Consider the following 57,671-nt stretch of genomic DNA (forward strand, 5'->3'; position numbering starts at 1 on the left):
CTCATCCACAGTATCAGCAGCCGTGTGATGGGTAAGTTATCGAATCAATACCTGTACAACGGTAAGGAGTTACAGCAGCAAGAGTTCAGCAATGGTAGTGGATTAGAGTGGTATGATTATGGGGCAAGAATGTACGATGCGCATATCGGTAGGTGGAATCAGATAGATCCATTGGCAGACCAGATGCGTCGTCATAATCCGTACAATTATGCATTCGATAATCCTATTCGCTTCATAGACCCGGATGGGATGATGCCATGGGATCCGGATGATCCGCCTGGTATACTGAGAAATTTATGGCGTGGCTTTCGGGATGGAGGTAAAAGTACACTTACCTTTGCCAGAAGCCTGGGCACCACTCAGGGTTGGAAGGAGGTGGGTAGTGGTTTAATGAATTTAGCAGAGCAGGGGGTAGGTACGCCGATGGGTCGGCTTAGAACCAGTATGATGGTAGACCATGCTGTTAGCTATGTTAAAAAGTTCCCAGACCAGAGCGCTGAAAAAATTGCTTATGATATAGGTTTCGGCTTAGAAAAGGCGGCAGAAGGAATTATTTTGACTAAAGGAATGGGTTTAGCCACCAGAGCACTGAAAGNNNGAGCACTGAAAGCAGGAGGAGTTGCAGCTGAAGCAGGAACCATGATGGCTGAGGGAGCAAGTGGAGCTAAGGGGATACTTAATGTAGAACAGCGTTCTTTACAGCATATGTTTAGCCGACACGCCAAAGATTTTGGGATTTCGGGAAATTGGAATAAAGCAATGGCTGGTGAATTTGAAGGAGTTTTGAGAACACATATGAACGGATTAAAACCAATTCAAGGAACATACAGGGGAACCCAACAAGCTTTACATTACTATAATTCAAGCACAGGATTAAATGTGATGACTGATATGGGTGGAAATCTTCTTGGTGGTTGGAAATTGAGTGCAGACCAAGTCAAATATTTATTATCAACAGGAGCAGTCAAATAAAGTAAATTTTATGCCAGAATATTTTGATATATCGTTAATAGCCCCTAAAACAAAATCTTCAAAATCGGAAATAGAATTTTGTTTGAATAAGCTTAGCTTATCTGAAGGGGAAAACACATCTGATATATTTTCAGGAAGACAAATCCTAGTGTCGATAATTGATGCTGAAGAATCTGATTTTGAAGAGTTATCTATTGGTTTGCCTGAACAGATTTTTTACAAAGAAACCTTTGAGGAAGACTTAAAAAAGCTTACAATTTTTATTAATCGTTTTTTTGATTGTAACAGCAACTTCAATTATGCTTTGTGCAGTTATGAATTAAATGGATATCTTATTGGAAGCATTAAGAAGTATGAACAGTTCAGCAATACTGCCTTCCTAAAGCGTTTCCCTATAATTTATGAAAGAAAATCATCACTTGGATTACCATTGTTAAAAACGAATACGGATGCTCAAGAAATTTTTAAACAATGAAGTTGTTTATCAAAATATTGCTATTTGTTTTTGTTACACTTGTTGTTAATGTGAACGTAATAAGTACCCCTCACTCGCGCCGGATTGTATCCGGTGTGAATAGAATAATATTTTTTTATGTGATAGTATAAATGATATAGCTGTTGTAATAGAACAGTTTTTGTTTTTCAATACTATTTTGTATCTTATTAAGAATTCAAGCGTAATAGATTAACTCCCAATCAAAATTTACAAGAGTAGCGATGGTTGATTATTTTTTCAGGGTGGTATGCAGGGCATCAGTAGTAATGCTTTAGGGTTTGGAGATGCGGATCATCAGTTCAAATATAACAGTAAAGAAGAGCAACGCAAAGAGTTCAGCAATGGAAGTGTATTGAGTGGTACGATTACGGAGCCCGAATGTACAATGCGCAGATCGGTAGGTGGAATCAGGTGGATCCGTTATCGGATAGTATGTTGAACTGGTCTCCCTATAATTATACTTATAATAGTCCATTCTATATACCGATCCGGATGGACGTGCCCCGTTGAATGAATAGGATGTTTATGTACGCAATGGGCAGATGATAAATGTTCGAATGACGGGTACCAAAGGAGGGGATGAAACAGACTTTCTACAAAAGCTTACTGTTTTTAATAGTTGCTATTATTTCTTCAGTTATCACTACCAGTCTTGTTTCAATCTCTTTAGAAAGTTTATCCAGATGATTAAAATCAGGGTTTGTTACAATTACAGTTTCAAGAATGGAGTACTTTGGTTTGGTGGTTCTGCCTTTATTCCACTTTGTTGCTTTGAAATACTGCCAGTATTTTTCCTGCACAGGAATGGTTTGCCCCAGCAGCCAGATTTCGAATTGCATTGTAGAGTGATTTAAAACTAAACCCAGTTTCAGTTTTCTATCTTTTAAGAAGTCATTGGAATAATAAAAATAGGTATAATCCATATATCCCTGAAAAAGACTGCCAAACGAATACCTCTCAGAAAGGTTTTTCGATAATGTTGTTCTCAATCTCGTTACATACTTCACCAACGAAATATATGCTTTCTGAAGGTCACCTTTGTTGAGTTGTTCTTTGTAAATATCAACGTAATGATTTAAATCTTTCATTTTAAAACTGATTAATTATTTCATTGCCGGCCGGCTAGCTTATATATTTTATTGAGTGTTGTAGAGAGAACAGTTTTTGGTTATATAGAGTAACTGGTAGTTGCAGGGGAGGAGTGTTTAAAAATAACAAAAAGTTATAGTACAGAAAAGAAATATTATTTTTGATAATATAGTACCTGAAAGATGTATTTATTTGTCACTTTCACTTTGAATAAACTTCAGGTTACGCATGATACCACGCCACTTACTTCTTTTTAAGGGAGATAATTTGAATACTTTTTTAAACGCTTCTTCAGTAAGTTGTTCCCACTCTAATGAATTAAAGTCCTGAATGATGCCTACAGGAGAAAAAGCTGCCTGCTGGTGTGGTTGAGAAAAACGATTCCACGGACAAACATCCTGGCAGGTATCACAGCCGAACATCCAGTCGTCAAATTTCCCTTGCATAGAGGCAGGTATGATTTCATCTTTTAACTCAATCGTGTAATATGAAATACACTTACTGCCGTCGATTACTTTGTTTAGGTGAATGGCCTGCGTAGGGCAGGCATCTATACATCTGGTACAACTTCCGCAGAAGTCTTTCGTGTATGGATTGTCGTAAGCTAAGGGTAAGTCTGTTATTAAAGTGGAAATAAAGAAGAAGGAACCTTGCTGTTTAGTAATCAGGTTGCCGTTTTTTCCGATCCAGCCGAGCCCGCTTTCTTCGGCCCACGCTCTTTCCAGAACGGGTGCAGAATCTACAAACCCCCGGCCTTCCACTTCACCAATGTTCTCACGGATTTTTTCCAGCAATATCCTCAGCTTCGGGCGTATCACTTCGTGATAATCTTCACCGTATGCATACTTTGAAATCTTCGGTCCGTCGGTTTGTTGCACCTGTTGCGGAAAATAGTTCATTAACAATGTAATAACCGACCGGGCACCCGGAACGATTTTACGCGGATCGATACGAAGGTCAAAATGATTCTCCATGTAATGCATAGAGCCGTGCATACCCTTATTTAACCAGCGTTCCAGGGCATGCGCATGGTCAGTCAGTTCTTTAGCCTCCGCAATACCGCAGTAGCTAAAGCCCAGTTCCTGAGCCCATTGCTTAATTGATTGACTATGCAAAATTGGATTCATCCCTGCAAAGTTAATCAATGAAGTGCAACAATCTGCTTTTGATGTTGCACAGAAAATCTTTTGGGCTAACCTGAATTTTGTTAATTTGGCGGCAATATGAAATACTTATTAGGTCTCGATGTAGGATCATCATCTGTTAAAGGTGCTTTAGTACAAATAGACACCGGTAAAATTGTGGCCTCTGCATTTTCACCTTCGGTGGAAATGACCATTGATGCACCTAAAGCCGGTTTTGCTGAACAGGATCCTGAAAAGTGGTGGCAGGAAGTAAAAAACGTAAATGCTCAGCTGAAATCGATTATACCTTTTAAACCTGAAGAAATTGCAGCCATTGGTATATCTTATCAGATGCATGGTTTGGTTTGCGTGGATAAAGATGGCGAAGTTTTAAGACCAGCTATTATCTGGTGCGATAGCCGGGCAGTAACTTATGGAGATGCTGCATTTGCTGACATGGGCAATGAATATTGTTTATCCAGCTTCCTGAATTCTCCGGGCAATTTCACTGCTTCTAAATTGAAGTGGGTCAAAGAAAATGAACCGGCTATCTATGATAAGATTTACAAAATTATGTTACCGGGCGATTACATCGCTTATAAGTTAAGCGGTGATATGACGACTACCGTTACCGGCTTGTCAGAAGGTATTTTCTGGAATTTTAAAGAAGAAAAAATAGCCGATAGTTTATTAAAGTATTATGAAATCGATAAAAATAAATTATCAGATGTTGTTCCTACTTATGGATTACAGGCAAGAGTAAACGAAAAATCTGAAATAGAATTAGGTATTGCAGCCGGAACTCCCATCAGCTTCAGAGCAGGTGATCAACCCAATAATGCCTGTTCATTGAACGTATTAAACCCTGGTGAAATCGCCGCTACTGCCGGTACTTCAGGAGTAGTATATGGTGTTACCGATCAGGTAGTGTATGATGAAGATTCAAGAGTGAATACTTTTGTACATGTTAACCATACTGAAGCTGATCCAAGGTATGGCGTTTTATTATGTATTAATGGTACCGGTATTTTAAACAGTTGGGTGCGTAAAAACTTTTTCGACGGAGCTTCTTATCAATACCTGAATGAAGCTGCTGCCAGTGTTGCTCCCGGATCAAAAGGATTGCTTTTATATCCGTTTGGTAATGGCGCCGAGCGGGTGTTGAAAAATCAGGATGCTGGAGCCAGTATCAGAAATATTAATTTTAATATACACTCCAAAGCTGATATCGCCCGGGCAGCGCAGGAAGGAATTGTTTTTTCATTAAACTACGGTGTTGAAATTATGAAGCAGATGGGCCTGCAGATCAATACCGTACGGGCAGGTTATGCTAATATGTTTTTAAGTGATTTATTTGCAGAAGTATTTGCTAACACTACAGGAACTGTTGTAGAGTTGTATAATACCGATGGTGCCGCCGGAGCAGCACGTGCTGCCGGAGTAGGTGCCGGAATTTATAAAAATGCCAAAGAAAGTTACACCGGCATGGAATTGATCAAATCTATTGAACCCGATCAAAAGCTCAGTACTGTTTATCAGAACATTTATCAACAGTGGAAACAAAAGATCTGACCTTTACTATAAATTACGAAAAAAAATGCAAAAAAGCAAATTGATCGATACAACAAAACCCTTCTCAGTAGTGAGAAGGGTTTTTAGTTTCAACAGAATAGGGTTGTTGTAATTCTGCTGTACCTGAAATTGAAATGACAGGTTTGTGTTTGTAAAGGGATTAGAGGTTACTGTTTAATAAACTGAGTCGAGTTGCTACTTTCTTCCCCTACGGCATTCAGCCAGTAAGAGCCCGGTTTTAAATCAGTAATACTAACCATGTGTACCGTTTGGTTTGTACTGACTTGAATATTTTTTATGACTCTTCCATTAAGATCATAAATGATAAGCCTGTTTATTTTACTGTTTCCTGTATTGACCTGTAACTGATGACTGGCCGGGTTAGGATAAACCTTTAATGTGATTAAATTAGCCGGTTTGATTTTTTGTATACCTATTAATACTTTGTGTGCATTCGGTTCTACACCCCATAATTCAAAGTAAGTATAAGTATTCGGATCAACCAGTGTCTGATGTTTAAAATGAGTGTGGTCTTTTATGTCAAACTCGTTTAGTTGATACAGATTACTATTATCTGTACCGGCCTTTAAGATAGCTGTTTGAAAAGGATGGTCTTTTAATTCAATATTGATCGATGCGTTTCTGTCTTGTTGTTTTACCGCAAAGTGATATTTTCCACTCCTTAATAGTACATCTATTAAGGTATCTTCTATGGCTCCTATATCTAATCTTCCATTCTGATTCACTCTTTTTTTACCATATACATCCAGTTCGCCCGTTAAGTTAGTAATACCCAATGTTGTTGTTAACCGTGTGCTGTCAGCCGCATTGCGGGCATCACTGTTTAATGGTAACATGAAGTCATTGGCATTATAATTTGTAAAGGGCGAAGCTGTACTCACCAGATTGTTTCCCAGATTAGAAACGGAGTTTAAGGCAGTATTAGTATAATTGTTAGCGGTTGCCGTAAAATTATTATTATAGTTTAATACAGAAGGCTGATACAAAATTGTATTAAATAACCTCACCTGATTATGACTGCTGTTGTTTGCATGATTGTATATGGCATATTTTGTACCGTTGCCCGAATATATATTCTTGGTAATCGTTGTATTTACAATAATTACATTGTTGGCTCCGGAGGCTCCGTTGTTACTGGCTAACATGTTGATACCGGTGGTAGCTCCAGTAATAGTATTATTATGAATTAATACATTAGCTACTCTGGATGTACTTGTTTCTATGCTGAAAGGCCCATAACTTCCCGAACTGTTTCTTGTAAGCTCAAGCCTGTTGATATTAAAGTTACTCTGGTAAATATCTAAAATACCATAGTTGCTGGAGGTACAGGAATCAATATATACATTTTCTGCACTTCCATTGGTATTATAGATAGACAGGCCACTGGCAAATGTAGAACTTACCTGCTTTCTTATAAATATATTCTGAGCATTTACTGTTGATGACCTGAACGCATTTCCTACAGTGTTGGATATATTATCATAGAACCTGATATTGTCTAACTGAACTGTTGAACTGATAATGTTCAGGCCGCCACAGTTGTTAGAATAGTTTCTGGTAAATTCAAGATTTCGAAGAGTAAGTCCTGTACAACTGGCTACCACAAAGTTATCATATTCACTTCCTATTGATGTTCCGCTGTAGCTGAGTGAGGTATTGTTGGTGGGAGCGTAACTGTTTCTGATAACAAATCCATCTAGTTCGGCACCGTTAATATTTCCTGTTATAATAAAAATCCGCTTCTTATTGTCTGATCTATTTGTGTTTAAGTTAACTGCTATGTTGTTATTGTCATTTCCATTGGTGTCACCACTTAAAATCGTTTTGTTATTAATCCAGTTTCGCTGACTAAAGGATGTTTCATTACCTGCAAAGCCCCCGAATATTTTTATGCTTTTGTTTAAGCCAAAGTATAAGAGTACTCCTGTTCTTCCGCTGGTAAGAGTAGTAGTTGGTACATAAGTACCGGCTCTGACCCATATTGTATCACCGGCAGTGGCAGCGGTAATAGCAGTTTGTAAATTGTTATAAGCATTGCTCCAGCTTGTGCCGTTTTGTGAACCCGCGCCTGTAGTTGTTACATAACGAATTCTTGCTTGTAGTTCATTAACACATAAGAGGTTAATGAATAGGATTATTGAAAACCAATAATAAGGTTTCATTGATAAGGTTTAGTTAATGATGTTGATGGTACTTAGGGGTGAGGATTAATACGAACATTAAACGGAGGTATGTTTGTATATATTTTATTTTTTGTGATTAATTCAAATTATTTGATTTAAAACAAACTTTTGCTCTGAAGCTTTACGTAGTTAAAAGCTTTTAAGCATAAAATAAAATAGGTGCGCGATTTATATCGTGCACCTATTAGTATGTATAGTAAGTGAATAAGTATTGTACCTACCACTTAGTGGTATTATAATTGTCCGTATATTTTATTCATCCATTGATTAAACAATTCAGGTAATGCTGTTTTCTGTTGTTTCTCTATTAATAATACAGCAGCCAGTTTCTTATTTTGATCAATGAATACCCATGAACCTGTTTCGCTACCTAATGCATATACACCTGGTTCTATTTCGAAGATTCCCAGGCAATACGCCCAGTTCTTAGCATAAGCAGGCTGATACTTTTTGGTAACTGATGGTGCTGATGGTGTTAGTAGTTTCTTTAAACTTTCTTCTCCAAGTATTGTTTTATCTTCTGCTTTACCATTGTTTAATAACATGGCTAATAATTGTATATAGTCAATTGATGCACCGCGTCCACCGGTTGATGGATTGGGAGCGTAGCCTAACTCATGGTCAAATTTTGTAAAGCGCATCTTTAATGGACGAGCTACTTTTTCTTGCATTAAACGATCATATGTTTTTTTTGTAGCAACTTCTGCTGCTCTTGCCGGAAAGTAGGGGCCAATCGTTCCGAAGTAATATTCTTTGCCTGTATTGTTCGACATTTCTAAGGTTGCCAATGCATTGATCGCTTCATCGAGGTTAATCGCTTTCTTCCTTTCAGCAATTTTGCCCGCATCACCATAGTTTTTTTCTACACCTGTTAAATGGGCTAAGCCATGAAATGGAGTAATGTAGCCTTTAAAGTATTTAGTAAGAAAAGGAATTTTATCGCCTAATGATTCATCCCAATCTAACACACCTTCTTCTACTAATTTTGAAATCATGATAGCGGTTGGTAGTTGGGTGAGCTGGCCCAGCGGTACCGGGGTCTTTTCATTAAACTCACCTATATTCTTTTGGTAAACAATCTTATTATTATGATAAATAATGGTAGAAGCAGCTCCGCCATACATTTTCGATTGCTTTTCGAGCCAGTTACCTACCTCTTCAAAGTCCTGAGCCTGCGTAAACTGAAAAAATAGCATAAAAACTGCAGCCAGACTGAATTTGCGACAGGTTTTAAGGTTTAGATGTGACATAAATTCTTCGTTTTGGAGTTGGATTGTGATTTGTAGCTAATATAGTGAATCTCAAAAGGCTTAGCGACAAGCCGACGTTAAAAAAAGGAAAATATTTAAAATAAATTATGAATCTGAACAACTATACCATTAAAGCACAGGAAGCTATTGCAGGAGCTCAACAGGTTGCCTTCAATCTTGAAAGTGTTAACATGGAAACTGAACACTTACTGAAGAGTTTGATGGAGCAGGAAGATTCTCCTGTTGAATACCTGATGAAGAAGAACAACGTATCGATTGGTGTTCTTCAGAATAAATTACAGGAAGCCTTAAATGCATTACCCAAAGTAAGTGGTGGTGGTACTCCTGCTCAGATGGCCGGTAGGGATCTGAGTAATACCATCTTACGATCCACTACTTTGTTGAAACAGTTCGACGACGAATTTGTGAGTGTTGAACATCTGTTATTATCATTGGTTCTCGGAAATGATGAAACTGCAAAATTGTTAAAAGATGCAGGGCTCAGCGAAAAAGGATTGATTCAGGCGATTAAGGATCTTAGAAAAGGAAATACCATTAAAAGTCAAACTGATGAAACCCAGTTCAATGCTTTAAACAAATATGCCAAGAACTTAAATGAATTGGCACGCGAAGGTAAACTGGATCCGGTCATCGGACGCGATGAAGAAATCCGCAGAACCCTCCATATCCTTTCACGCAGATCAAAGAATAACCCGATACTGGTAGGTGAACCGGGTGTTGGTAAAACTGCTATTGCAGAAGGTTTGGCTATGCGTATCGTAAATGGTGATGTTCCCGATAATTTAAAATCTAAAGTGATTTTTGCTTTAGACATGGGCCAATTAATTGCAGGGGCTAAATATAAAGGTGAATTTGAAGAAAGATTGAAAGGTGTTGTAAAGGAAGTGAGTACCAGTGACGGTGAGATTATTTTATTCATTGATGAAATTCACACCCTGGTTGGTGCTGGTGGAGGCGACGGCGCGATGGATGCTGCCAACATTCTTAAACCGGCCCTCGCAAGAGGTGAGTTAAGAGCGATCGGTGCCACTACCTTAAACGAATATCAAAAATTCTTTGAGAAAGATAAAGCATTGGAACGCCGCTTCCAAAAGGTAATGATTGAAGAGCCATCCGTTGAAGATGCTATTTCTATTTTACGTGGCTTAAAAGATCGTTATGAAACTCACCACCATGTGCGTATCAAAGACGAAGCTATAATTGCTGCGGTTGAATTATCTAACAGATATATCACCGATCGTTTTTTACCCGATAAAGCGATCGACCTGATTGATGAAAGTGCTGCAAAGCTGCGTTTAGAAATGAACAGCATGCCCGAAGAGTTAGATACACTGGAACGCCAGATTCGTCAGCTGGAAATTGAAAGAGAAGCTATTAAACGTGAGAACGACGAAACTAAACTGAAAGAGCTGGCTACTGAAATTGCTAACCTTGCTGTAAAACGTGATACGTTTAAATCGAAATGGAAAGAAGAAAAGGAAATTGTAGAAAAAGTACAGAATGCCAAGGTAGAAATTGAAAACTTAAAACTCGAAGCTGATCAGGCAGAAAGAAATGGTGACTATGGCAGAGTAGCTGAAATCAGATACGGTAAAATAAAAGAACAGGAAAATATTATTGCTCAATATTCTACTGCGCTCAGCGAACTCAATGAAAAGAGATTACTGAAAGAAGAGGTTGATGCAGAAGACATTGCTGAAAATGTAGCGAAAGCAACCGGAATTCCGGTTACCAAAATGCTTCAGTCAGAAAAAGATAAACTGTTACACCTGGAAGATTATTTACACAATCGCGTAGTAGGCCAGGACGAAGCAATTTCTGCGGTAGCCGATGCCGTTAGAAGAAGCAGAGCCGGTTTACAGGATCCCAAAAAACCGATCGGTTCATTTATTTTCTTAGGTACCACCGGTGTAGGTAAAACAGAATTGGCAAAAGCATTGGCTGAATTTTTATTCAACGATGAATCGATGATGACCCGTATCGATATGAGTGAGTACCAGGAAAAACATACGGTATCCAGACTCGTAGGCGCACCTCCCGGGTATGTCGGATATGATGAAGGTGGACAGTTAACTGAATCGGTTAGACGAAAACCTTATAGCGTGGTGTTATTGGATGAAATTGAAAAAGCACACCCTGATGTTTGGAATGTTCTTTTACAGGTATTAGATGACGGACGATTAACCGATAATAAAGGCAGAGTGGTGAATTTTAAGAATACCATCATCATCATGACGACCAATTTAGGTTCACATCTGATTCAGGAAGCTTACGATAACGTGAATGATATCGGAAGAGAACGTGCAGCTGAAGTTGCTAAAGCTGAAGTGATGAACCTGTTAAAAGAAACGATTCGCCCTGAGTTTTTGAACAGAGTGGATGAAGTGATATTGTTTGAACCATTGTTGAAAAAAGAAATCAGAGGAATTATCAATATTCAACTGAAAAATCTTCAACAACTGGTTGCTCAGAACGGCATTCAGTTAAATTTTAGTGAATACGCCATCGATTATCTGGTAGAAAATGGATTTGATCAGCAGTTCGGCGCCCGACCATTGAAAAGATTAATTCAAAAAGAGATTGTAAATCAATTATCTAAGCGAATTCTTGCAGGTGATATCGATAAAAGTAAGCCGGTACTGGTCGATGTATTCGACGGAGTAGTTGTATTTAGAAACGATCAGGTTTAACAAAACTGTTTAAACCTTTTTCTTACTGTCACGTTATATATCCTGAAGCCCGTCGCCGACGGGCTTCTTATCCAAAGCTAATTGCCATAAAAAAAAGGAGTTTTAATGGCAATAGGTAATTCTTCAATAGAAATTATACCTTCTTCCCAGGTTTGTTTAGGTAATTCTTCAGGTCGGATTAAAATTGAATTGTTTGGTGATTATGAAACTGCTGCCACGCTGGAAGCTCACTTGTTAGCAAAAAAAATGGTAGAAAAATATCCGGAAGAAATCGGATATTATTTCAGGCATTTTCCGCTAACTCAGGTACATCAGCAATCGCACAAAGCTGCAGAAGCCGCAGTGGGAGCTGCTCAGGAAAACAAGTTCTGGGAAATGCATGAAAGGTTGTTAAAGGAAAAACAATTGGGAGTCATAAGTTTAAGATTATACGCAAGAGAAGAAGGCGTTACTGATAAAAAGTTTTTAGATAAACTCGTTAACAGCACATTTGGTTGGACTGTTAGAGCAGATTTATTAGAGGGGTTGGATAGAGGCGTACGTTCGGTACCGAGTTTTATGATCAACGACCAGCCTGTGCTGATTGATGGAAATTGGGCTAAGTTACCCAAAGTAGTTAAAGAGCTGTTGTCGGAACTAAATAGTGTGAAGGATTAAGTTAGTGCCGAACGACTAGTGGGCTGTTCCTGCTAAAGGACAGCCCTTTTTTAAGAAAGTAATAAAAGGTAGTACCGGATTTTATTTGATTCATTATACTACCCGGTTTTTTAAATAATTCGAATCCGAAACCCATGTGTGTTTTTCTTATACCGGTTATAACATAACCGGTATTTTTTGTTATGAATGATTTTAAATACGGAAGCTGTATAGATTGTTTATTGACGTTATGTTATGGTTGATTGCAGGTATATTGTTCAATCCAAACCTCTTAAACTACAACTGCCACCAGTTGGTTTACCGGCGGCAGTTATTCATTGAGTATATATGAAAAGTAGTAACGGTTTTGAAAATATTTTTTGGTTTAATAGGTAATAAAACTGATGAGTGTTTCAGCAGCCTGAAGTGCATAACCATCTTCTGAAACGAAGCTTCTATTCGTAATAACGAATTGATATTCTTTATCAGGTTCAAGTTTTACTCCCAGCTTTAGTTTTTTCTTGTCGTCTGAATAACCAATTACCCGGGTAATCGGAAAAAAGTCTTTGCCTTTGTCTGAGTAGTTAATTGAATACCCTTCTCTCATCGGCTGGGTAAATTCAATTTCTATTTCAGTGACTGCAGCTGATAAACGATCAGCTTTGATAGGATGAATACCTGCTACACGAGGAGATCGTTTGTTTATTTCAGCTTTCAGATCAGCATATTTTAAAGACCCATTAAAGTATTTCGAATTGTTCAGCAGTTCAAATACTTTTTCATCATCGCTGTAGTTTAAACTGATCAGTGTTTTGATAGCTTCTTTCTTATTCTTAATCTGTTCATAATATTTTTTACTGATAGTATACCCAACATAGTAGCCAAGGTCGCCTACTTCGGCTTGTGTACCGTTATAAAACCAATCTCGCAAACTGGGCTTTACTAAATCTTTTCTGAAATCAGCTTTCACTTTTTCCGCATTCTTTTTTCCATATTCCATATAAGGACTTTTCAATGGGATGCCCGTAATCAGTTCTGCCAGAAAATCACAACTACCTTCAATTAAAGCCTGTTTCAGTATGTAATTGTTTTCGTGTCTGTCTGATACCTGTTGTGTATGGATATACTCATGTATTGCCAGTGAAATAATATTGCTGACTTCCTGCCTGGCAAATACTTTTTTTAGAAAATCTGATTTGAGTTCACTGGTATTCACTGTTGAGTCGCCGGCTGCTACTTCTAAGCCAATAACGAGGTCGTTACCGATGGGCTTACCTCCGGAATTTCCCAACCCAATTACAAAATATAATGCTGCGGGTTTTAATTCAGGGTAATTTTTTTTCAGTTGATCGATCGAGGCATTGACTTCTTTCGACAGTTTTAAGGCCGTTAATGTATTTTGACGCATAGTCTTCCAGAAATGCGGAGCGGTACGAATCGAATTAATATAACCTGAGTCAGTGTAGTTTAAAATTTCTGCAAATTGCTTCAATCCTGCTGAGGCCGGTTGCAGGTATTCTTTTTGAATTATCTGTAGCTGATCATGATAGTTGTCGGTTGCAATGATTTTATCATAAGCATTCCAGAAGCGAACAACATCTTCGGTGTGCAGTTTGTTTTGCGAAAAAGCCAATTGCCCCAAAAACAGTAACAGAGTGAGTTGGATTAGTTTCATGATTTAAGGAATATCTTTATATTGTAATTGCAATTACAATATAATAGACGCTTCAGAATTTGAAATGTTTCAAAATGACAGTAAAAAAGCAGTTTAACATTTCAAGAACCGGTGAAGACGCTGATATGAAATCATTATTTTATTAATTTTAGTTTTAAAGTTGTGTAGATTGGGAAAGTATTGGTTGATATGTTTTTGCTGTTGTTGGGTGTTGATGTTATCCGCACCTGTTTCAGCACAGGTGGATACCTCCCAGAAAGCATCTATTGAAAATTTTGTACTTAAACGGAAAGGTGTTTTCGGGAAACTTGCCCGTAATTTACTTGTGGATACCAATAAGGTGGCCTCAAACATTCCTACCTATGTCTATTATACCCCTTACAATAAAAAAAGGATTCGCAATATCACTTTTACACACGTAGAATTCGGTACTTCAATTAAAGATACTACTGCTCAATTCAAAAATTTCTTTATTTCATTGGCTAATAGTGTTCACGTGAATACCAAAGAGTGGGTTATCAGAAATCATTTGTTTTTTAAAACCGGTGACCGGTTGAATCCATATCTGCTGGCAGATAATGAAAAACACCTGCGCGACTTACCATTTATTCAGGATGTACGTTTTGTAGTGGAGCCTGTTCCTGGAGAAGTGGATGTTGTTGATATTGAAGTGCTTACAAAAGATGTATTTGCTTTTGGGGGCTCATTGAATATGCACGGGCTGGATAAATACACGCTTGAGGCGGAGAATGAAAATATAGCAGGCTGGGGAGATGGGCTGGTGTTAAGAAGCAATTTTGATTATGACAGGTCACATCCGTTGCGTTGGGGGGCTGGGTTCGTTAAAAGAAATATCGGCGGTTCATTTATTGACTTTTATTCAAATTACAGTGAGTTTGTTCGCGCAATAGAAGGCGGACGGCGCGAAGAAATCAATACATCCCTACGATTTGAGCGTCCGTTGGTAAATGCTAACTTAAAGTGGGTGTACGCACTGGAATGGCGCCGGCAAAAAAACCTGAATGACGAATACCGGTTAGATACGGTTTTTACCAAAACACTTAAATACGATAAAGAAAACTGGGACGTTTTTGCTGCCCGTAACTTTAAAATTGACGAAGATGAAAGTTTGCTCAATGATCGCTACCGTTTGTTGGCAGGGGTACGTTTTTTCAACCGTTACTTTTTTGCTATTCCTGATAGTTTTGAACTGAAATACAGCTATCAGTTTCATAACGAAAAAGCATTATTACTGGGAGTTTCTCTTTATAAACAGGAATTCGTAAAAACAAATTATGTATATGGGTTCGGTAGGAGTGAAGACGTTCCTACCGGTGTTGACTTTCAACTGAATGCCGGCCGGGTAAAGAAATATGACCGCGACAGATGGTATGCGGGTATCGGTTTTCGCTTCAGGGAATTCGTTCCTACCGAAGCTTATGTAGATTATACCATGAAACTGGGTGGTTACCTGAATGGAAGCCGGTGGGAGGATTTGGCTATCCTGACCAACCTGGATGCCTTTTCAAAACTCAGAAACATGGGCAACCGGTGGAAGTATCGCTTGTTTAGCTCATTCGGCTTTACCGCACAGCATAAACCGGTTTTAAATGAACCGTTATGGCTCGAAAGTGAATTTGGTTTGCCCGAACTCAATAATCGCAGAACCATTTATGGCAATTCAAGAACAACTATAAAAGTAGAATCTGTATTCTATTCGCCTTTAAATTTTGTCAACTTCAAACTGGCTCCTTTTAGTTTTGCCCGCATCAGTTTTTTAAATAAAGAAAATAAAAGTTTTTGGGATGTAGACCGTTATTCGAGTATCGGTGGTGGTTTGCGTTTAAGAAATGAAAGTTTAATTTTTGGTACACTTGAAGTGAAGTTCTTCTATTTCCCCGAAGGCAATTACCGCAATGAACACTGGCGGTTTGAATTTAAATCGAATATCAGGTTTAAATATAATCAACCGATTATCAAACGCCCTGAAATATTCCGTCTGAATGATTCGAATTAGGTTTATATGTTAAATTAAATATTACTTTTGCATATCATGTTAATCTATAAAGAATTTACATTCGACTCGGCTCATTATTTACCTTATGTACCGGAAGGGCATAAATGCAAAAATATGCATGGTCATACCTATCGTTTAAGAATCTGGATAGAAGGTACGCCGCATCCTGAATTCGGATGGGTGATGGATTTTGCTGTTTTAAAGGATATTGTAAAACCCGTGGTGAACCAACTTGATCACAAATGTATGAATGAGGTTCCGGGCCTTAGTAACCCTACCTGTGAATTGATTGCTGTCTGGATCTGGGATCAGTTAAAACCACAATTACCGGCAATGGCCCGTATTGAATTGCACGAAACCCCTACTTCAGGTGTAATCTATGAGGGAAAATAATTTTTCGAAAGATTATACGTTCTAAGAAGATCGACCTAAATCTCAAATAACCGTTTCATGAAATTTACTTTTATCAACCTTTTTGGTTGTTTAATCGGCTTAACTTCTTTTACTGCCTGCCAGGGCGCCGCAGCAGAAAGTGCGAAAGTGCAAATAAAAGATACCATTACTGAACCTCAGGTAGTTATCGAAAAACCAGTGTTAGACACTACTTTGTATAACGACAGAATGTTACACATGGTAAATGGCGATACCACCGGTAAATGGCCGGTTAACGGCCCGCTGCCAAAACCAGGTGCTATCCTTCCTTTTAAACGGATTCTTGCCTATTACGGCAACTTTTACTCTACTAAAATGGGTATTCTCGGAGAGTTTGCTGAGGAGGAAGTATTAAACCGTCTCAAAAAAGAAGTAGAAAACTGGCAAAAAGCCGATTCTACAGTAGAAGTAATTCCTGCTTTACATTATATCGCTGTTACAGCACAACAAGAGCCCGGAAAAGCCGGACTATACCGATTGAGAATGCCTTTTAATCAAATTGAAAGAACGATTAAAATGGCTGAAAAAATCAACGCATTGGTGTTTATCGATGTGCAGGTAGGATTGAGTACTTTACAAAAAGAATTACCGGAATTTGAAGAATTTCTCAAACTTCCCCATGTGCATTTAGGAGTTGATCCGGAGTTTTCGATGAAAGGCGGACAAAAACCCGGTACTGTTATCGGAACATTTGATGCTGCAGATATCAATTATGCAACGGAATATCTGGCACAGCTGGTAAATAAATATGACCTGCCGCCAAAAGTTCTGGTGATTCACCGTTTTACACAAAGAATGGTTACTAACTATAAAAATATCGAATTACGCCCTGAAGTACAGATCGTAATGGATATGGATGGATGGGGTGCAAAAGCCAGAAAAATTACCACTTATAAAACATTCATTCATAAAGAACCTGTACAGTTCACCGGATTCAAGTTATTCTATAAAAATGATTTCAGAGAACCGGGTAGCCGTATCATGACGCCCGAAGAAGTTTTATCGTTGAAACCTCAACCGGTATATATACAATACCAATAGGAGTTAATAATTAGGAATGAAGAATTAAAGTGAGGTGAAAATTGCAGAATAGCGTCAAAAAGCATACACCAAAGGAATTAAGGTTATTGTAAACCTTAATTCCTTTTTTATTATCGGAGTTTTCTTAATGTTTGAATTTCTGAATGGTTCAAAGGTTGTGGAGATACAGATCGAAGGCCCATAAAAGAATCATCTATACTTTTAACGCGCTGATAGCACCTAAAGCCATTTTTTTATTGTATTTTAAGCTAAATATAAAAGAGATGCAAACGCAAGATCAACAATACATTAAAAGAGCCATTGCGTTGGCCAGGAAAGGAATGGATTCGGGTGCCGGAGGGCCATTCGGTTGTGTGATAGTAAAAGACGGTCAGGTGATCGGTGAAGGGCATAATGAGGTTTTATTGAATAATGACCCTACTGCACATGCAGAAATTGTTGCAATCAGACGGGCCACCCAACACTTACAAAGTTTTCAGTTAAACGATTGTATTGTTTATACTTCCTGTGAACCTTGTCCGATGTGTTTAGGAGCCATTTATTGGGCAAGGCCCTTAAAAGTGGTTTATGCAGCCACCAAACACGATGCTGCTGCTGCCGGTTTTGATGACTCTTTTATTTATGAAGAAATAGAACTACCGGTAGCGCGTAGAAAACTTCCTATACAACAACTATCAACCGAAGATGCTGTAGAAGTTTTTAGTGAGTGGAAATCAAAGTCTGACAAAAAACCTTATTAGTCTTTTAATAACTGAATAATAATAATAGTGAGTATCACTATCATTAAAATCAGAAAAATAGAATAAAGGCCCCATCTTACATCTGCAAGATAGTTGTATTTTCTTCGCGGATATTTATTGACATCGCTTCTCTTGAGTATCTTTTGTTTAATGTCTTTTAAGGTATTGTCAATACTATCGGGGGTAGACAATTGTTCCAATCCTTCCATTGCATCCCACTCAAACTCATCATCTAAAATAGATGCTTCTAAAGCATGGGCTTCCTCCTCAGACAATTCATGCTTGAGGTATTTCACCCATTCTTCGTTAGAAGGATGATCACTATTTTTCATGATATGTTTTTTTCTTTTACCCATTTTCTAGCCAGCGTTTAAGATTTCGCTTACCGTTTTGTATATAACTTTTTACCTGTAACAAAGAGTAACCTGTTTCTGCTGCGATTGTTTGGTAACTTTTCTTTTGATAGTAGAATAATTCGATGCAAACTTTTTGTTCGGGAGATAGATTTTCAATTCCCTTTTCCAATAAACTGATTTGCTTTTCTTTCTGGTGGTGTTCTTCCGTATCGGTCGTTTCTGTTGCTATAGTGAACTGTTCGTCAATAGGAAAGTTATTGTTTTTTTTCCTTAATTGCATAAAACAGTAATTCTTTGTTACAATGAAGAGCCACGACTTGAAGTAAGTGATTGTTTGCTCTTGAATTACATCTATTACTTTTAAAAAAATCTGCTGAACAGCATCTTTTGCCTGTTCTTCATCTTTCAGGTATTTTAACGAAACCCCATATACCATCATGCTGTAACGATCTAAAAGTTCGCCTAAATATGAACTTTCCTGCAACTTTTTGTATCGTTGCAAGAGCTCAAAATCAGTCATATTTTTTATATCAACATGCATCAAATAAAAGGTCCTTTCTACTATGATTAAAAATTACAGAAAATCCATAAAAAATCTCCTCTTTTTTCTACCTTTCCATATATAATCTCTTTTCTATGGCTATTGCTTACACTTGTAGTACCGTTGTTCCAATGCGTTCAGTTCCTGCTCATTCCGGTGAAACCGTTTCACAAATGTTGTTACTGGAAGGGGGGGAGGTATTGGAAGAAACCGATGATTTTGTTAAAGTAAAAGCTTTTTTAGAAGGGTATGAAGGCTGGGTAGCACGTAATCAGCTGGTGATTGTAAAAGAACCCCTGGCAGGCCTTCACACCGATTTTGTACTGAATGATATCAATGTTGCGATGATTAATCAACAGCGTGTTGTATTACCTGTTGCAACTCCTGTTCCTCAGCAAAAGAAAATAGAATTAGGCAATTACAGTTTTGATTTTTCATCTTTACCTCAACCGGAGAATCGCCCACAATTTCAGTTGGATGAAATTAAAAAAGTTACTTACCGGATGCTGAATACGCCTTATTTATGGGGTGGACGCAGTTCTTTTGGGATAGATTGTAGCGGTTTTACACAATATTTTTATCGCTATTTCGGTTTGATTTTACCACGAGATGCTTATCAGCAGGTAGAAAAAGGTGAAACCATCGGTTTTTTACAGGAATCAAAACCCGGTGACCTCGCTTATTTTGATAATGAGAAAGGCAGAATTGTACATGTAGGAATTTTGTTAGATAGTGAAACTATTATTCATGCTTCCGGACTGGTTAGAATTGATCAGATCGACAGTGAAGGAATTGTGCATAAACAATGGGGAAAAAGAACACATAAACTACGGACGATTAAGAGAATTATTAATTAATAATTAAAAGCGTTTTACTTTTTGGAATAACTTATAAATAAAAAAATCCCTCTCCGGTAATATTGGAGAGGGATTTTTTTATTTATTTAAAAAGTTCTCTTTGTATGATTCGATGGATTCTTTAATAATTCCGTGAGCCATTTCTTTATTACCGAACTCTTCAACTTTTACTGATTTCTTTTCTAAAGTTTTATACTCTTCAAAGAAGTGACGTAATTCGTCAAAGAAGTGACGTGGTAATTCTTCAATATTGTTATAGTGATTTACGGTAGGGTCGTTTGCTGCTACTGCGATGATTTTATCATCTCCCTCGCCACCGTCTAACATTTGCATTACACCAATTACTTTGGCTTCTACTAAACACAATGCCTGAACTGCCTGTGAAGTGATTACTAAGATATCCAGCGGATCTTTATCTTCGCCGTAAGTCTGAGGAATAAAACCGTAGTTACAAGGGTAGTAAAATGAAGAATAAATGATTCTGTCAAGTTTCAGTAAACCACTTGCTTTATCTATTTCATATTTAGCTCTTGAGCCTTGAGGAATTTCAATCACTGCATTTACAATCCGAGGAGCATCTTCGCCGGTTGGAACACCATGCCACGGATGAGAAACTGTCATCATTTGATCTTTGGTTAAAATTAATTATATAGAATAATCTTTATACAAAGATTATTGGGGTGCAAAGATAGCACTAGCAAGCAATCGATGGTGAAAAAAATAAACTTAATTGGTTAATTTTTAGGAAAATCTACGCAATCATTTGCATAAATACCAACCAAGAAATGCAAATATAATACACAAAGCGGAGGATGTCAAGATATAAACAAGTGCTAAATAGACATTGCCGTTTCTGATCAGCTGCATATTTTCAAGTGCAAAGCTGGAAAAGGTAGTGAACCCACCGCAAAATCCAACCATCCCCAACCATTTTCCTTCTCTTGCCCAAAAATCAGATTGTTCGGCCTTAGCGGCGAGCAATCCGATAATAAAACTACCCAGAATATTGATCAGGAAAGTACTCCAGGGATAGTTTTTTACAGTAATCCACTGCTGGATACCGTATCTGCTAATGGCACCTAATGCGCCTCCCAGAGCAATCCAAAAATAACTCATTCTGTTAATGTACTGTTTTAAGGTCTACCAGCCATTCACCGTCTATTTTTAATACTGTAATGCTGGTAGTGTCTTTCGGTTTATAGCTGTTTGAGTATACAAAATGCATAGTGGAATCATCCACATTCGTCAGCTCAATCATATTGATGCTGGATTCTCTGTATTCTCTTTTTTCTTCTACTGATAATTTCTGATAAACGTTTGTTTTCCATTTGTCGAATAAGAAAACATTCGAACTATCCTTGTATAAATAAAATTTAGCCCTGTCAATATCACCATTCAGGCTGGCACGTACGAATTCTCTGCCTGCATCCACTGCATTTTCCGCTTTTTTCATACGCGAATCGCAACTTACCAACGCAATTGTTGCAATCAGTACTAAAAGAATAGTATTTTTCATACCTCTAAATTAACCTTTTATCCGTGAACTGTAGTTTATTTCTCTTCTTTATCCTGGTCTGCCACTTTTTTAACCTCTTTCCTGTCTAGTTTTTTAAAGGCTTCCTGCTGGGCCTGCTCTTTTTGATGCTCTTTGTCATACGCCTTGATGATAGCTTTTACTAACCGGTGACGAACTACATCTTCTTCATCGAGCTCAATATGTGCGATGCCCGGAATATTTCTAAGAATCCGTGCTGCTTTTTCCAAACCTGATTTCTGGTTTTTAGGAAGGTCGACCTGTGTCATGTCGCCGGTAATAATCGCTTTTGCGTTAGCTCCGATACGGGTTAAAAACATTTTTAACTGTAAATCGGTAGAGTTTTGTGCTTCGTCAAGAATGATAAATGCATGATCGAGTGTTCTACCCCTCATATAAGCCAGTGGTGCAATCTCAATTACACGGTTATTCATGTAATAAGCCAGCTTGTCAGACGGTATCATATCGTCTAATGCATCATATAATGGACGCAGATAGGGATCAATTTTTTCTTTCAGGTCGCCCGGTAAAAATCCTAAACTTTCTCCGGCTTCTACTGCCGGCCTTGTTAAAATGATTTTTTTTACGGCTTTATTTTTTAATGCACGTACTGCTAATGCAACGGCTGTATAAGTTTTTCCGGTACCGGCAGGACCAATAGCGAAAACGATATCATTTTTTTCTGCTACCTGTACTAATCTTTTTTGATTAAGTGTTTTGGCACGCACTGTTTTACCACCGGGGCCGATTACCAGAATATCATTGAAGTTCCTTTCTTTGAAGTTGTCTTCGCCCTGTTGTTCTTCGCCTAATAATTTGTCAAAATATTCGTCGCTGATATGTCCGCTTCTTTCCACGTATTGAATGAGCAATTCAACTTTTTTCTTTACTTCTTCAATTTGCTCCGGTGCTCCCTGTAGTTTTAATTGTTGACCTCTGGCTAATATTTTTACCAAAGGAAATCTCTTTTTTAAAATGTCAAGTTTAGAGTTGTTCACTCCAAAAAAATCGATGGGATTTACCGTTTCGAAAGTGATTATAGTTTCTGTCAAGTGCTATGTTTTTTACTACGTTAAATCTAATTTCTTCTACTGGTGTTACAAAGTTAAATATCTTATAGAGATTACAATACAAATCTATTGCCTTTGTCTGCTGCATCCAGTATTCTCATGCGGTAAGCCTGCATAGCAGTATTACCTAGTTTTTTAATCAGGCGATGGTTTACAAAAGCACCGATGGGTGCGCCGATAATTGGAATCAATTGTGCCAGTTTTGCCAGGTCAAGATAATCTCTGTATTGTTGTTGAAACTGTAACCAGTCAAATGTATGAATATCATCAGGAAGTGTGGTTTGAAATTCGTTCCAGTTTTCAAGAATCTCAAATGTTTGTTGCTGGGTTTCCTTGCTGGAGAAAGTTAATTGAAATACATACAGAATGAAAATCCGTTCTTTATGATCTTTTACATCAAATCCGTAAAGGCCTGCGATATCAAATAATAACTTTAATTTAATACTCAGTAACAGTGGAAAATCTGCTATGCCCAATAATAATCCGGCTCCACCTGTTACAGCTCCTTCAATGGCTCCCGTTGTTTTATATTGGTCAATACGTTTCAGTATTTCCATTTCCCTTTCAATAAAAGGTGTAGATTCTTTGGGCCTTGGTGAAATATACCTGGCTCCAAACAAAACACCGCGAACCATTTCCTTTACTATTTTAGTAATGGAATCGTGCCATACTTTTGGATAGATTTTATTGATTCGTTTTTGTAGAGCGGCTACCCGTTTATTCACAAACGATGGGTTACGCCGCATCTGTTTTTTCCACTTGTCAACTATTTTCCGGATATAATCAATATAGTCACTCATACTACTTTAATATACGAAAAAAAGCATTAGTACAACCACCAGTTATTAACAGATTTTGCAGGTTGGTTAAATTTTACAACTGCTCCGATTGTCGGAGTAATTAAGGTGAAATGTCCGGTGTTTTTAAAGTCTGATACATTTCTCAAAGGGGCATCCCAATCATGATAAGCCAGAGAGAATTTACTATTATGAACCGGCACCATATATTTTGTATGTATGTCATTGGCAGCCTGGATGCATTCATTGGGGTGCATGTGAATAGCAGGCCAGTAAGCATCGTACTGTCCGTTTTCGAGAAATGCCCATTCAATAGAAAATTTTTCTCCTATCTGCTTAAAATGTGGGCCGTAACCACTGTCGCCGCCGATATATATTTTTTGTTGCTGTGAATAGAGTACAAAAGATGTCCAGAGTGTATTGTTTCGTCTAAACCATCTGCCCGAAAAATGTTGTGCAGGCGTAGCGGTAAAATGTAAAGAGCCGAGCTGTATCGATTGCCACCAGTCCAGTTCATGAATGACTGAGGTATCAAATCCCCATTTCTCAAAATGTGCACTCACACCCAATGTTGTAATGATCTTTTTTATTTTTGGTTTTAGCTGACAGATCGTGCGATAGTCTAAGTGATCCCAGTGATCGTGGGTGATCACCAGATAGTCAATCACAGGCAGATCTTCCGGGGTATAGCGATAAGTCATTTTAAAAGACTTCAGTCCGAGTCCGAGAGGAGATATTGAACGGCTTAAAACGGGGTCAACAAGAATGGTTTTACCGTCAAGTATCATTAAATAGCTGGAATGTCCGAGCCAGATAAACTGATCAATAGTTAAGTCTATAGCAGGAAATGCCAGATTTTTAATGGGGGAGTCAGGAAATGCTCTTTTGGGTTTACCGTTTAAAAGTTTTTTGATGAGTTTTCCGGCATTTACTCCCTCGGCCATTGATTGTACGGGTAGTTCATTATGAAATCGTCCGTTTTTAAATTGCAGTGATTGTTGAAAGAGGCCTGATTTAAGTTGTTTTGAAAGGCGTATAGATCCGATCGCCCGTAAGCGTTGCAGGATGTATAACAGAAGGAAGAGCAACAGGAGAGAAGTTAATACGGCAACCAGATAAACCATGAGTGAAAATAATGAATGTCGGCAAAAAAGAAAAAAAAACAGACCGTTGAAGGTCTGTATTTATTTTAAGCTTTAGAGCTTTCGTCTTCAAGAATTTCGTGGAGTTTACTTTCAGTGTCTATTACCCACTTAGGAAGTTGTTGGGGCTGAATTCTCCAGTTCAGTGATTCGTCTTTCTGAACTCTGAAGAGAATCCGGTTACCTCTGTCATCTACAACATCTACTGTGAAGATACCTTCATTTTCACCACCTAACTTTCTAAAGTTAAACTCTCTTAGTCTACCCTCAACTTTTAGAAGTTTTGTAAACTGAACGTTTTTTACAAATTGTATCCTCATAATGACCAATAAATAAATTAAAGAATGACGTTGAAAACCATTTTGTGTGTTATGACAAAAACAGTTCCAATTTTTGAATTAAAGACATGTTCTGAAACATATTTTTAATCAGATAATCACATAGGAAGAGGGTTATAAGGGATATCGGTCACAAAGATACCGAATTTTCAGCACCGCTAGGAGGAAATACTTACGATTGTGTAAAAAAAAGCAGGCGAAAAATTGCCTGCTTTTTTAAGTATTTGAGTATTAAACTTCTGTACTTTTTTAGTATCTGTAATGGTCAGCTTTGAATGGACCATTTTTAGGGATACCTAAATATTCGGCTTGTTCTTCAGTCAGTTCGTCGAGCTCTACTCCGATTTTAGCGAGGTGTAAACGTGCTACTTTTTCATCGAGGTGTTTCGGTAAAACGTATACTTTGTTTTCGTATTGATCGGTGTTTGTCCACAATTCGATCTGAGCAAGTGTCTGATTGGTGAAAGAATTACTCATAACGAAGCTTGGGTGGCCTGTAGCGCAGCCGAGGTTCACGAGTCTTCCTTCAGCCAGGATGATCACATCTCTGCCTTCAATGTTGTAGATGTCAACCTGAGGTTTGATGGTATCTTTCGTATGTCCGTAGTTTTTGTTTAACCAGGCCATATCGATTTCGATATCGAAGTGTCCGATGTTACAAACGATTGCTTTGTCTTTCATTACTCTGAAATGTTTTTCAGTGATCAGGTCTCTGCAACCTGATGCTGTAACGATGATATCAGCTTCTTTTACGGCGTCGATCATTTTTTTCACTTCAAACCCGTCCATTGCAGCCTGTAAAGCGCAGATAGGATCGATTTCAGTTACAATTACGCGGCAACCGGCACCTGCTAAAGAGGCGGCAGAACCTTTACCTACGTCGCCATAGCTACCTACTACAGCTACTTTACCGGCAAGCATAACATCTGTAGCACGACGGATCGCATCTACCAGACTTTCTTTACAACCGTATTTGTTATCGAATTTAGATTTGGTTACCGAATCGTTTACGTTGATGGCAGGAATTGGTAAAGTACCTTTTGCCATTCTTTCGTAAAGGCGGTGAACGCCGGTAGTTGTTTCTTCAGAAAGTCCTTTAACGTGTTGTACTAATTCAGGGTATTTATCAAAAACGATGTTTGTTAAGTCACCACCATCGTCAAGAATCATATTTAAAGGACGGTCAGCGCCGCCGAAGAACAAGGTTTGTTCAATGCACCATTCAGCTTCTTCGTTTGTTTGGCCTTTCCATGCGAATACTCCGATTCCTGCAGCGGCGATTGCAGCGGCAGCGTGATCCTGAGTAGAGAATATATTACAAGAACTCCATCTTACTTCAGCACCTAATGCTACTAAAGTTTCAATTAAAACGGCAGTTTGAATTGTCATGTGTAAACAACCGGCAACACGAGCACCCTTTAAAGGTTGAGAAGCACCGTATTCAGCGCGTAACGCCATTAAACCGGGCATTTCTGCTTCGGCCAAACGAATTTCCTTGCGACCCCACTCAGCCAGGCTGATATCTTTCACTTTATAGGGTAATGTAAAATCAATTGTTTTAGTAGACATAGTCGTTATTTTTTTAAAGGAGCATCACTCCATTGAATTGCAAAATTACTGATTCAATCTGTTCGATCAATACTATTTGAAAGGTAATTATGAGGTAAAGTATTTTTTAAGAATGTTCCTGAGCAATATCTGCTACAGTTCTTTTCTCCAGAATTTTCAGGGTCGAGTCTCTTACCTGTATCATAACATCATTCAGGCCGCATTGTTGTTCATCGCAGTTATTACAGCGTTCGTAGAAATATAGGCTGACGCAGGGTAACATCGCAATCGGGCCGTCTATTAAGCGGAGAATCTTTGCCATCGATACATTTTTGGGTGATTCTCTGAAAAAATAACCCCCGCCTTTTCCCTTTTTACTGTCTAGTATATCTGCTTTTTTTAATTCTAACAGTATATTTTCCAGAAATTTAAGAGGGATTTTTTTCTTTTCAGCTATTTCAGCAATTAAAATAGGTCTGTTATCTGGCTGGCTGGCCATATACATAAGTGCTTTAAATGCGTATTGAGCTTTTTTAGAAAGCATGATTTAGGTATTGTATTACAAATGAACAGAGATGATTTGCGATGATTACAATATAAGGATTTGTTTGTTAAAATAGTAATTAAATTCCTAATACGTCAGACATGCTATAGATGCCTTTTTTGTTATGCAGGAATTCAGCTGCTAATACGGCACCGGTAGCAAATCCTTCTCTGTTATGGGCTGTATGTGTTATCTCAATGTCATCAATGGCCGAAGAATAAGTAATGGTATGTGTGCCCGGAGCAGGATCTATTCTTTCAGCAGTGATTTGCAGTTGGTTGGAGGCAGGTTGGTCCATTGTCCAGCTTTGTTTACGTTTCACTTCTTCCAGTATCTGCTCAGCCAGTGTAATGGCTGTTCCGCTTGGTGCATCTTTTTTCTCGGTATGGTGTACTTCGTGAACGCGCACATCGTAATTGGATTGCTCATTCATTAAAGCGGCCAGTTTTTTATTAATGGCAAAGAATATATTTACACCCACACTAAAGTTTGAAGCATAAAGAAATGCGCCGTTTTCAGCATTGGTTTTATGAACGATCTGTGGTAGTTTTTCTAACCAGCCGGTAGAGCCGGATACTACCGGTACGTGATTACTTAATAATACATTGATATTATCAAACGCGCTGTGGGGGCCGGTGAATTCAATTGCAACATCTGCCTTCTTCAGGTTTTCAGGGGTAAAGTCTTCCAGATTATCTACAGATATCTTTAACACTATTTCATGTCCGCGTTGGATAGCAATTTTCTCGATAGCTCTTCCCATCTTACCGTATCCGATCAATGCAATTTTCATAATTATTTAGCGCTGTATTTAGTAGGTTTATTTTTTAAGCTGAAAACGAAGCCAACACCCGGTGTCGGTACTGGTCCGGGGCCCGGAATTACAGTTGGTTTGATTTTCAATGACAGTTCATCTGAGATGTCAAACTCTTTAAGGTGGGCATCAACTGTGGCATCAACCACATTTAACCCCCACATGAGTATTCCGTAGAGAATGGAATAGTCCATATTTTTTCTAAACTGGTTACGGTAGTTACGAACGATATTTTCATAATTTCTTTCTACCATAAAGCGTAGTTTGGGATCAACCTGTTCTAACACTGCGGGGTCAGCGCCTGTACCGTTTTGAATAACGGTGAGTGCAAACCGGGTCTTGTCGTACCAGTTTTTATTGTCGATGTATAAATAGACAGGAATGCCAATCGCTGTGTAAACGATTGGCAGTTTCCAATATTTTTTATTGTAAATCTGCCCCCATCCGGGAATAATGGCAGATCTGATAGTGGCCCGTCGGGGAATATGTTTTCGCTCTTCTTCCAGCTCTTTAACAGTTCTTCTTGTCTGAAGCGGCTCAATGATCGTGTCGGCGGGTATTACCCGAAGTGAATCCTGTGCCTTAGCCTGTAAAAAGTAACTAGCTAAACAAATACATAATAAAAAAAATCTTTTAAGCATGTAGTGAACTTAATTCGCTGATACACCGATTTGGTCAAGAATTTTATTCAGATCCTGAATAGAATAATATTCTAAAGTGATACTACCATAACCTTTTTTGTTATGATTTAGTTTCACTTTCGTGCTGAAATGCGAAGCTAAGTTATCTTCAATTTTTCTATATGCGGGCGGTAAATTAGACTTTTCTGAATTTTTAACAGTTGCTGTATTACCGCTGTATAATTTTCTTACTAATTCTTCTGTTTGACGAACTGAAAGTGATTTGGCTTTAATCTCGCTGAAAATATAGAGTTGTTTATCAACTGTATCAACATTTACGAGTGCACGGGCATGCCCCATAGAGAGTTCTCCGTTTCTGACGGCTACCTGAATATCCGGAGGTAATTTTAACAAACGGATGTAGTTGGCAACTGTACTTCTTTCTTTGCCCATACGTTCGGCAACCTGTTCCTGTGTATGGCTCAGTTCTTCCATCATACGTTTATAGCTCAATGCAATCTCCATTGCATTTAAGTTTTCACGTTGCAGGTTTTCCAATAAAGCCAACTCTAACAATTCCTGGTCATTTGCTTTACGGATATAAGCTGGAATATCTTTTAATCCGGCAATTTTTGAAGCTCTCCATCTTCTTTCACCCGAAATCAAACGGTATTTGCCACCCGGAAGCAGAGAAACGGTAATCGGCTGGATAATATCATGTAATTTGATAGAATGCGCCAGTTCGTTTAAAGCCTGCTCATCAAAGTCTCTGCGCGGTTGCTTAGGGTTTGTTTCAACGTTTTCCAACGGAATACGTTGCATAGAAGTTACCTGCTCAACAACATTCGTCTTTAGTGCACCGGTACTGGTTTTTAAATCAGAATCAATACTCTTCAATAAGGAACGGATTCCTTTTCCTAATGCTTCTTTATTGTTATTTTTTGGATTACTCATAGTGTGAGTTTGTTATTGCCATCAAAAAGGAAACTAATCTAAGATTCTTTCTTCCTGTTTGATTTTTGTTAGGTTGTTTTTTTGTAGAATTTCTTTGGCCAGGTTCAGGTAGTTGCTGGCACCTTTACTGGCGGCATCGTATAAAATAACCGGTTTACCTACACTCGGTGCTTCACTGATTCTACTGTTTCTATGTATAATGGTATCGAATACCATTTCATCGAAGTGTTTCCTCACTTCATTTACTACCTGGTTGCACAGGCGTAAACGACCGTCATACATTGTCATTAAAATACCTTCAATCGATAGTTCAGTATTCAATCTGCTCTGAACGATTTTAATAGTATTTAATAATTTACCTAATCCTTCCAATGCAAAGAACTCGGTTTGTACAGGCACGATTACAGAATCGGCCGCTACTAAAGCATTTACTGTAATCAAACCCAGAGAGGGAGAACAGTCGATGATCACGAAATCGTATTCGTGCATCACGGGTTCGAGCAGTGTTTTGAGAACCGTCTCACGATTGGGATAGTTAATCATTTCGATTTCGGCTCCTACTAAGTCGATGTGTGAAGGTATTACGTCTAAGTTTTCAATTTCAGACTTCAGAATCACATCTTTTGCGGTAGTACCGTTCACCATACAATCATAAAGTGACTGTTGTATGTTGTGAAGGTCAAAACCCACTCCAGTAGTACTGTTCGCCTGCGGATCGGCATCTACCAACAATGTTTTAAATTCAAGCACTGCCAGGCTTGCCGCTAAATTAATAGCGGAGGTAGTTTTACCTACTCCTCCTTTCTGATTTGCTACTCCAATTACTCGGGCCATTCTGATTATTTTAAGAACAATGATCCCGTTTTTCAGGGATTCCCTTGCTCACTGAGTAAATCTATTTAATCTTCAAAAATCCTAAAAATTACGAGTTTCTCCAATTTCTAGCAGATGCAATTTTGCACCAACCTTTTCAAAAGCCTGGTTTGCGGCCTGTGCATCTACCTTTATAAAGCCGAAAGTGTCATAGTGAACACCCATAATCTCTTTACAGTCAATCATTTTAGCACAAGCTGCCGCGTCGGTCGCATCCATTGTAAAGTTGTCCCCAATTGGCAATATCGCAAAATTTAATTTAGCCCAGGTCGGTATTAATTGCATATCCAACGTTAAAGCCGTGTCGCCGCTGTAGTAAAAACTGCCTTCATTGTTCGAAATGATGAATCCCATCGGATTGCCGCCGTAAGAGCCGTCAGGCAAACCGGATGAGTGCTGGGCAACCACGCATTTAACGGTGAAATCACCGAAATTCCATTTTCCACCGGTATTCATAGGATGCACATTTTCAACTCCTTGTTTCTTAAACCACTCGGCAATTTCCCAATTGGCCACTACCTTTGCCCCTGTTCTCTTTGCGATGGATACCGCATCCGCAATGTGGTCAACGTGTGCATGCGATAATATTATATAGTCGGCTTCTACCGTTTCGGCAGCTACTTTACCTTTTGCTAATTCGTTATAAGTGATAAACGGGTCAAATAGTATTTTTTTACCATTTGTACTAACTGTAAAGCATGAATGACCATAATAAGTAACTTGCATAAGCGACGATTAAGGTTGAAAATGTATAATTTAGATGAAATTTGCTCAAAAATCATACTTTAAAAGCGAATTTCGAATCGCAAAATTACGTTTCCACCCATATATTAACAACCAAAATGAGAATTAGGTGTTAATTACTGCAATTACGCCCTTTATTATAATTATATTAAACACCAATGAATCAACTATATACTATTGTTTCAGGTACGCATCGAAAAGATAGTAACACGCTTAAAATAGCCCGGTATTACGAATCGGTACTGCAGGAAAAAGGCCAGCGGTATGAGTTCTTTACGCTGGAAGAGTGGAAATCTTTTGAAAGAGACGCCCATTTTATTGAGCTGGAAAAGAAATATATGGTGCCTGCTTCCAAACTTATTTTTATTGTTCCCGAATATAACGCCAGCATTCCCGGAATTTTAAAGCTGATGATCGACTGTTCTGATTACAAGGGTGTTTGGCCGAATAAGAAGGCTTTAATTACGGGCGTTGCCATCGGCCGTTCGGGAAATATTCGCGGAATTGACCATCTTAGCAATATTTTACAATACCTGAATGTAACAGTTCACCCGAATAAGCTACCTATATCTTTGGTACATACTCTTTTAGATGAGCATGGAATGCTTAAAGATGCTGCTGTATTAGCAGCGATCCATGCTCAATTAAATTCTTTCATCGATTTTTAAAAGTTTCATATGCCCTTTGCCAATGTAATTTTTACGCTGTTAATTGTTTTTGATATCTATCTCTGGGTAGTGCTTCGTCAATACACCCGCAAAAGCCCTAAGAAGCGATTGGCCGGTACACTGGTTATTATTGTTTCAACATTGATCTTTGTTTTGTTCTATTATTATTTCAGCAGTAATCCGGCTCCGGCAACAGGAGGCAGAAATGTATTCTTTGTTTATACTATTGCGGTATTTTTCAGCAAGGCGATCAGTGTATTGATTTTTTTAATGGATGATATCCGCCGCCTTTTTCAATGGTTATACCTGCGGTTTGCAAAATCGTCAGTAAAACAGTCTGCTGAAGATAGTGCTGTCAGCGTTTCACGTTCAGGTTTTCTGGCATGGCTGGCAATGGGAACCAGTGCCGCTTTCACAGGAAGTCTGTTTCATGGAATGACGAATAAATATCGTTACCGCGTAAAAAAACAGGTGATCACCAGTGATAAAATCCCTGCTGCTTTTAAGGGATTAAAAATTGTTCAGATTTCAGATATTCACAGCGGTAGCTTTACCAATCTGGAAGGCCCGCACAGCGGTATCAGAATGATTCAGGAGTTGAACCCTGACCTTATTTTGTTTACCGGAGATCTAGTGAACAGTTCGAGTAGTGAAATGGATCCATATATTGATATTTTTAAGCAATTAAATGCTCCTTTAGGCGTTTACTCCGTACTTGGAAACCATGATTATGCGTTCTACAAAAAAGCCACTGATGAAGAACGTGAACAGGATTTTAACTACATGCTTGAGCAGCACCAAAAACTCAACTGGAAGTTGTTAAGAAACGAACATGTGGTGTTGGAAAAAGGAGGTGAAAGCATTACGCTGATAGGAGTGGAGAACTGGTCTAAAAACAATCGTTTCCCCACTTATGGAGATCTGGCTAAAGCAACTGAAGGTGTTCAGAATAATCAATTTCAGTTATTAATGTCGCACGATCCGACTCATTGGGAGGCAGAAGTGTTAAAATTATATCCGGATATTGATTTAACCTTATCAGGACATACTCATGGTATGCAATTTGGTTTTGAAATACCCGGGTTAAAGTGGAGTCCGGTGCAAATGATCTATAAACACTGGATGGGTATGTATCAGTCCGGAAAACAGCAACTCTATGTAAATACAGGTTACGGATTTATAGGGTATGCAGGAAGAGTGGGCATTTTACCTGAAATTACCTTATTCGAATTAGCTTAATCAATCTCATTATATATCCTAAAACTATCTCATGAAAAGCATAATAAAATGGGTGTCGGCATTGATCGTGCTAACCTTTGTTTCAACACAGTCATCATCTGCCCAGGGGTTTGATTTCGGCATTACAGCCGGCTTTAACTCTTTCAAATTCGATGGTGCACAGAGTTGGAATGATCGCGTAAACAGCGGTTACTATCTTGGAGCAGCCTTTGAATTAATGTTATCAGATAAAATCGGATTTCAACCTGAAGTGCAGATACAATTTGACCGTCAGAGAAATCCGGCCAATGAAACTGTAAAAACAAAGTCACTGAACGTACCGATTTTGTTTACCTGGCGCCCCATAAAATTATTAAGCATTCAGTTCGGTCCGCAATACTCTAAACATATTGATGGCTGGGATGATATAAGACTGTTAGATCAAAGCTTTTATAAGAAAGATAATATGACACTGATTGGTGGTTTACAGCTAAATACCCCGATAGTGAAAATTGGTGCCCGTATTGATCAGGGATTAATGAAAATTAACAACTTTGATTCAATGGATGATATCAAAACCATGGGATTCAGAGTTTACCTGCTTAAAACTTTATTGTAGGCTTTGGTATAACAGCTATTATTATTAATCGCAATTTTAACCATTAAGGCATTAAGAAATTAAGATACCCTGCCGCTTCGCTTTGGCTCATTCTATCTTATAATCACTATCATAAACATGAAGAAAATGAAGTTGAAAAGCGAATGAAGTGCTGTCTTCCGCGCTGCTTTACCTTCATACCTTCATTCTCTTCATGTTTCCCATTAACATTTCAAACATAGGAGAAATTAAGCGGTTAATAGTTCAGGGGAATTAAGAAGCAATTTTCTTAATTCCCTTGTTTGTTAATGGTGAAAATACAAATCACCATCTTCGTCACTCAAAATTTCCCCATCACGACAAAATTGCTGATAATTGGCATTGGCATTAATATTGACTATCTTACCGGAACTGACAAATGCAAGTAATTCAGTAAATTGAATGAAAGTTTGTCATTAAATCATAGAATGAAAGAAACGACTATCATATTTAGACCGGATGAGGATATGGATTTTATCCCTATTATTCCTCTCAACGAAAATGATCATGAGCAACAACAGGATATAGAACTTCCCGAGAGCTTGCCGATTCTTCCTTTAAGAAATACGGTTTTATTTCCCGGGGTGGTATTACCGATTACTGTTGGGCGCGATAAAAGTATTAAAGCGGTTAATGAATCTTATAAAGGTGATAAATTAATAGGAGTAGTGGCACAAAAAGATGCCAATACGGAAGATCCTACTAAAGATGATTTAGAGCAGATCGGTACTGTTGCCAAAATCGTAAAACTGATTAAGATGCCGGATGGTGGAACCACGGTTATTATTCAGGGTAGAAAAAGATTTTCTATCAAAGAGGTAACCAGTGAAGAACCGTTTTTTACAGCAACTGTAGAACCTTTAACAGACGGCGATCTTACTACCATCGAAAATTTCGATGCTTATGTAGCTACTATTAAAGATTTAGCAGGGCAGATTATTCAGTTAAGCCCGAATATCCCTTCTGAATCGGCCATTATTCTTAAAAACATTGAGAATCCGTCTTTCCTGATACATTTTATAGCCAGTAACTTAAATACAGAACTGAAAGAAAAGCAGGAGTTACTGAAATTAGATAATGTTCAGGAACGTGCCGACCTGCTGATGCAACTGTTGCAACGTGAATTACAATTTGCGGAACTCAAGAATAAGGTTACGAACAAAACTAAAACCGAATTAGATAAACAACAGCGTGAATACTTTTTACAACAACAACTAAAAAGTATTAAAGAAGAGCTGGGGGGAGATTCGAACGATCGGGAATTGAAAGAAATGCAGAAAAAGGCCGAACAGATGAAATGGCCGGAAGCTGCAAAAGAAATGTTCCAGAAAGGAATTGAAAAACTGGAACGTATGCATCCTTCCACTCCTGATTATTCGGTTGTTTATAATCACCTTGATTTGTTACTGGATCTTCCATGGGGTAATTATACCGAAGATGTATATAATCTTAAAAAAGCCAAAAAGGTTTTAGACGATGAGCACTTCGGAATGCAAAAAATTAAAGAACGTATTTTAGAATATCTCGCAGTGTTAAAACTGAAAGGAGATATGAAGAGCCCTATTCTTTGTTTTGTAGGTCCTCCGGGTATTGGTAAAACATCTTTGGGTAAGAGTATTGCAAATGCTATCCAAAGAAAATATGTTCGTATCAGTTTAGGCGGGTTGCACGATGAAAGTGAAATTCGTGGCCACCGTAAAACATATATCGGTGCTATGCCGGGCAGAATTGTACAGAGTTTGCGTAAAGTGAAATCGTCTAACCCGGTAATGATTCTTGACGAAATTGATAAAGTTGGTAAAGATTTCAGAGGAGATCCTTCATCGGCCTTACTCGAAGTATTAGATCCGGAACAAAATAATAGTTTTTACGATAATTATCTTGAGCTGGAATACGACCTGAGTAAAGTATTATTCATCGCTACTGCGAATGATTTAAGCTCTATTCAACCGGCGCTAAGAGACCGCCTCGAAATTATTCACCTGAACGGTTACGCAGTAGAAGAAAAAGTGCAGATTGCTAAAAATCACCTGATCCCTAAGCAAAAGGATGCACACGGTTTGAAAGATATTACTTTTAAATTGTCTGATCCTGTTCTTCAGAAAGTGATTCAGGAACATACCCGTGAAAGCGGTGTTCGTGAATTAGACAGGCATATCTCTGCCATCATGCGTTTTCAGGCAAAAGAGTTTGTATTGAACGGTAAAGTAAAAGCCACCCTTACAGCTGCTGATGTTGAGAAGATTCTGGGTAAGCCACGCTTCACGAATGAAGTGTATAAATCCGGTAACATACCCGGGGTAGCAGTAGGATTGGCCTGGACGGCTGTTGGAGGGGATATTCTGTTTATAGAATCAAATATCAGTGAAGGAAAAGGTGATTTGAAATTAACCGGTAACCTCGGTGAAGTGATGAAAGAGTCAGCGGCTACCGCATTATCGTTTATTCGCTCCAATGCTAAAAAATTCGGTATTGAACCGTCAATGTTTGATAAACATACTTTTCATATTCACGTTCCGGAAGGCGCTACTCCGAAAGATGGCCCGAGTGCTGGTGTAACTATGTTAACAGCACTCATGTCAACTATTAAAAACAAAAAAGTAAAACCTTACCTTGCTATGTCGGGTGAAATTACTTTGCGTGGATTAGTATTACCGGTAGGCGGAATTAAAGAAAAAGTATTAGCAGCCAAACGTGCGGGTGTAAAGCATATTATTCTTTGCTGGCAGAACGAAAAAGATGTATTGGAGATCGATCCGAGCTTCATAAAAGGAATGAAATTCACTTACGTGAAAACCATGCAGGAAGTATTGGATACGGCCCTTTAAATAAAAGTATTCAGACAGAACAGTTCGTCTGTTGGCAGATAAAACAGTTGTAAGCTATTGTTTACAACTGTTTTTTATTGGATGGAGGCCCGGTTAGTAACTATTTTTCTTTTATTCAGTAACCACTTTCTTTTTCTTCCTGTACAGCATGATGAATGTTATCCAGATAATCAGTAATACCGCTATTAACAGTAATTCCGTTTTATGCAGCCCGTTCTGGAAAAAATTATTTAATGAATGAACGCCTGCTACCGCCAGTAACGAACCTGTTTTGTTATATACTTTACCAATACCCCAGGTGCCAAAGAAAATGATACCCAGAAAAATCAGGTTTGAGGCAGTCATTTCAACATTCAGGTGCCAGGCAAACCAAAGCAGGGCAATGATCAGTATTGACTGAAATTGATTGAGCTGCTTTAATTGTTCCTGCAGAAATCCCCTCCAGCCAATTTCCTCTAATAATCCATATATTAAAACTGTAAACATTAATAATAAAGGAAACTTCCCTATCTGAAAGTAATACACCGTTGCAATCAGCACAGCCGGAAGTGCCCAATAAACGATAAATGGTACGAAGCTGTTTTGATAGATGCCTTTCAGTGATAACTTCATTGGAATGCTGAATAGTTTCACCGCTATCAATGCTCCGATAGCCGGTCCGACCCCTCTTAGCAGTATAGCCAGGTATTCATTGTTGAGGTTATTTAACAGGGGCGTTTTTACTGCCAGAAACCGGCATAGAACAGCTATAAGGTAAAACACGGCAATGGCTTTGATATTCACTTTACTCGTCATAAATAGACTTGAATTTATTTTTCAAAACTATTCGATCAGGTTGATAATAAAATTGACGATGGGTAAGTTCTATCGGGCGGTTACTCTTTTTCTGACACGGCTTAAACTTTCAGCGGTTAACCCTAAATAGGAAGCAATTACCTTCAACGGCGTACGCTGAAATATTTCAGGACGTTGTTTGATCAGGTTAAGATACCGCTCTTCAGGACTTAATGTTAAAAGATTGATTTGTTCCTGTTGTTTTCGCATATACAATATTTCGGAAATAGCTTTGCCGATACGTAAGCCGGTTTCGTTCCGTGCATATAATTCGTTCAGGTCGGGGTAACTCACTGACCAGAGTGTACAGTCTTCTAAAGCTTCCGTTTGAATACCGGTGGGTTGTTGGTTTAAGAAAGAAAGGTAATCGCTCACAAAGTTATTCTCATACAATAAATTGATACAAACATCCTTTTTACCATTCCAAATGAATAATCCGGCAGAACCTTCGGTAATGATATTCAGGAATTTCTCTACAGAATGATAAGCTTTGATAGGCGTATTTTTAGGAAAATACCTTACCTGGATTTTTTCTGAAAAACCCTCCCATATATTCATACCGGCGTTATAGAACGGTTCAAAAATCTTTCGGACTTCTTCAGGAGAAGGTTGGGCTGCCATACCAAACGGATTTAATATAAATAAAAGCAAAAATAGAAAAGAAACGGCGGCTGGCATAATTTTCATGCTTATCTGAAATCAGAGAACTATCGGAATCGTTGTTATTGATTCAATTATATATAGGTGCAGATCATATTTGTTTAATAACAAAAAAAGTGTTATTTTATTAGAATAAGCCTTTCCTTTTTTATTTCCATTAATACAATAAAAAATCCCCTGATGATTACAGCTCATCAGGGGATTTTTAAATTCAAATAAAAGAATTCCTACCACATTTTTTTACCGTCGTAGTATTCTAATATTTTTGTTCTTAACAGTAAAGTATATTTTGTAATAATCAGGTTACTGTTTACCCGGTCAAGATTGTTCTTGGTGGTAAGGTAATCGATCGAAGTACCTACACCTTCATTAAAGCGTGCTGTAGCTGCGCTAAATGAAGTTTCATATGCTTTGACCTGATTTTGCATAGCAGCAAATTCTTTCAGGCTGGTTTTCTGATTTTCCCAGGCTTGTTCTACTTCTAACTGCAAAGCTGTTTTTACTGCCTGGGTTTGTAGTTTTGCGTCTTTCAGATCTATTTTAGCCAATCTTACATTGTTTCGTAATGCGAAGTTATTGAACAAAGGAATTTGTAAACTTACAAACAGGTTAGTATAACGGTTGTTTTTGATCTGATCAAAATATGGAATTTTTACAGACTCATAGTTGTTATAGCTTTTGTAAACATTGTACTGAGTTCCTCCAACGTTTACATATTCGTTTGAGGCGCGTATATCCGTACCGGTTAATACACTGTTAGCCGCGATACTTGAATAGTTGGTATTGATATTGGCACCGAATCGAAGGGTAGGCCATAATTTTCCTTTTTCTGATTTTACAAACCATTCGGTACTTTTTTCGCGTAATTCGGCAGCTTTAACATTTGGCAGTGTTTGCAATGACAAGTCATACATTTCTCTGGCGGTAGATGCTGTACCGAACCCGTTTACATCAGTGTTCATTTTCTCTACTTCAAAGTCGCTGGTGTAAGGAATGTTCAATATTTTACAAAGGTTAATTTTTGCTGTTTTAATATTGTTTTCAGTATTGATAATGGTAATTTCGTCATTCAGGTATTGTCCTTTCACATCTGACAGTTCAGATGGTTTAATGGCTCCTGATACGTCCATTGATTCCATTCTTTTTAATTGCTCGCTGCTGACTGCTAACTGATTTTTTGCCTGATCGAGCAATTCTTCATTTGTTAAAACCTGTAAATAGGCAAGTATAACGGTTAAAGCGATATTGTCTTTTTGTTCTTCCACACTTTGTTCTGCAGCTTCCCAACTTAAAACACGTTGTTTAATGCTGCTTTGCAAACTGAAGCCGTTGAACAATGTAAGGCCTGTACCGATACCGATACCGGTGGAGTTAATTTCCTGTGTGGTATAACTGTTTGTAAAAGGGTCAATACTTCTACCCAGGTTTAAACCCTGGCTCACACTGGTGCTTACAGAAGGCAGCAGGTCAAGTTTAGACTGTTGCCAATAGATTTTGTTTTTCTCCTGCTGAAATCTTCTTTGATTTACAGAGAGGTTCTTTTTGATGGCTGTATCAATACATTGTTTCAGGCTATAAACATTTTGTGCCTGTAATTGTGTTGATAGGATGATAAAGAGAACCAGTAATTTATAGCGGCTACTAATTTTGTTTTTCATTTGTCAGGGCTGGTTTAGTGTCTGTTTACAATTCTTCCGTCTAATAATTCGATGACTTTACTTCCGTAAGTAGCATTTTTTTCAGAGTGTGTTACCTGAATAATGGTAACGCCTTCTTTATTTAATTGCTTAAAGAGTTCCATGATTTCTTCACCTTGTTTCGAATTCAGGTTGCCGGTTGGCTCGTCTGCAAGAATTAATTGCGGTTGTGCCACCAATGCTCTGGCAATGCCCACCAGTTGCTGTTGCCCGCCTGATAATTGTGCCGGAAATAAGTCTTTTTTTCCTACAATATTAAACCTGTCGAGTATATCGGCTACTCTGGCCTTTCTTTCAGATGATTTCAGGTCTTGGTATAATAATGGGGTTTCGATATTTTCATACACGGTTAATTCATCAATCAGATGATAGGCCTGAAATACAAAACCGATATGTTTTTTATACAAAGCCGATTTTTGTTTTTCTTTTAACTGGTGTACGGGTTCGCCCTGAAAAGTATATTTACCTTCATCGAACCCGTCGAGCATTCCGATTACATTCAACAAAGTAGACTTTCCTGAGCCTGATGGTCCCATAATAGAAACAAATTCTCCTTTCTCAATTTCCAGGTTGATATCCTGCAGTAAGAATACACGGTTTGCTCCGCTGTTCACCCACTTGAAGATTTTTTCTAACTGTATCATAATTCTATATTGATTCTTTATCAGTAATTAGCTGAATATTATTTTAAATGATTGTATTATTCGGAACGTAAACTTTTTACCGGATTGATGAGCGCCGATTTTATTGCCTGATAACCTGTTGTGATCATTATGATTGTAAAGGCAGCTAAGCCGGCTACAGCAAACATCCACCATTCTATTGGTATTTTGTAGGCGAAATCTTCCAGCCACTTGCTCATTAACCACCATGAAACAGGAATAGCTATAATGAAAGCAATAAACAAAATCATTACATACTCTTTTAGCAGCAGTGATACAATGGTATTGCCGGAAGCGCCTAATACTTTTCTGATACCTATTTCTTTCACTCGTCTTTGTACAGCATATAAAATGGCTGCATATAATCCGAGGCAGGTAATGATAATAGCAACGCCGGTAAATATTTTACTCAGGCGTTGAAATTTTACTTCACTTTTGAACAGTGTTTCAAAGTCGGTATCCAGGAAGCTGTAAGTCATCGGTTGTGCCGGATTGATTTCGCTCCATATCTTTTGTATTTTTTCAATTCCTGATTCAACATTTAATGGGTGCATTCTGACCAGAATATTACTTTTATACTGGCTACCCAATCCCAGAACAGCCGGATTAATTTCAGAGCGGATATTACTCATCTGAAAGTTTTGAACAACTCCGATTACTTCTCTTTCTGTTCCGAAAAAATCAATTTTTTGCCCCAGCGGTTCTTGCCAGTTTTTAGCCAGCACCATGGCTTCATTAACGATGATGCTGTTTGTATCGGTACCGGTAAAATCACGTCCTGAAATTATATTCATCCCAAGGGTCTGAATATAATCCTGATCAACAGTAAAATCGCTCCGGTAATAAGGCGATTCAATGTTATCTACAAAAAAGCTGATACCGCCACCTAAAGGAGTACTCATGCTGATACTCGCAGACGATACTTCTTTCAGGTTTATAATCTGTTGTTTTGTTAATTCGGTATTTGCCTGTCTGAAGTTTGGAGATTTTAATATTATTACCTGTTCTTTATTAAACCCCAGCCGGTCATTACCCAGGTGTTTCATTTGTTTATTTACAACAATCACCACCATCAGTAAAATAATAACAATTGCATTTTGTATTACCATCAATGGTTTTCTGAAAACCAATTTGGTTTTTGCTGGCGTTATCTGTTTGTTTACTAAAGAAATCGGTTTGAATTTAGATACCAGCAGAGCCGGATAAGCAGATGAAATTAATATTACTATAAAGGTTAAACCTGCCAGTATCAATAAATTGTTTGTACTGATCAAAAAAGCCGCACTGAGTGAACTTTCCATCACCTGATTAATATCATCAATGAGAATGAGTGAAAAAAGAATAGCTGATATGGCAGAGATGAAACACAGGATAGCACACTCGGTTACCGGTTGTATAATCGACTCCAGTTTAGAGGAACCCAATATTTTTGAAATGCCTATATTTTGTTTTCTATTATAAATGTCAGCGATTGATAAGCTGATACAATTAAAAGTGGTGGATAAAACAATGACCAATCCGATTACAGCGAATAAATAGAGATATCTGATATCTATTGAGTTTGGAGATACCAATATATTGCTGGAGTATAAATGGATGTCTTGAAGTGGCTGTAATGAAAATACAGGAGCTTCAGATACCCACCAGATTTTACTTTTTATGGATGTATTTATTTTTTTGACTACCTGCAGGGGATCTGAATTTTTTGAAAGACTCAGATACAGATGACCTTGCTGGCTCCACGGATCTTCCAGGTTTTTCAGGGTCTGAATGGCACCCACCATCGTGAATTGTAAATGATTGTTTGATGGAATATCATCAAATACACCTGTGATGGTCAGTGTTTCTTTGTCTACCTGAATGGTTCTGTTAATAATATTAGTAGTGCCAAAATATTTTTTTGCTGCTGTTTTGGCAATGATAACTGAACCCGGTGCTTCCAATGCTGTTTTTTTGTGGCCTTCTATCAGTTGAATGTCAAATATATTCAGAATACCGGCATCCGACCATATAAATCCTTTTTCAATAGATAATTCATTTTCGTTGCCAACGGTTATTTGCTGATATGCTTTTACTCTGACGATATCTTTCACTTCAGGAATTTCTTCGAGAATGAATTTTCTGACAGGAAGATAGGTCATGGCGGATTGCATTTTATCTTTTGTACCGGTGTTTACATCATTGGAAATTATCCGGTAAGTGTTTTCTTTGTCAGGATGATTTTGATCAAAGGAATATTCATGCAAAACATAACTGGCAATACAGAATACACAAATAAATCCTACCGTCAAACCAATAATGTTTAACAGGCTGTTGGTTTTATTCCTGATTAAATGTCTTATCGCTTTTTTTATAGTGATTGATAGTTTCATGTATTCTGTATTAACCGGGTGAGTGTAGGTTGGTTTTTATTCGTCTCGTAAGCTTTTAACAGGATTACTGGTGGCTGCTTTGAGTGAACGGATGCTGATCGTTAACCATGCAATTCCGATCGAAGCAATTGCTGCCACTAAGAAAATTGTCCAGCTGATGGTTATTTTAGTAGCAAAAATAGTCAGCCACTCTTTTGATATCCACCACGCTACCGGAATAGAGATTGCCAGTGCTACAATAATCAGTAAAGTAATTTCTTTAGAGAAGAGATATAAGATACTTCCTACTGAAGCACCCAGTACTTTTCTGATACCAACTTCTTTTCTTTTTTGAACCGTGGTAAAAGATATTAATCCATACAGTCCTAAACACGACAGGAATATGGCAATGCCCGAGAAAATTTTATATAATAATGTCAACTGATCTTCCTGCTGATAAAATCTGGTAATACGTTCATCTAACCAGTAATCATTGGCTACGTATTCGGGAAATATTTTATTCCATTCGGCGATTACTGCATTCTTGGTAGCCGGAAGGTTATTGCTGCTGATTTTGAGGGCTGCATTTCTGTATGATCTTTTAACAGGCCCTAATAATAGTGGTTTGATATTTTCTTTCAGTGTGTTGGTGGTAAAGTCTTTTACAACGCCGGTAATGGTAAGCCATCTGCTTCCACCCATTCTGATATTTTTTCCGATTACTTCTTCTGCAGAATTTAGCCCTAACATTTTTACCAATGTTTCGTTCACTACTACTGCTTTGGCTGAATCATTCGCATTGTAAGCACGTCCTGCTACAAAATCAATCTGAAAGGTGGAGAAATAGTTTTCGTCTGCGCTTTTATAATACAGTGAAAATTTCTCATCAGGTTTATGGTCAAATGCAAAGTTGGTAGAACTATTGCTTTGTGAGGATGGTACATCGCTGTTAAAGCTGATAGATTGTACTCCGGGTATTTTTTCCAGTTCATGTTTATAAGCCGGTTGTCTGGATAAAACAGCACTGTCGGCTTTAGTATATACTACAAGAATAGCTTCTTTATTAAAGCCCAGGTCGCTTTTCTTAATCATATTCATTTGCAAAACAGCAATCAGTGTTCCGATAATCAGTACTTGCGAAATGACAAACTGAAGCACTACCAGTCCTCTTCGCATACCGGCTTTACCGGCTGCTTTTTGTTTTCCTTTTAGTGCACTTACCGGTTTAAATCCTGCAATTACAAATGCCGGATAGCTTCCTGCAATAAAGGAAACAATCACACCGGTTAGTAAGAGATAAACAATGTTGTTTATGGTGAATAGGGGCAGTTTTTCGGTAATTCCTACCAGCGTTTCAATATGTGGTAATACCGGTTTTACCAGTAATAAGGCAATGATAATACTACATAGAACGATCAGACTGGTTTCACTTAATAGTTGCCAGAAGATATTGAAACGGTGGCTTCCTAATACTTTTCTGATACCGATTTCCTTTGAACGGTTAACAGCCTGCGCTGTTGATAAGTTAATGAAATTGATACAGGCCATTACTAAAATAAATACACCGATCAGAGACAGCATCATCAGGGTATTTTTGCTAATAGTATAGTCGCCGAAGGTACCGTAACGCTCTTCGTAATGCATTTCTTTTAAGGGTAATAAAAGGTGCTCTCTTTTTTCCTGTTGGTCAATTTCATTATAACGCGGAGTGCTGACAGCGTTTAATTTTTGAGCTATATCTGCTACACTTGTGCCAACAGGAATTGACATGTAGAGATGGTTGTCGCTGCTATTGCTGCCCCATTGGTCAGTATAACCGAAAATTTTCGGATTGTTTTTATAAGTAGCGTAAGATATAAGATAATATAAAGGGAAATCACTGTTGAGTGGAATGTCTTCTAAAACTCCTCCGATATTTGCTGTAACCTGGTTGTTGATGTGAATGGTTTTATTTAATGCATTCTGCCAGCTGGAAAAATGTTTTTCAGCTTCTTTTTTAGTCAATACAATTGTATTCGGTTCATTCAGTATCTCAGGTGATCCACTCAACCATTTAAACTGAAGTACATTAAATAATTCAGCATCTGTAAAATAAATATCCTGCATGAATTTTTTATCGGGGTGGATGGTACCGTTTTCATCAGGTAAACTTATCTGACAGCCACCATTTCCGATCAGCGGAGCAATTTTTACCTCCGGTACACCCAGCCTGAATGCTTCCAGTGCCGGAAGAGGTACGCCGGGAGTATAATCCTCTCCACCTTCATCTACACTCTTGGTTACAATCTGATAAATGTTCTCTTTGTTAGGAAAAAACTGATTATAACTTAATTCATAGCTGACTACCATGTATAATAGCAGACTGGCTGCAATTCCAACGGATAGTCCACCGATATTAATCAGTGAAAAAGATTTGTTGCGGACCAGATTCCGCCAGGCAATTTTAAAGTGATTCGAAACCATATCTTTTATTTGTAACTAATAGAATATAAAATATTAATAACGTTTATTCGTCTCTTAAACTATTAACAGGCTTCGCCATTGCAGCTTTTACAGATTGCATTGCGATGGTTAAGAAGGCTATTAAAATGGCTACAATTGCTGATAAGGCAAACATCCACCATTCCAGTTTAATACGGTAAGAGAAGTCGCTTAGCCAGCTGTTCATTGCAAACCAGGCTAACGGGATGGCCAGTAAGCTGGCAATAAAAACCATTTTGATAAAATCTTTGCTTAAAATTCCTACAATATTGCTGATTGAAGATCCCAGCACCTTGCGGATACCGATTTCTTTTGCACGTATAATGATACTGTAAGAAGATAATCCGAATAAGCCCAATGATGCCAGTGCGATAGCGATAGATGCGAATATGAGAATGATAGTACCGGTTCTTTTTTCTGTGCTATACATTTTTTCGAACTGCTCATCCAGGAAATTGTATTTGAAGGGGCGATGTGGCGCTACTTCACTCCATACTTTCTGAATATGAGCCAGAGTCTGGTCTACATTAGCTGTATTCATTTTTACCATAATTATATTGTACCATCCCTCAGGGAATAATACCAGCGGGGTAATTTCATGGTGAATTGATTGAAAATGGAAATCTTTAACAACTCCTTTCACTCTTCCGTTTCTTTCACCCATCAACAATGGTTTATTAACGGCTTCTTCTGCAGTCCAACCTAATTTTTGAGCTGCACTTTCATTGAGGATGAAATTATAAAAAGCTTCTTCTTCATTTTTATTAACAGCATCTATATCCTGTAAAGTAAGATTTTCACCTGCTACAAGTGTGAGGCCGCTTGCCTGTAGAAACTCTTCATCAATAGGAGTGGCTGTTACAGAGATCTGCTCATCCAGATCACGGCGGCGTTGTATATTGTAACCGCCTACAATATTAATTGGTGTATTAACAGTGGCAGATACGTATTGAATATTATTATTCTTTTTCAGTTCGGTTTTGAATACTGCCAGCTTGTTGTTAATGGTATTGTCTGATGGTAATACCAATATCTGTTCCTTGTTATATCCCATTTCTTTATTCTGTATATAACTCAGTTGCTGATACATGATTACAGTGGCACATATCAGAAAAGCAGAAATTGTAAACTGGAAGGTGGTTAAACCTTTTCGAAGTGTCATTCCCGAACGGGTGTTTTTATAGGCTCCTTTTAAAATTCTGACCGGTAAGAAGTTTGCCAGTACCATTGCCGGATAAATACCCGCCAGTAATGTAATGGTGACAATAATCAGAATACCGGCAAGAATGGTAGCCGGGTTCAATGCTTCTAGTAACGAGATCTGAATACCCGCCAGATAGTTGAAAGACGGTAAGGTCAACATGGTTAGGCCAATACTTGCTATCAGTGCCAAACAAGACAATAAGAATGATTCTGCAATAAACTGCCAGAATACCTGTTGTTTGGTAGCCCCTGCCACCTTTCTGATGCCAACTTCTTTTGCACGTTCCATAGAACGTACGGTGCTAAGGTTAATATAAGTAGAGCTGGCAATAATCAACATTAAAATAGCGATACCCGCAGTGATATAGATATATTTAATATTACTGTTGGCTTCAATTCCCGGATAAGGAGAGTGAAGATGGATGTCAAGAAACGGTTCCAGTTCGTATCTGATAGTTACATTCTGCATTTCTTTTGTTTCCTGCATCATGAACCGGTTGATCTTATCCTGTAAGGCAGCTAATCCGCCCGGTTGTTTTAATAACAGGTAAGTCGTATAGTTTGCATTCCAGTAAGTATCCTCCCGCGCATTTTTCATGTTTTGGAAAGAGGCCAGCACGTTGTATTTAACCTGTGAATTCTGAGGGCAGTCTTCACTGATACCGGTTACTTCATATTCGGTTTGCGCAATGCCCAGTTTTAAGGTTTTACCGATAGGATTTTCGTTACCGAAGTATTTTTTTGCAGAAGAACGGGTTAAAACTATTTTATTGGTACCGTTTAAAACATCATTCGGGTTACCTTCTATCAGTTTGAAACCTGAAAGTACATTGAAAAAGCTGGAGTCAACAAAAACAAAATTGTCTTCTTCGTAAGTGTTTTCTTTTGCATAGATCAGTATCGTCTGGTTAAAAACCCTTGTACCGGATTCAACTTCCGGAAATTCGTTTTTGAAAACAGGTAAAACCCGGGCACTGGTGTAATTACCTTTGTTAAAAGTACCATCGCCAAAACTGTATTCCATGATGACGCGGGCAATTCTATCACCTTTGTTCTGAAACTTGTCATAGCTTAATTCTGACTTAATGTATATGAACATTAACAAACAGGCGGTTAAACCGATGCTGAGCCCGATAATATTAATCAAAAACACCAGTTTGTTTTTGGTAACATTCCTCCAGGCTATTTTTATATAATTTTTAAACATAGTGAAGTGTTTAAATTCGTTTATGATTGATCAATACATTCATTCTAATCAAATAGTGTTATTCATCACGTAAGCTGTTCACCGGATTTACTATTGCTGCTTTTACAGCCTGCACACTTACGGTAACAAAAGCTATGATGATGGCTAATCCTCCGGCCATTAAAAAAGTCCATATCGTAACGGGTACTTTATAGATAAACTCTTCCAGCCATTTATTCATAGCCCACCAGGCGATAGGAGATGCAATCACAATGGCAATGATCACCAGCTTTACAAAATCTTTTGATAGTAAACCTACAATACTGCTTACAGAGGCTCCCAATACTTTTCTTACCCCGATTTCTTTTGTTCTCTGAAAAGCAGTCAGTGTAGCTAAACCAAAAAGACCTAAACAACCGATGAATATAGATATGAAAGTAGCTACATTTATAAGCGTTGATAATCTCTGATCTTCTTTGTATAAGGCTTCAATCGTTTCGTCGTAAAAACGGTATTCAAAATATTTTTCAGAATAAAACTTTGTCCAGGTGGCTTTAATAGCTTCAATGGTTTGTGGCCATTGTTCACTGTTACTGCTCAATTTGATATTAAACATTTGCCGTGGCTGATCTCCCTGCATTAATACCAGTGGTTTGATTTCCTTATAGAAGTTTTCCTGATGAAAATCTTTAACAACTCCAGCTATTGAATAGAGTTCGTCTGAACGTTTAATTGTTTTTCCGACTGCTTCTTCGGGAGATGATATACCATATTCTTTCACTGCAGTTTCATTCAGGATAACCTTTTTGGAAGAGTCGCCGGCTACAAAGTCTTTTCCTGCTACTAAAGGCATCTGATAAAAACTCAGATAATTATGATCCACCATTTTAATCTGTAATTGGCGGCTCACCGGATCTGTACCCTCTGCCGGTGTATATATATACGGACTGCTCGAATATCCCATTCTTAAAGGAGACTCTGAAAAACTTAAATTGGTGACACCCGGTAGCTTTTGTAACTCTTCCAGCAATACTTTTTGCTTACCCACAAAACCGGCTTTGGAAGTCATGTTAAACGGATGATCAACGAGCAATACTGCGTCTTTATTAAAACCAAGGTCTTTTTTGATGGTATATTTCAATTGTTGCCCGACAATAATTGCTCCAATGATAAAGCATTGGGCGATGGTATACTGAAATATGAAAAGTCCTTTTCTTACATTAAACCTGCTTTTACCGCTTTTTTGAGATAAACCGTTTTTGATACTTTGTATCGGATTTACTCTCGTCATTTGTATTGCCGGGTAAGCTCCTGAACTTACAATAGTTGCTATCAATATACCTCCCAATATCAGAAGGGTATTGGTATGAAATTGAAAGTTAACGGCATCCTGTGGAATCATATCGCTTAACAGCAGAAAGGAGAAGTGTACCAGCACGAATGATAAAAGTGCTCCGATCAGTACTACAATAATGGTTTCAGAAAATATCTGCATCAGCAGACTTTTATTATTGCTGCCCAATGTTTTTCTGATACCTATTTCTTTTCCTCTTTGCGGAATCTGAGCAGTACTCAGATTTATATAGTTGATACAGGCAAGAAATAAGATGAATATGGCAGTTCCGATCAATCCGAATAATACAGTTTTGCTGGTTTTTTTCACCTGCCATTCGTTAACATAGGTAGCAAAGTGCATTTCCGACAGCGGAATCATACTAAACCATCTCACAAATTCATATGTCGGGTTTCTTTCCTGTTTAAAATCCTGCCATTTCTGATCGCTGAGCTGTTGAATTTGTTTCAGAATAGTCGCCGGATTTTTATCATTCTCAGCAATGATATACAATCTGTCAGATGAATTCGTGTTGGTCCATTCAACCAAAGGATATGCAATTGGTTGAAGATATAGTATTTCCTGTGCAGTAAACTCTGACGGAAAATGCAGATCTTCTACAATACCACTGATGGTTTTTATTGCATCTTCTTCGTAAGTAATTGTTTTGCCGATTAATTGCCCGGGAGTAAGCCCCGGGAAATAACTGTTTGCTCTGGATTGGGTTAATACCACTGATTCAGGTTGCTGAAAGGCAGTGCGGGCATTTCCTGCCAACCATTTATAGGGTACCATTTCAAAGTAAGAACTATCGGTTGCAATGATATCTTCCGGTTCTTCTACTTCGATTAATTCTTTACCATTATCTACTTTTACAGATGAAATCCATTGTCCGTATACAGGTACTACCGCTTTTACACCTGTTACATTTTCACGTACACCCTGATAAAACGGAGCAGAAACACCACCATAGATAGTTTCTTTATTATCGAACATTTTTCCAGTCACTAAACGGTAGGTATTTTCCCGTTCAGGAATGGCTGACTCAAAGTTGAATTCGTATCGGACGATACTTAATATAACCCAACAGGTACAGATACCTATTGCCAGACCTGCAATATTTAAGGCTGTGAAAAGTTTATGTTTCCACAAATACCTGAAAGCTGTTTTAAAGCTGAGTTTTATCATAAAATGCTATTAATCGTTTGTATGATTATTCGTCTCTTAAACTTTTTACCGGATTGGCGATAGCTGCTTTAATAGATTGAAAACTTACTGTGAACAATGTTATTAAAATGGCTATCAGGGCTACTAAGGCAAAAATCCACCACTCAATGGAGATTTTATAAGAATAATCAGCCAGCCATTGGTGCATGATATACCAGGCAATAGGAGTAGCTATTACAAAAGAGATTAACACCAGCGTTAAAAACTCTCTTGATAAAAGGCTGGTTACTTCAAAAACAGAAGCACCCAATACTTTTCTGATGCCGATTTCTTTTACCCTGTTTTCTGCCATGTAAGTAGCCAGACCGAATAAACCTAAACAAGAAATGAAAATGGTGAGTCCTGCAAACAATACTACCAGTTTTCCGGTTCTTTCAATTCCTTTGAATTTAGTGGCGTAATTTTCATCGGCAAATACATAATTCGCAGGATATTCAGGGTTATACTTTGCAAGTACTTCTTTTAGTATTTTCAGATTTTCAATATTGTTATTTGCCGGATTGAGTTTGAAGTGCGCTACATTCGGCCAGTAATATATAGGGCCGGCAATCATCATTGGTGTTATTTTTTCCTGGAAAGGTGATTCTATAATAAAATCTTTAATAACTCCAACGATAGTCATCTGAGCGTCTCCGCCTACGAAACCTACTTTTTGTCCGATCGGATCTTCTAATCTCATGGCTTTCACTGCAGATTCATTCAGTATCAGTGCTGAGCTGTCAGATGGATACTGATATACATCAATATCTCTTCCCTGTATCAGTTCAAGGCCCATTGTTTTTACAAAGTCAGCATCAGTACCTAAACGAAGGAATAATTCTTTCTCATCTTCTTTGGTACTGCCACTCCATTTAAAACCCCATGAGTCACTCCATCTCTGGGTAATAGGGCTTTGGTTCATGGTGGCTGATAAAATTGCTCCTCTGCTTATTAAATCGTTTTTGATAGCAGAAAAATGTTTCTTTACATCTCCTTCATTAAAAATGTAAACAAGATCTTTTCTGTCGTAACCGGCTTCTCTTTCCAATCCGAATCTGATTTGTTTAGAAATAATGATGGTGGAAGTGATCAGGATAATTGCAAAGGTGAACTGAATCGTTACCAGTACTTTTCTTGGAGTAAAAGGTGCTTTTACTTTTTTGTAAGTGCCTTTTAATACTTTTACCGGGTTAAATGATGAAAGATAGAAAGAAGGGTAACTGCCGGCTATCAGTCCGGTTAGTAAAATAAAGGCTATTGAATATAACCAGAAGTTAATGGTTTTGAAAGGAATAAATAGTTCTTTTCCTACCAGCGTATTGAATCCGGATAGTACGATTGTTACAAGTAACAATGCGAGTATGAAAGAGATTATACTCAAAAGAATACTTTCTCCTAAAAATTGAAGTACAAGTGATGTTTTGGTTACGCCCACCACTTTTCTTATACCCACTTCTTTAGCACGCTTTTCACTTCTTGCCGTACTCAGGTTCATGAAGTTGATACAGGCAATTAAAAGAATAAATGCACCGATTACAGAAAACAACCGCACCATTACCAGATTGCCCGCTACTAATTTTCCATTATCATTTTTACCGTAGAGGTATAATTTTTCAAGCGGATGGCTAAATACCTCAATGGTAGAAGGGTTCGCCGATTCTTTAGTATGATCGATGGTAATCGTTCTGACTTTGCTGTCGAAAGTACTGTGCAGCGATGGGTCTTTGAGTAATACGTATGTTCTTAGAGAGTTATTCGTCCAGCTTTCACTCATATTACCTATTACTTTCTGGTAACTGAATGGCAGTAAGTAGTCAAATCTAAAAATAGTATTGTTAGGAAGATCTTTCAGAACACCTGTAACAATAAAATTATGAACACTGTCTAAGATCAGGCTCTTACCCATCGGATCTTCATTCCCAAACATCGATTTTGCAAATTTTTCAGTTAATACGATGTCATAAGTATTGTTCAGTGCTATCTCTTTATTTCCTTGCATTAAAGGGAAGCTGAATATTTTCAGGAAGCCGCTGTCTACAAAAGCAGCTTGTCCGTTTATCTTTTTATCACCCAGCTTTACCAGAAAGGTAGAATTCGTGAATCTGCTCATGTCTTCTACTTCAGGATAATCTGTTTTGAGTGTTGGCCCCATCACCTGAGGAGTGCTGTTCCATGCCCAGATTTCTCCGCTGGTAGATTTGTCTTTGTTATACATTACAAAGATGCGGTTTCCTTTTTCATGGAAACGTTCTATACTCAATTCATTCTGTATCCATAAAAAAATGAGTATCGCTGATGCCATACCAATAGATAAGCCGACTATATTCAACAGGCTGTATCCTTTTGTTTTCCATAAATTTCTAAAAGCAATTTTCAAATAATTCTTAAACATGGCTATACTTTTTTATTCGTCTCTAAGACTTTTAATGGGGTTTGCGATGGCTGTTTTGATAGTTTGTGCACTAACGGTCACTAAGGTTAATGCAAGGGCTATCGAACCTCCTAATGCAAACATCCACCATTGAATAGAGGTTTTGTAGGCGAAATTGTTCAACCATTGCTGCATTGCCCACCAGGCTATTGGGGTGGCGATTACTACAGCAATGAAAACTAATTTTATAAAGTCAACTGATAATATTTTTACAATATTCTGAACAGAAGCTCCCAGTACTTTTCTGATTCCTATTTCTTTTACACGTTGTTCTGTTTGATTGATAATCATACCCAATACCCCCAAACAGGATAACAGCAGCATTACCACACTAAACAGGATAATAAGCGTTTGTTGTTTGTCTTCTGCTTTATATAGCTGATCAACTTTGTCTTTTAAGTAGTTTGTTTCAATCACTTTTTCAGGAAACATTCCGGCTGCAATTTTTTGTATGGCTGCCGCTGTTTGGTGAACTTTACCCGTTTCTGCTCTTACAAATACATTTGAGCTGAAGGATGGATCCAATAATATAATAGACGGTGTTATAGCTTTGTGCAGTGACTCCAGGTGAAGGTCTTCTATAATGCCTACCGGATTATAATCAGTACCCGTAATTAACTGATCAACCTCCGTCACACCAAGAATTTTTGCCGTACTCCGGGTGATAAGTATATTCTCCTGATGTGGGGTAGAGGATTTTTTTTCTTTTTGATCATCTGACTGGTTGAGTAATGCCCTATTATCAGAAGTGACGTTTCTATCTATTCCAAATGTTTCATTCGACAATCTTCCTTTTATTAATTTGGCACCGATTGCTTCTGCAAAATCAAGATTGGCAACTACCACATCCAGTGCAATGGTTTCTGCCGGATTGATCAGACTCTTCATTGTTATTCTGCCGGCACTTTTATTGTCAGGCCCCCAAACAGAAGTACCCACATGTTTGATACCGGGTACTTTGAGAAGCTCGTTCTTAAACCCTGCATATTGATCACCCCAACCAATTTCGTTGATCATCAGAATGTCATCTTTCTCATAACCGAGATCTTTATTGTTGATGAGAGATAACTGACTATTAATGACGGTTAATGAAATGATCACAATGATGGTAAGGCTGAATTGCGTCACTACTAATGACTTTCTTAAACTTTCTCCTTTCCACAGATCGTTTTTGAAGAATTTGTTTTTCAGGCTTTGAGACGGTGTTACACCAGATATTACCCATGCCGGATAAATTCCGATCAGCATACTCAGAACAATGGTTGCTGCTACTACTACTGCCAATAAATGAAGATTTGAAAAAAGTGTGATCGTCAGACTATGTTCAATAAAACCTTCAATAGTTGGTAACAAATAGAGGTATCCCGCAATAGATATCGTAATGGCTGCTGCAAAGAATAAGACTGATTCTAACAGATACTGTTGAATCAACTGTTTTCGGCCGGCACCTAATATTTTTCTGATGCCTGTTTCTTTTGTACGTTGAAATATTTTGGCTGTACTCAGATTGATGAAGTTAATACAGGCAATTGTCAGCATGAAAATGCCGACAATTCCAAGAATGTAGAGATTACTTTTATTACTTTTTATGGTAGCGGTTTCATCAGCATCTGAATTCAGGTATACTTTTTCTATTGGTTGAAATGTATGATAGAATTCTTTAGTGGTAATGGCTGTTTTTTCACTGAAATAATCATTTACCTTTTTTGTGAAACTGGCCAGATCGGTAGCGGGTTTTAACTGGTAATAGATGATTTGTGAAAGAAAACGTTGGTCTGATGATAATGTAATGGCGCTGGGAGGTTGTAATAAAATGACTTCCGTTCTTAAATGAGTATTCGAAGGAATATCTTTTATAACCGCTTTAATCTGATATTGGGTTGATTTGTTTGACCATCTGGGTACATCATTCAGCACCATTCCCACGGGATCCAGTTCCTTAAAATATTTGTTTCTGAAACTTTCGGTAATAACGAGATTGTTGACACCATTGGTGTAAGGCAAAATACTTCCACTAATAGTTTCTAAACTGAACATTTTTTCAAATGCTGTGTCAGCTCTCAATAAGTTTACTTGTATGTGTTCGTTGGCAAAGTGAGGGTTTTGAAAAGCTATTTCCTGTTTAATGATACGGCTGTAAGCCTGTACTTCAGGAAAGTCTGCCAGAATACTATTCGCTAATCCGATAGAAGTAAAAGATTGTTGATATTCTACATTATTGATAACAGAAGTATTGTGGGCTTTAAATAAAGACCGGCTGTTAGGCCAATGTTTATCATAAGAAAGTTCATCAAGGATAACGGTAAAAACTACAATGAATGATAATAAACCAACGGACAAACCTATGATGTTCGTTGCCGTATAGAGTTTGTTTTTAAAACAACTTCTGATAATAATTTTAAAATTATTTTTAAACATAGGTCTGTCTCGTTTAGGTTTATACCAAAATATGAGGCTGTCTGGCTCTATTCTGTTAAAATTTATTCATCTCTGAGGCTATCTACCGGATTCGAACTGGCAGCTTTATACGATTGGAAGCTGACTGTTACAAGCGCAAAGGCCAATGCAATAAATCCGGCTAAAATAAAGATCCACCATTGAATATCTATTTTGAACACAAAACTTTCCAACCATTTATTCATCAGCCACCAGGCTAATGGAGAAGCCAGAACGATAGATAGTGCAATCAGTATCACGAATTCTTTTGAAAGCATTGACATAATTCCTGAAATGGAAGCGCCTAATACTTTTCTGATGCCGATTTCTTTAGCTCTCTGGTAGGCTGTAATGGTCGCTAATCCGAAGAGTCCTAAACAGCTGATCAGTATCGAAATACCGGTGGCCAGTTTTACCATAGAAGACATTTTGTATTCTTCCTGATAAATAGCTTCAATGGTTTTATCATAGAATTTATATTCCATATCAAAACCGGGATACAGTTTCTTCCACTCTTCATTCACCGATGCAATAATTGCCGGCCACTTGTCAGGATGTTCGCCCGGTAATTTTATGTTAACCGTATTTAATGAACGTTTGTGCATATACATTCCGGTCGGGAAAATCTTAGACTGAAATCCGAACTGGTGGAAGTCTTTTACCACGCCCACGATGGGATATGTTTTGTCTCCGCTTATATTTTTTACATACTTTCCGATCGCATTTTCCGGTGTTCCTAATCCGAATTTCGCCACAGCTTCTTCATTGATGATATATTCTCTTACCGAATCTGAATATTTGATATTTCTGCCTGCCACTAATGGCATATCATACAAGGAAAGGAACTGTTCATCAATGTATTTTATGTTTAACTGTGATTGTACCATTCCGGTATCGTTGTATATCTGCAGCAAATTACCCAGCATTGAGCTGCTCAATGGTTTGTCGCCCAGTGCTACCCCTTTTATGTCGGGGTTGGAGGCAAGAATGTCCTTCAATACAAACTGTTTGTCTTTAAAAGCTTCTTTTGAATAGGCTTCGTAAGGGATATCAATCGTTACAATGGCTTCTTTATTAAAACCTAAGTCTTTTGTCAGCGTAAATCTTAATTGCTGTCCTACAATCAGTGCACAAATAATGAAGAATTGTGCTACCAGAAACTGGAAAACGATCAGACCTTTTCTAAGATTGAATCTTTTAGGCTGCGCCTGTTTGCCCAGCTGGCCTTTCAAAATGTTAACTGTATTCACTCTGGTAATTAACCACGCAGGATAAATACCGGATATCAATGTGATGGTAATAATCAGCAGTAACAGAAAATAAACGAAACTCTGATAGTTTACAAAACCTTCAATGCCGGTAGGTAAGAAATCTTTTAATCCTTTGATGGCAAAGATGGATAGTACAACGGCCAGAACGGTTGCCATCAGTGTGATAAGCGCTGTTTCACGCATAAATGAACTGATGATATTCATGGGGCGGCTACCCAGTGTTTTTCTGATACCGATTTCTTTTGCACGTTGAGGAATCTGTGCTGTACTCAGGTTGATATAATTAATACAACCCAGTATTAACAGAAAACCTCCTACCCACATGAGCCCCGTTAATACTTTTTTATTGGCAGTGCGGGTATTAGACCCGAATTCAGTAGCAAAGTGTTTGTCTTTTAAAGGGTAAAATTCGTACCATGCTTTGAACTTGTATTTTTCAAAATCCTCTTTGTTCTTTTCTGACTGTATTTTGTTGATGTGTGACAGTACCAGGTCAGGCGCTACATTTTTTTGAAGTTTAACATACATGATGTTGTTGCTATTGAAAGAACCCCATTCGTCACTGGTCATGTCTGCTTTTGAAACCGGAACAAATTCTTCTGCCTCAAAGCTATTCAGATAAGGTAGTTCTTTCACAATACCTGAAATCTGTTTATTAACTGAGTCGTTAAATGTCAGTACTTTTCCCAGTAAAGATTCCGGTTGAGCGCCCGGGAAATAAAGGTTTGCTCTCTTTTCGGTGAGAACAATTTTATTCGGGTCGTCCAGTGCACTGGCAACATCTCCTGCCAGCCATTCATAACCCAACATTTTGAAAAAGTCAGGAGAAGTGGCAATTTGTTTTTCCGAAGGTTTGGCGGGGCTGGTAAATACACCCTGTTCATTTGCTATTTTAACGCTTTCGTTGTATTTGTAATACATTGGAGCAGTTAGTTCCAGCCCTGGTATATCATTCATAATAACAGGATACAGCGGTAGTTCAACGCCGGCGAAGCTGCCACTTCCTCTTTCTGATTCACTTCTGTTTACAACCTGATAAATTCTATCTCTGTCGGGTTGATGCTTATCATAACTATGTTCAAATACTACCATCCTGAAAATAATCCAGGCCGCTGCAATACCGATTGATAAACCCAGTACATTCAGAGAGGTAAACAATTTGTTCCTCCAGATCTGTCTGAATAATATAGTAAATTGATTTTTGAACATGATGTGGGTTTTAGAGTAAAATGTTTTCAGTAACGATCTGTCCATCCAGCATTCTGATAATCTTATGGCTGAAGTGTGCATCGTGCTCACTGTGTGTAACCATAATTACTGTTGTTCCGGCCTGGTTCAATTCTGTTAATAATTGCATTACCTCATTACCATTATTACTGTCAAGGTTACCTGTTGGCTCATCCGCAAGGATAAGTTTCGGTTTGTTGACTACTGCACGTGCTACTGCAACTCTTTGTTGCTGACCGCCTGACAGTTGTTGTGGAAAGTGATTTCTTCTGTGCATGATCTGCATTTGTTGTAATACTTCCTCCACTCTTTCTTTTCTTTCAGAAGCCTTTACTTTTGTATAAATCAACGGCAGCTCTACATTTTCATATACGGTTAATTCATCGATCAGGTTAAAGCTCTGGAAAACGAACCCGATATTTTTCTTTCTCAAAGCTGAACGTTTTCTTTCGTTATATTTTGATACATCGATGTTGTTGAAGAAGAAAGAACCGCCGTCACAATCATCGAGTAATCCGATAATATTCAGCAGGGTTGATTTACCACACCCGGAAGGGCCCATTACCGCAACAAACTCTCCTTCTTTTACCTCAAATGATATTTTGTTCAATACCAATGTTTCGATTTCTTCCGTGCGATATAATTTTTCGA

General features: G+C 38.0%; 49 protein-coding genes (1 of these 49 running past the window's edge). 16 read left to right on the forward strand and 33 right to left on the reverse strand.

All coding sequences use genetic code 11. The features are described 5' to 3' along the window. Positions 1 to 27: 27 nt before the first annotated feature. The 4 genes from D9O48_RS18780 to D9O48_RS19145 all read left to right on the forward strand — a co-directional run bounded on the left by D9O48_RS18780 (position 28) and on the right by D9O48_RS19145 (position 1,978). The gene (locus D9O48_RS18780) at positions 28 to 972 is read left to right on the forward strand and encodes a colicin D domain-containing protein (RefSeq protein WP_449404154.1); all 945 of its coding nucleotides are present in this window, start codon (positions 28 to 30) and stop codon (positions 970 to 972) included. 10 nt (positions 973 to 982) lie between these two features. Then, positions 983 to 1,447, forward strand: coding sequence for a hypothetical protein (locus D9O48_RS14205; RefSeq protein WP_126973644.1), 465 nt, complete (start codon positions 983 to 985; stop codon positions 1,445 to 1,447). Between the two features lie 268 nt (positions 1,448 to 1,715). Further along, positions 1,716 to 1,907 carry a hypothetical protein gene (locus D9O48_RS18975; protein WP_199750595.1) on the forward strand — a complete coding sequence of 64 codons (192 nt, stop codon included), beginning with the start codon at positions 1,716 to 1,718 and terminating at the stop codon, positions 1,905 to 1,907. Continuing rightward, positions 1,847 to 1,978 carry a hypothetical protein gene (locus D9O48_RS19145; protein WP_126973645.1) on the forward strand — a complete coding sequence of 44 codons (132 nt, stop codon included), beginning with the start codon at positions 1,847 to 1,849 and terminating at the stop codon, positions 1,976 to 1,978. The genes D9O48_RS18975 and D9O48_RS19145 overlap by 61 nt, the downstream gene beginning before the upstream one ends. A gap of 83 nt (positions 1,979 to 2,061) precedes the next feature. Here the strand turns inward: D9O48_RS19145 and D9O48_RS14215 are convergent, their stop codons facing one another. Then, positions 2,062 to 2,556 carry a DUF7000 family protein gene (locus D9O48_RS14215; protein WP_126973646.1) on the reverse strand — a complete coding sequence of 165 codons (495 nt, stop codon included), beginning with the start codon at positions 2,554 to 2,556 and terminating at the stop codon, positions 2,062 to 2,064. A gap of 189 nt (positions 2,557 to 2,745) precedes the next feature. After that, positions 2,746 to 3,684 carry a tRNA epoxyqueuosine(34) reductase QueG gene (gene queG, locus D9O48_RS14220; protein WP_126973647.1) on the reverse strand — a complete coding sequence of 313 codons (939 nt, stop codon included), beginning with the start codon at positions 3,682 to 3,684 and terminating at the stop codon, positions 2,746 to 2,748. Between the two features lie 96 nt (positions 3,685 to 3,780). Here queG and D9O48_RS14225 point away from each other — a divergent pair, with 96 nt between their 5' ends. After that, the gene (locus D9O48_RS14225; protein ID WP_126973648.1) at positions 3,781 to 5,253 is read left to right on the forward strand and encodes a xylulokinase; all 1,473 of its coding nucleotides are present in this window, start codon (positions 3,781 to 3,783) and stop codon (positions 5,251 to 5,253) included. 167 nt (positions 5,254 to 5,420) lie between these two features. Here the strand turns inward: D9O48_RS14225 and D9O48_RS14230 are convergent, their stop codons facing one another. Further along, the gene (locus D9O48_RS14230; RefSeq protein WP_126973649.1) at positions 5,421 to 7,436 is read right to left on the reverse strand and encodes a T9SS type A sorting domain-containing protein; all 2,016 of its coding nucleotides are present in this window, start codon (positions 7,434 to 7,436) and stop codon (positions 5,421 to 5,423) included. Positions 7,437 to 7,690: 254 nt separating this feature from the next. Continuing rightward, complete coding sequence (locus tag D9O48_RS14235) at positions 7,691 to 8,707, reverse strand: serine hydrolase domain-containing protein (protein WP_126973650.1); 1,017 nt, start codon at positions 8,705 to 8,707, stop codon at positions 7,691 to 7,693. 107 nt (positions 8,708 to 8,814) lie between these two features. Here D9O48_RS14235 and clpB point away from each other — a divergent pair, with 107 nt between their 5' ends. Beyond that, positions 8,815 to 11,418, forward strand: a complete 2,604-nt coding sequence (gene clpB / locus D9O48_RS14240; protein WP_126973651.1) for an ATP-dependent chaperone ClpB — start codon at positions 8,815 to 8,817, stop codon at positions 11,416 to 11,418. 105 nt (positions 11,419 to 11,523) lie between these two features. Further along, on the forward strand, positions 11,524 to 12,075 hold the full coding sequence (locus tag D9O48_RS14245; RefSeq protein WP_126973652.1) for a DsbA family protein: 552 nt from the start codon (positions 11,524 to 11,526) through the stop codon (positions 12,073 to 12,075). Between the two features lie 364 nt (positions 12,076 to 12,439). On the opposite strand, the gene D9O48_RS14250 is transcribed toward D9O48_RS14245, so the two are convergent. After that, a complete protein-coding gene (locus D9O48_RS14250) occupies positions 12,440 to 13,729 on the reverse strand; it encodes a DUF2268 domain-containing putative Zn-dependent protease (RefSeq protein ID WP_126973653.1) in 1,290 nt (429 codons plus the stop codon). A 208-nt stretch (positions 13,730 to 13,937) separates the two neighbouring features. Here D9O48_RS14250 and D9O48_RS14255 point away from each other — a divergent pair, with 208 nt between their 5' ends. From D9O48_RS14255 to D9O48_RS14270, 4 genes are all read left to right on the forward strand, one after another. Next, positions 13,938 to 15,746 (forward strand): BamA/TamA family outer membrane protein, encoded by a 1,809-nt coding sequence (locus tag D9O48_RS14255; protein ID WP_148114549.1) that lies wholly within the window; start codon positions 13,938 to 13,940, stop codon positions 15,744 to 15,746. Between the two features lie 36 nt (positions 15,747 to 15,782). Next, the gene (gene queD / locus D9O48_RS14260) at positions 15,783 to 16,139 is read left to right on the forward strand and encodes a 6-carboxytetrahydropterin synthase QueD (RefSeq protein ID WP_126973655.1); all 357 of its coding nucleotides are present in this window, start codon (positions 15,783 to 15,785) and stop codon (positions 16,137 to 16,139) included. Between the two features lie 57 nt (positions 16,140 to 16,196). Next, complete coding sequence (locus D9O48_RS14265) at positions 16,197 to 17,219, forward strand: hypothetical protein (protein ID WP_126973656.1); 1,023 nt, start codon at positions 16,197 to 16,199, stop codon at positions 17,217 to 17,219. 263 nt (positions 17,220 to 17,482) lie between these two features. Further along, complete coding sequence (locus D9O48_RS14270) at positions 17,483 to 17,959, forward strand: nucleoside deaminase (RefSeq protein ID WP_126973657.1); 477 nt, start codon at positions 17,483 to 17,485, stop codon at positions 17,957 to 17,959. Here D9O48_RS14270 and D9O48_RS14275 read toward each other — a convergent pair. Together D9O48_RS14275 and D9O48_RS14280 are read right to left on the reverse strand one after the other, a co-directional pair. Continuing rightward, the gene (locus D9O48_RS14275) at positions 17,956 to 18,315 is read right to left on the reverse strand and encodes a hypothetical protein (RefSeq protein WP_158624904.1); all 360 of its coding nucleotides are present in this window, start codon (positions 18,313 to 18,315) and stop codon (positions 17,956 to 17,958) included. The two genes, D9O48_RS14270 and D9O48_RS14275, sit on opposite strands and share 4 nt — an antisense overlap. Further along, entirely contained in the window at positions 18,308 to 18,835 is a 528-nt protein-coding gene (locus D9O48_RS14280) for an RNA polymerase sigma factor (protein ID WP_158624905.1), read from the reverse strand. Before D9O48_RS14280 ends, D9O48_RS14275 begins: the two co-directional genes overlap by 8 nt. 116 nt (positions 18,836 to 18,951) lie before the next feature. Between D9O48_RS14280 and D9O48_RS14285 the strand changes: the two genes are divergently transcribed. Then, positions 18,952 to 19,713: a C40 family peptidase gene (locus D9O48_RS14285; RefSeq protein WP_126973660.1), complete on the forward strand. Its 762-nt coding sequence runs from the start codon at positions 18,952 to 18,954 to the stop codon at positions 19,711 to 19,713. Between the two features lie 78 nt (positions 19,714 to 19,791). Here D9O48_RS14285 and D9O48_RS14290 read toward each other — a convergent pair whose 3' ends face one another. The 14 genes from D9O48_RS14290 to D9O48_RS14355 all read right to left on the reverse strand — a co-directional run bounded on the left by D9O48_RS14290 (position 19,792) and on the right by D9O48_RS14355 (position 30,673). Next, a complete protein-coding gene (locus D9O48_RS14290; protein ID WP_126973661.1) occupies positions 19,792 to 20,337 on the reverse strand; it encodes an inorganic diphosphatase in 546 nt (181 codons plus the stop codon). A gap of 135 nt (positions 20,338 to 20,472) precedes the next feature. Continuing rightward, positions 20,473 to 20,829: a fluoride efflux transporter CrcB gene (gene crcB / locus D9O48_RS14295; protein ID WP_126973662.1), complete on the reverse strand. Its 357-nt coding sequence runs from the start codon at positions 20,827 to 20,829 to the stop codon at positions 20,473 to 20,475. 4 nt (positions 20,830 to 20,833) lie between these two features. Next, positions 20,834 to 21,229, reverse strand: a complete 396-nt coding sequence (locus D9O48_RS14300; protein WP_126973663.1) for a nuclear transport factor 2 family protein — start codon at positions 21,227 to 21,229, stop codon at positions 20,834 to 20,836. Between the two features lie 35 nt (positions 21,230 to 21,264). Then, a complete protein-coding gene (locus tag D9O48_RS14305; protein ID WP_126973664.1) occupies positions 21,265 to 22,299 on the reverse strand; it encodes a PhoH family protein in 1,035 nt (344 codons plus the stop codon). Positions 22,300 to 22,370: 71 nt separating this feature from the next. Continuing rightward, on the reverse strand, positions 22,371 to 23,117 hold the full coding sequence (locus D9O48_RS14310; RefSeq protein ID WP_126973665.1) for an EcsC family protein: 747 nt from the start codon (positions 23,115 to 23,117) through the stop codon (positions 22,371 to 22,373). A gap of 26 nt (positions 23,118 to 23,143) precedes the next feature. Continuing rightward, positions 23,144 to 24,238, reverse strand: a complete 1,095-nt coding sequence (locus tag D9O48_RS14315) for an MBL fold metallo-hydrolase (RefSeq protein WP_126973666.1) — start codon at positions 24,236 to 24,238, stop codon at positions 23,144 to 23,146. Between the two features lie 65 nt (positions 24,239 to 24,303). Next, on the reverse strand, positions 24,304 to 24,576 hold the full coding sequence (locus tag D9O48_RS14320; RefSeq protein ID WP_126973667.1) for a hypothetical protein: 273 nt from the start codon (positions 24,574 to 24,576) through the stop codon (positions 24,304 to 24,306). A gap of 267 nt (positions 24,577 to 24,843) precedes the next feature. After that, the gene (gene ahcY, locus D9O48_RS14325) at positions 24,844 to 26,163 is read right to left on the reverse strand and encodes an adenosylhomocysteinase (protein WP_126973668.1); all 1,320 of its coding nucleotides are present in this window, start codon (positions 26,161 to 26,163) and stop codon (positions 24,844 to 24,846) included. Positions 26,164 to 26,269: 106 nt separating this feature from the next. Further along, positions 26,270 to 26,686: an RrF2 family transcriptional regulator gene (locus tag D9O48_RS14330; RefSeq protein WP_126973669.1), complete on the reverse strand. Its 417-nt coding sequence runs from the start codon at positions 26,684 to 26,686 to the stop codon at positions 26,270 to 26,272. Between the two features lie 79 nt (positions 26,687 to 26,765). Beyond that, positions 26,766 to 27,479 (reverse strand): 4-hydroxy-tetrahydrodipicolinate reductase, encoded by a 714-nt coding sequence (gene dapB, locus D9O48_RS14335; RefSeq protein WP_126973670.1) that lies wholly within the window; start codon positions 27,477 to 27,479, stop codon positions 26,766 to 26,768. A 2-nt stretch (positions 27,480 to 27,481) separates the two neighbouring features. Next, the gene (locus D9O48_RS14340; protein ID WP_126973671.1) at positions 27,482 to 28,141 is read right to left on the reverse strand and encodes a DUF5683 domain-containing protein; all 660 of its coding nucleotides are present in this window, start codon (positions 28,139 to 28,141) and stop codon (positions 27,482 to 27,484) included. A 9-nt stretch (positions 28,142 to 28,150) separates the two neighbouring features. Next, a complete protein-coding gene (locus D9O48_RS14345; protein WP_126973672.1) occupies positions 28,151 to 29,074 on the reverse strand; it encodes a ParB/RepB/Spo0J family partition protein in 924 nt (307 codons plus the stop codon). Positions 29,075 to 29,107: 33 nt separating this feature from the next. Then, the gene (locus tag D9O48_RS14350) at positions 29,108 to 29,908 is read right to left on the reverse strand and encodes a ParA family protein (protein WP_126973673.1); all 801 of its coding nucleotides are present in this window, start codon (positions 29,906 to 29,908) and stop codon (positions 29,108 to 29,110) included. 81 nt (positions 29,909 to 29,989) lie between these two features. Then, complete coding sequence (locus D9O48_RS14355) at positions 29,990 to 30,673, reverse strand: metal-dependent hydrolase (RefSeq protein ID WP_126973674.1); 684 nt, start codon at positions 30,671 to 30,673, stop codon at positions 29,990 to 29,992. Between the two features lie 176 nt (positions 30,674 to 30,849). Here D9O48_RS14355 and D9O48_RS14360 point away from each other — a divergent pair, with 176 nt between their 5' ends. The 4 genes from D9O48_RS14360 (at position 30,850) to lon (ending at position 36,042) form a co-directional block, all read left to right on the forward strand. Further along, the gene (locus tag D9O48_RS14360) at positions 30,850 to 31,359 is read left to right on the forward strand and encodes an NADPH-dependent FMN reductase (protein ID WP_126973675.1); all 510 of its coding nucleotides are present in this window, start codon (positions 30,850 to 30,852) and stop codon (positions 31,357 to 31,359) included. Positions 31,360 to 31,368: 9 nt separating this feature from the next. Next, positions 31,369 to 32,598, forward strand: a complete 1,230-nt coding sequence (locus D9O48_RS14365; RefSeq protein WP_126973676.1) for a metallophosphoesterase — start codon at positions 31,369 to 31,371, stop codon at positions 32,596 to 32,598. A gap of 31 nt (positions 32,599 to 32,629) precedes the next feature. Beyond that, the gene (locus D9O48_RS14370) at positions 32,630 to 33,196 is read left to right on the forward strand and encodes a porin family protein (RefSeq protein ID WP_126973677.1); all 567 of its coding nucleotides are present in this window, start codon (positions 32,630 to 32,632) and stop codon (positions 33,194 to 33,196) included. A 446-nt stretch (positions 33,197 to 33,642) separates the two neighbouring features. Beyond that, the gene (gene lon / locus D9O48_RS14375) at positions 33,643 to 36,042 is read left to right on the forward strand and encodes an endopeptidase La (protein ID WP_126973678.1); all 2,400 of its coding nucleotides are present in this window, start codon (positions 33,643 to 33,645) and stop codon (positions 36,040 to 36,042) included. Positions 36,043 to 36,153: 111 nt separating this feature from the next. Here the strand turns inward: lon and D9O48_RS14380 are convergent, their stop codons facing one another. The 12 genes from D9O48_RS14380 to D9O48_RS14435 form a co-directional block, all read right to left on the reverse strand. Further along, positions 36,154 to 36,837 carry a CPBP family intramembrane glutamic endopeptidase gene (locus tag D9O48_RS14380; RefSeq protein WP_126973679.1) on the reverse strand — a complete coding sequence of 228 codons (684 nt, stop codon included), beginning with the start codon at positions 36,835 to 36,837 and terminating at the stop codon, positions 36,154 to 36,156. Between the two features lie 69 nt (positions 36,838 to 36,906). Then, positions 36,907 to 37,497: a Crp/Fnr family transcriptional regulator gene (locus D9O48_RS14385; protein ID WP_126973680.1), complete on the reverse strand. Its 591-nt coding sequence runs from the start codon at positions 37,495 to 37,497 to the stop codon at positions 36,907 to 36,909. 266 nt (positions 37,498 to 37,763) lie between these two features. Beyond that, entirely contained in the window at positions 37,764 to 39,194 is a 1,431-nt protein-coding gene (locus D9O48_RS14390) for a TolC family protein (RefSeq protein WP_126973681.1), read from the reverse strand. Between the two features lie 14 nt (positions 39,195 to 39,208). Beyond that, entirely contained in the window at positions 39,209 to 39,877 is a 669-nt protein-coding gene (locus D9O48_RS14395) for an ABC transporter ATP-binding protein (protein WP_199750587.1), read from the reverse strand. Between the two features lie 56 nt (positions 39,878 to 39,933). Next, positions 39,934 to 42,267, reverse strand: coding sequence for an ABC transporter permease (locus tag D9O48_RS14400; protein ID WP_126973683.1), 2,334 nt, complete (start codon positions 42,265 to 42,267; stop codon positions 39,934 to 39,936). A 36-nt stretch (positions 42,268 to 42,303) separates the two neighbouring features. Beyond that, entirely contained in the window at positions 42,304 to 44,709 is a 2,406-nt protein-coding gene (locus D9O48_RS14405; RefSeq protein WP_126973684.1) for an ABC transporter permease, read from the reverse strand. A 43-nt stretch (positions 44,710 to 44,752) separates the two neighbouring features. After that, positions 44,753 to 47,137 (reverse strand): ABC transporter permease, encoded by a 2,385-nt coding sequence (locus tag D9O48_RS14410; protein WP_126973685.1) that lies wholly within the window; start codon positions 47,135 to 47,137, stop codon positions 44,753 to 44,755. 58 nt (positions 47,138 to 47,195) lie between these two features. Next, positions 47,196 to 49,637 carry an ABC transporter permease gene (locus D9O48_RS14415; RefSeq protein WP_126973686.1) on the reverse strand — a complete coding sequence of 814 codons (2,442 nt, stop codon included), beginning with the start codon at positions 49,635 to 49,637 and terminating at the stop codon, positions 47,196 to 47,198. A 25-nt stretch (positions 49,638 to 49,662) separates the two neighbouring features. After that, the gene (locus tag D9O48_RS14420; protein WP_126973687.1) at positions 49,663 to 52,047 is read right to left on the reverse strand and encodes an ABC transporter permease; all 2,385 of its coding nucleotides are present in this window, start codon (positions 52,045 to 52,047) and stop codon (positions 49,663 to 49,665) included. Positions 52,048 to 52,059: 12 nt separating this feature from the next. Next, the gene (locus D9O48_RS14425) at positions 52,060 to 54,504 is read right to left on the reverse strand and encodes an ABC transporter permease (protein ID WP_126973688.1); all 2,445 of its coding nucleotides are present in this window, start codon (positions 54,502 to 54,504) and stop codon (positions 52,060 to 52,062) included. A 62-nt stretch (positions 54,505 to 54,566) separates the two neighbouring features. Beyond that, positions 54,567 to 57,002 carry an ABC transporter permease gene (locus D9O48_RS14430; RefSeq protein ID WP_126973689.1) on the reverse strand — a complete coding sequence of 812 codons (2,436 nt, stop codon included), beginning with the start codon at positions 57,000 to 57,002 and terminating at the stop codon, positions 54,567 to 54,569. Between the two features lie 10 nt (positions 57,003 to 57,012). Then, positions 57,013 to 57,671: the 3' portion of an ABC transporter ATP-binding protein gene (locus tag D9O48_RS14435; RefSeq protein ID WP_126973690.1), read on the reverse strand. The gene runs 19 nt beyond the window's last position; 659 of the gene's 678 nt are visible here — the last part of the coding sequence; its start codon lies off the right edge, out of view; it ends in the stop codon at positions 57,013 to 57,015.

This window comes from Gynurincola endophyticus, from assembly GCF_003991195.1.
In the GTDB taxonomy this organism is placed as follows: Bacteria; Bacteroidota; Bacteroidia; order Chitinophagales; family Chitinophagaceae; genus Gynurincola; species Gynurincola endophyticus.

Coding starts and splice junctions, on each gene's coding strand:
- D9O48_RS14345 (WP_126973672.1), bottom strand. CDS start 29,074: ATGAGTAATCCAAAAAATAACAATAAAGAAGCATTAGGAAAAGGAATC.
- D9O48_RS14205 (WP_126973644.1), top strand. CDS start 983: ATGCCAGAATATTTTGATATATCGTTAATAGCCCCTAAAACAAAATCT.
- dapB (WP_126973670.1), bottom strand. CDS start 27,479: ATGAAAATTGCATTGATCGGATACGGTAAGATGGGAAGAGCTATCGAG.
- lon (WP_126973678.1), top strand. CDS start 33,643: ATGAAAGAAACGACTATCATATTTAGACCGGATGAGGATATGGATTTT.
- D9O48_RS14280 (WP_158624905.1), bottom strand. CDS start 18,835: ATGACTGATTTTGAGCTCTTGCAACGATACAAAAAGTTGCAGGAAAGT.
- D9O48_RS14270 (WP_126973657.1), top strand. CDS start 17,483: ATGCAAACGCAAGATCAACAATACATTAAAAGAGCCATTGCGTTGGCC.
- D9O48_RS14395 (WP_199750587.1), bottom strand. CDS start 39,877: ATGATACAGTTAGAAAAAATCTTCAAGTGGGTGAACAGCGGAGCAAAC.
- D9O48_RS14215 (WP_126973646.1), bottom strand. CDS start 2,556: ATGAAAGATTTAAATCATTACGTTGATATTTACAAAGAACAACTCAAC.
- D9O48_RS14415 (WP_126973686.1), bottom strand. CDS start 49,637: ATGATAAAACTCAGCTTTAAAACAGCTTTCAGGTATTTGTGGAAACAT.
- D9O48_RS14360 (WP_126973675.1), top strand. CDS start 30,850: ATGAATCAACTATATACTATTGTTTCAGGTACGCATCGAAAAGATAGT.
- ahcY (WP_126973668.1), bottom strand. CDS start 26,163: ATGTCTACTAAAACAATTGATTTTACATTACCCTATAAAGTGAAAGAT.
- D9O48_RS14245 (WP_126973652.1), top strand. CDS start 11,524: ATGGCAATAGGTAATTCTTCAATAGAAATTATACCTTCTTCCCAGGTT.
- D9O48_RS14315 (WP_126973666.1), bottom strand. CDS start 24,238: ATGGTTTATCTGGTTGCCGTATTAACTTCTCTCCTGTTGCTCTTCCTT.
- queD (WP_126973655.1), top strand. CDS start 15,783: ATGTTAATCTATAAAGAATTTACATTCGACTCGGCTCATTATTTACCT.
- D9O48_RS14410 (WP_126973685.1), bottom strand. CDS start 47,137: ATGTTTAAAAATTATATAAAAATAGCCTGGAGGAATGTTACCAAAAAC.
- D9O48_RS18975 (WP_199750595.1), top strand. CDS start 1,716: ATGCAGGGCATCAGTAGTAATGCTTTAGGGTTTGGAGATGCGGATCAT.
- D9O48_RS14235 (WP_126973650.1), bottom strand. CDS start 8,707: ATGTCACATCTAAACCTTAAAACCTGTCGCAAATTCAGTCTGGCTGCA.
- D9O48_RS14350 (WP_126973673.1), bottom strand. CDS start 29,908: ATGGCCCGAGTAATTGGAGTAGCAAATCAGAAAGGAGGAGTAGGTAAA.
- queG (WP_126973647.1), bottom strand. CDS start 3,684: ATGAATCCAATTTTGCATAGTCAATCAATTAAGCAATGGGCTCAGGAA.
- D9O48_RS14310 (WP_126973665.1), bottom strand. CDS start 23,117: ATGAGTGACTATATTGATTATATCCGGAAAATAGTTGACAAGTGGAAA.
- D9O48_RS14430 (WP_126973689.1), bottom strand. CDS start 57,002: ATGTTCAAAAATCAATTTACTATATTATTCAGACAGATCTGGAGGAAC.
- D9O48_RS14285 (WP_126973660.1), top strand. CDS start 18,952: ATGGCTATTGCTTACACTTGTAGTACCGTTGTTCCAATGCGTTCAGTT.
- D9O48_RS14390 (WP_126973681.1), bottom strand. CDS start 39,194: ATGAAAAACAAAATTAGTAGCCGCTATAAATTACTGGTTCTCTTTATC.
- D9O48_RS14400 (WP_126973683.1), bottom strand. CDS start 42,267: ATGAAACTATCAATCACTATAAAAAAAGCGATAAGACATTTAATCAGG.
- D9O48_RS14370 (WP_126973677.1), top strand. CDS start 32,630: ATGAAAAGCATAATAAAATGGGTGTCGGCATTGATCGTGCTAACCTTT.
- clpB (WP_126973651.1), top strand. CDS start 8,815: ATGAATCTGAACAACTATACCATTAAAGCACAGGAAGCTATTGCAGGA.
- crcB (WP_126973662.1), bottom strand. CDS start 20,829: ATGAGTTATTTTTGGATTGCTCTGGGAGGCGCATTAGGTGCCATTAGC.
- D9O48_RS14320 (WP_126973667.1), bottom strand. CDS start 24,576: ATGAGGATACAATTTGTAAAAAACGTTCAGTTTACAAAACTTCTAAAA.
- D9O48_RS14340 (WP_126973671.1), bottom strand. CDS start 28,141: ATGCTTAAAAGATTTTTTTTATTATGTATTTGTTTAGCTAGTTACTTT.
- D9O48_RS14380 (WP_126973679.1), bottom strand. CDS start 36,837: ATGACGAGTAAAGTGAATATCAAAGCCATTGCCGTGTTTTACCTTATA.
- D9O48_RS14385 (WP_126973680.1), bottom strand. CDS start 37,497: ATGGCAGCCCAACCTTCTCCTGAAGAAGTCCGAAAGATTTTTGAACCG.
- D9O48_RS14275 (WP_158624904.1), bottom strand. CDS start 18,315: ATGGGTAAAAGAAAAAAACATATCATGAAAAATAGTGATCATCCTTCT.
- D9O48_RS14300 (WP_126973663.1), bottom strand. CDS start 21,229: ATGAAAAATACTATTCTTTTAGTACTGATTGCAACAATTGCGTTGGTA.
- D9O48_RS14290 (WP_126973661.1), bottom strand. CDS start 20,337: ATGATGACAGTTTCTCATCCGTGGCATGGTGTTCCAACCGGCGAAGAT.
- D9O48_RS14425 (WP_126973688.1), bottom strand. CDS start 54,504: ATGTTTAAAAATAATTTTAAAATTATTATCAGAAGTTGTTTTAAAAAC.
- D9O48_RS14330 (WP_126973669.1), bottom strand. CDS start 26,686: ATGCTTTCTAAAAAAGCTCAATACGCATTTAAAGCACTTATGTATATG.
- D9O48_RS14365 (WP_126973676.1), top strand. CDS start 31,369: ATGCCCTTTGCCAATGTAATTTTTACGCTGTTAATTGTTTTTGATATC.
- D9O48_RS14405 (WP_126973684.1), bottom strand. CDS start 44,709: ATGGTTTCGAATCACTTTAAAATTGCCTGGCGGAATCTGGTCCGCAAC.
- D9O48_RS14355 (WP_126973674.1), bottom strand. CDS start 30,673: ATGCAAGTTACTTATTATGGTCATTCATGCTTTACAGTTAGTACAAAT.
- D9O48_RS14265 (WP_126973656.1), top strand. CDS start 16,197: ATGAAATTTACTTTTATCAACCTTTTTGGTTGTTTAATCGGCTTAACT.
- D9O48_RS14250 (WP_126973653.1), bottom strand. CDS start 13,729: ATGAAACTAATCCAACTCACTCTGTTACTGTTTTTGGGGCAATTGGCT.
- D9O48_RS19145 (WP_126973645.1), top strand. CDS start 1,847: ATGTACAATGCGCAGATCGGTAGGTGGAATCAGGTGGATCCGTTATCG.
- D9O48_RS14225 (WP_126973648.1), top strand. CDS start 3,781: ATGAAATACTTATTAGGTCTCGATGTAGGATCATCATCTGTTAAAGGT.
- D9O48_RS14420 (WP_126973687.1), bottom strand. CDS start 52,047: ATGTTTAAGAATTATTTGAAAATTGCTTTTAGAAATTTATGGAAAACA.
- D9O48_RS14230 (WP_126973649.1), bottom strand. CDS start 7,436: ATGAAACCTTATTATTGGTTTTCAATAATCCTATTCATTAACCTCTTA.